Raw genomic sequence first — 57,671 nt, 5'->3', positions numbered from 1 at the left:
CCTCGCAGACGAAGTCGAGCCTGCGGCAGAGCTCCTTGTGCGGCGCCTCGGCGATCAGCGCGCGGTCGCCCGTGAACTGTAGCCCCCTCGCCCACGCGGCCGCGGCCGCGACCGACCGGCCCGACGCCTGGTGGTAACGCTCTCCCGCGAGCCGGACCGCCCGCGGGATCGGCGCGAGGCGCGAGCCGCCGCAGGCCTCGCACGGGTCGGGCGTCGCGAGCGCGTCGTCGTCGAAATCCGAGGCGCCCGTCCCCTCGCATGACTCACACCGGCCCTGCTTCGTGTTGAAAGAGAACCAGCGGGGATCGAGCTCCGGGACACCGACGCCGCAGCGCGGGCAGGTGCGCGTGGTCGAGAGCAGCTGCTCACCGCCGCGGCCGCCGACGAGCTTGACCGCCCCCCGCCCGAACGCGAGGGCGCGATCGAAGAGGGCGCGATCCAGGCCGTCCATGCGCCCCTCGTACATCACGAGGTCGATCGAGTGCTCGCGGCGCTTGTCGAGGCGAGGAGGGCTGTCGGTCGCGCACGGCTCGCCGTCGGCGAGCGCGCGGGTGATGCCGGCCCGGGCAGCGGCGGTGAACACGTCGAGGTACGTCCCCTTGCGCGCCACGACCGCGGGGGCGAGGAGCGTCCGCGCGCCGCGCGTCGAGACGAGCGAGCGGTAGACGTCGTCCGGCGAGCGGGCCGCGATCGGCACGTCGCAGTCCGGGCAGCGCGCCTCGCCGACCTTGGCGTAAAGCAGCCGCAGGTAGTGCGCGATCTCGGTCACGGTCGCGACGGTCGAGTTGGCGCCGGAGCGCGTGGTGCGCTGCTCGAGCGCGATCGAGGGGGGGACGCCGGTGACGCGATCGACGTCCGGCCGCGGCAGCGTGGGGAGGAACTGGCGCGCGTAGGGGGTCAGCGTCTCGAGGAAGCGCCGCTGGCCCTCGGCGAAGACCACGTCAAACGCGAGCGTGCTCTTGCCAGAGCCGCTCGGGCCGGTGATGACGACGATCTTGCCGTGCGGGATCACGGTCGAGACCTCGGCGAGGTTGTGCTCGCGGGCGCCCTCGACCTCGATCCGGCCCCGGTCGAGCGACGCGCGCGCGGCGGCGCCGCCGCGCTTGCCAAGCTTCGGGGCGGCAGGGGTCGCTGCCGCGCCGCGCCGCGGGCGCCGAGCGCCGCCGTCGCCCCGCTGCGCGAACCACGCGGCCAGCGAGGCGCCGGTCCGCGTCGCCGTCCGGGCCACCTCCTCGGGCGTCCCCTCCGCGACGACGCTCCCGCCCTCGCTGCCCGCGCCCGGGCCGAGATCGACGACCCAGTCCGCCGCGGCGATGACGTCGAGGTCGTGATCGACGACGATCACGGAGGCGCCCTCGGCCACGAGCACGGAGAGCGCGGCGTTGAGGTGCGTCACCTCCTCGGGGTGCAGGCCCGCGCTCGGCTCGTCGAGGAGGAAGAGCGCGCCCGCGCAGGGCTCGCCGAGCGCGCGCGCGATCTTCAGCCGCTGCGCCTCACCGCCGGAGAGCGTCGAGAGCGGCTGGCCGAGCGTGAGGTAGCCGAGGCCGAGCTGCTTGAGCGGCGCGAGCGCCCGCCGGATCGCGGGCTGCCCCACGAAGACCTCGAACGCCTCGTCGATCGAGAGGTCGAGCACGTCAGCGACCGAGCGGCCGTCGAGCTTCACCTCGAGCACCTCGTCGCGGAACCGCTTGCCCTTGCAGGTCGGGCAGGTCAGCGACACGTCGGCGAGGAACTGCATCTCGATCGTCTCGCTCCCCTCGCCCGCGCACGCCTCGCAGCGCCCGAGCGCGACGTTGAACGAGAAGTGGCCGGGCCCGAGCTCCCGCGCCGACGCCTCCGGCTGCTCGGCGAAGAGCGCGCGGATGCGGTTCCACGCGCCGGTGTAGGTCGCAGGGTTGCCCCGCGAGGTGCGCCCCAGCGGCGCCTGGTCGACGAGCGTGACGGCGCGGATGTCGGCCGTGCCCTCGATGCGCTTGTACAGGCCGGGCGCCTCGACGTCCTTGTAGCCGCGCGCCCTCGCGATGTGCCGGTAGAGCACGTCGGTCACCAGCGTGCTCTTGCCCGAGCCGCTCGGCCCCGTGATCGCCACGACGACGCCGAGCGGCACGTCGACGGTGACGTCGCGGAGGTTGTTCTCGCGCGCGCCGTGGATCGTGATCTTCCCGCTCGGCGCCCGGCGCTCGGCGCGCGCCGGCGCCAGCGGGCCGCGCGCGGCGAGCCCGTCGGGCGGGCCGTCGAAGGTGACGCGCCCGCCCTGCTTGCCCGCGCCGGGGCCCAGCTCGACGACGCGATCGCTCGCCCGGATGACGAGGGGCTCGTGCTCGATGACGAGCACGGCATTGCCGCGATCGGCGAGCTCACGCATGGCAGCGATGAGCGGCGGGACGTCCGTCGGGTGCAGGCCGACCGTCGGCTCGTCGAGCACGAAGAGCGCGCCCGTCAGCGACGTGCCGAGCGCCGCTGTGAGCGCGACGCGCTGCGCCTCGCCGCCCGAGAGCGTGCGCGCCTGGCGGGCGAGCGAGAGGTAGCCCAGCCCGACCCGCTCGAGGTACCCGAGCCGCGCGATGAGCTCGCGGCGCGCCATCTCCCCCTGGCCCGTCTGGGGGCGCTCGGCCTCGAGGCGCGCGCGGGCGTCGCGGAGCTCGAGCTCGTGCCACGCGGCGAGATCCAGGCCGCCGACGCGGTAGAGGAGCGACTCGGGGGCGAGCCGCTTGCCGTTGCACGCGCCGCACACGTCGTAGGTGCGGTAACGCGCGAGCAGCACGCGGACGTGCATCTTGTAGGTGCGCGTCTCGAGCCAGCGGAACCAGGCCTTCACGCCGGGGTACTTCCCCTGGGTCCACGAGCCCTCCCCCTCGAGCACGAGCGCGCGCTGCGCGTCGGAGAGGTCGCGCCACGGCTTGTCGGTGCGGATGCCGTTCCGCTCGCAGAACGCGCGGAGCAGCTTCCGCTCCCACGTCGTCGAGCGGCCGTTCCAGGGCCGGATCGCGCCGCCTGCGATCGACTTCGAGGGGTCCGGGATCACCTTGTCGTAGTCGATGCCGAGGGTGCGGCCGAAGCCGCGGCACGAGGGGCACGCGCCGGTCGGGGACTGGTACGAGAACAGCCCGGGGCGCGGCGGATCGAAGGCGCGCGCGCACGAGGGGCAGGCGAGCCCGCGCACGAGCCGGAGCCGCGTGGGCCCCGCCCCCTGGCCGCCCTGCTCGTCGGCCTTGCGCTGGAGGTGGAGCGAGGCGTCGCCCCCGCTGCCCTTCCACGCCTCCTCGATGGCGGCGCCGAGGCGCCGGCGCTCCCGGGGGGCGACCCGGACGCGATCGACGATGACCTCGACCTTGTCCGCGCCGCTCATCGCCTCGGACGGCGCCACGGTGTCGATGTCGCGCGCCTCGCCGCGGACGAGGAGGCGCCGGTAGCCGGCGGCGAGCAGCGACTCGCGCACGTCGAGGAACCGCTCGGTTCCGGCGACCGCGATCGGGTACGTGACGAGCGCGGTTGCCCCCTCGTGCGCGCTCGCGGCGAGGTCGGCCGCGCGCGCCGGGTCGGTCCGCGCGGCCGGCGCCTCGCAGGACGGGCAGACAGGCACCGCCTCGCGCGCGAAGAGCGCGCAGAAATACGGCTCGAGGTCGGCCATCGTGGCGACGGTCGACCGCGAGCTCTTGACCGGCGCGCGTCGATCGACGGCGACGCCGGCCGCCACCGGCTCGAGCGCGTCGATCGGCGGACGCTCGAGCCGCTCGAGGAACTGGCGAGCGTACGGGCTGAAGCTCTCGACGAACCGGCGCTGTCCCTCAGAATAGAGCGTGTCGAGCGCGAGCGACGATTTGCCGGCGCCCGAGACGCCGGCGATGGCCACGAGCTCGCCGGGCCGGAAATCGAGGTCGATGCCCTGGAGGTTGTGCGTGCGGGCGCCGCGGAGACAGATCGAGTGCATAGGACGCGCGGTAGGGTGAACCCGCGGGGACGCCGTCCGGAGTGGACACGGCCGCGTGAAAACCGCGAGTGTTTAGCCCCCTTTCAGCCCATCGTCGCGAACGATCGTACGTGGGCGGCGTGCCGACCCAGCGTGCTGCGGCATTGCGTTCTGTGCCGTCGAATTATCACGGTCCGTGGCGAGGGGTGCGGGCGCGGGTGCGCACGACGCTCGGACGACCCGGCAAGCCGAGCGCGGCGGGCGCGCCCGGCAGGCGCGGCGGCTAGCTCTACTGCGGGACGTCGGCCGGGGAAGCGAACCGCCAAGGGCCCATGGGACCTTCCGCGTCATGGCAGGCTCCCGTCGGCTCCGATGAGCCCTCCTCGCATCCGCACCTTGGGTGAGGTCGACGTCCCCTGGTTCTGCGTCGGCTGCCCGAGCGTGAACACCATGCGGTAGCGCGAGCTCCTCGCGACCTCGCCGGCCGTCACCGTCTCGGTCACCCCGACGCGCCTGGGCGTCTGCGCGCCCCCGCCCTGCCCGCCGCCGTGCCCATCGCCGCCCTGCCCATCGCCGCCCTGCCCGCCGCCGCCCCACCCCCCATCGCCGTCCACGGTGCCGCCGTCCGCGGCGACGCCGCAGCTGCAGCTGCACCCGGGGAGCAGCGCAGAGCTCACCACGATCGCCCCGAGCCAGGCGGAAAAGCGCAGTCCGCGATTCACTGAGTCCTCCAGGCTGACGGCAGGTCGTGCGAAAGGACCATTGGACGAGCGGCGGCGATCGGCGTCAAGCGAGGACGCCGCCTCCGCCGCAGGACGCGCCGCGCGAGCGGCGCGCAGCAGCGACGCCGCTCGCGCGGCCCTGTGAAGCGGTGTGGACAGGCGGCGGCGCGCGCGCTATGCGGCCGCGTGAGCCGCGCTGGCAAAGAGAAGGAGCGAGAGGGGGAGAAGCTCATCGTGCGCAACAAGCGCGCGACGTTCGACTACACCCTCGACGATCGGTTCGAGGCAGGGTTGGTGCTGCTCGGCAGCGAGGTGAAGATGCTCCGCGACGGCGCGGCCGAGCTCACCGACAGCTGGTGCGCCATCGAGAACGGGGAGGCGTTCCTGAAGGGGGTCAACATCCCCGTGATGCCCGGCGCCGCCTTCGGGCACGAGGCGAAGCGCCCGCGCAAGCTGCTGCTGCACGAGAGCGAGATCGAGGCGATCCGCAAGAGCGTGGAGCGGGAGGGCATGACCGTGATCGCAACCCGCCTCTACTTCAAGAACGGCCGTGTGAAGGCGGAGATCGCCCTCGCGAAGGGGAAGAAGACCGTCGACAAGCGCGAGAGCCTGAAAGAGAAGGACGCCACCCGCGAAGCCCGCGCGGCGATGGAGCGGGCCCGCGGCGGCGCCGCCCGCGCGCGGAGCGCCGGGCTGCGGAGGCCGGAATGACGTCGCACCTCACCTGGTCCAAGGGCGGCGAGGCAGAGCTCGTCGAGATCGACGACGATCGCGTCCGGCTCCACTCGACCGCCTCCTCGGCGCCCGGAGCGCGCGTCGAGGGCTCGCTCCAGCCGACAGGGACGGCGATCCGGGTGAAGGTCGCCCGGTGCCGCCTGCGCACATCCACCGAGCCCAGCGACACGGCGCCCGGTGAGCGCACCTACGAGATCGAAGGCCGGCTCATCGATGCGACGCGCGAGGTCCGCGCCGAGCTGGCGCGGCTCGTCGGCGGCGAACGCACGGGCTGAGCCACGACGATCCGCCCAGCAGCGAACGCCCAGGCTGTTCTGTAGCGGCGGCGCGGCGCGGCCCGTCCGGCATCGCGTGTTGCGATGGCTCAGCGCGACCCATACGCTGGCTTTCTATGAAAATTACGTCGCGCCCTCGTGTAATTCTGCGCCGCTGCTCGACGTATGACGTGGCGAAGATCCGCAGCATCGTGCGCAGCGGTCTCGAAGAGCTCTCGCTGCGCCCGCACGGCCGGACGCTCATCAAGCCCAACGTCGTCGCGTCGGGAACGCACTTTCCGCACGCGTACACGCGGCCCGAGTTCGTCGAGGGGGTGATCGGCGCGCTCAAGGATCGCGACGACGGGCGCGTGAGAGAGCTCGCCGTCGGGGAGCGGTGCGGCATCACGCTCCCGACCCGCATGACGTACGAGAGCGCCGGCTACTACCCGATGTTCCGCCGGACCGGGGTCAAGCACTACCACTTCGAGGAAGAGCAGCAGGTCGAGATCCCCCTCACGCACGGGGGCCGGCTGCGCGACTACGTGTTCACGCCGGAGCCCGTCGCGAAGGCCGACTTCTTCGTGAACTGCCCCAAGTTCAAGTCGCACCCCTGGACCACCGTGACCTTCTCGATGAAGAACTACATCGGGATCCAGGACGATCGGCACAGGCTCATCGATCACGATCACCGGCTGAACGAGAAGGTCGCCGACCTCCAGTACATCGTGCAGCCGCAGTTCATCGCGATCGACGCCATCACCGCGGGCGAGGGCCGGATGCTCACGCCCTCGCCGTTCGACCTGGGCCTCATCATCATGGGGAACAACCAGGTCGCGTTCGACTCGGTCTGCTGCCAGATCATCGGCGTCGATCCGAGGAGCGTCGAGCACATCCGCCTGGCGTCGGAGCGCGGCTTCGGCCCGATGGACCTCGGCGAGATCGAGATCACGGGGGACGTGACGCTCGAGGAGGCGAAGCACAAGGCCAAGGGGTTCAAGGTGGGCCTCGTCCGCGTCGAGAAGTACTTCGAGGGCACGAACATCACGGCCTACGCGGGCTCTCCGCCCGAGCCCGAGCGCACCGACTACTGCTGGGGCGGCTGTCCAGGGGCCATCGAGGAGGCGATCGAGATCCTGCGCGAGTACGACAAGGAATGCGACGCGAAGATGCCGCGGATGCACGTCGTGTTCGGCGCCTACGAGGGCCCCATCGACGCGAAGCCGGGCGAGAAGGTGATCTTCATCGGCGACTGCGCGACGTACAAAGGGAAGATCGGCGATCAGCTGGTCAGCATCGAGAGCCTGTACCGGGAGCGGAGCGCGCGGGACCCCTACACCGCGAAGCACGACGACGTCCTCGCGAAGATGGTGAAGGTGACGACCAAGCTCGCGATGGCCCGGAACGAGACCACCCTCCGGCTCGAGGGCTGCCCCGTGAGCGTGGCGGAGCAGGTGCTCACGCTGGTCACGCTGGGCAAGACGAAGAACCCGTACTTCGCCCCCGACCAGCTGCTCGACTTCAACAAGGCGTACGTCGCCTGGCGCGGGGCTTCGCTCGCGAAGCGGATCGCCGGCAAGCCCTACCAGGTCCACGGCGCCTGCCCGCGCGGCGACGCGGCGCCCGAGCTCCCGTCCGAGCCGCCTAGCCCGCCGGACGCAGAGTGAGATCGAAGAGGACGTCGAGCTCGTCCCGCACCTTGAAGGCGCCGAGCGGCCCCTTCACCTCGCGCACGCCGAGCGCAGCCATCGACAGCTGACAGGTACCCGTCACCCCGATCGCGCCGTCGCCGCGATCGCGCGAGGAGAGCCGCGCCACCAGCGAGGCGCTCCCCGAGGCGACCTGGACGCGCACCTCGGCGCGGTCACGCGTGGCCCCCGAGGCGCGCACCGCCACGATCTCGGTCCCCGCGAGCACCTCGCCCCGCAGGCGCCGCTCGATGTCGCCGCGATCCCCCGCGGAAAGCGCGTCGGGATCGACGCGATCGCCGCGCAGGACCCCCGCGACGGAGAGCCTGGCCACGGGGACCTCGAGCTCGGCGGTCCATGACTCGCCGTCGAGCCGCGCCCGACCGCGCAGCTCGGACGCCGTGATCTCGAGGTCGTGCGCCAGGCGCGCGAGCATCCCCACGGCTCGGGTGTGGATCGTCAGGCGGGACGCGTTCGGATCGATGTGCAGCTCGCTCATGGGATGGAGCTCCTTTTCATCATCATGATCATGCAAGGGCGCGCCGGTCAGCGACGCTTGGAGCGGCGGGGGCCCTCGGGCACGAGCACGTAGCGGCTCGACGACGGCTCGGGCTGCCGGAGGAGCTCGGCTCGGAGCAGCGCCTCCGCGAGCCGCGCCTCGATGACCTCGTCCGTGACGCCAGGCTCGAGGGTCACCACAGCGGCCTGGATGTCGCGCGCCAGGGCGTCGAACTCCGCGCTGTCGAAGGCGTAGATGTCGTCGGGGAACAGGAGCGCGAGCGGCTTCCGCTCCACGGCCGTGTTCGTCAGCGCCGCCAGGTCGCTCTCGACGATGAGCATGACGCGAGCCCGCAGGCACATCCCCCTGCAGCGCGCCGCCAGCGCCTCGGACGAGCCGACGAGCAGGACCGCTCGAGGCGCGTTGACCGCCTTGGTGGCCTCGTCGTCCCCGTGCTCCTGAGTCATTCCCTGAAGAGTACGTGAACGAGCGGATGAAGCCATCCCTCTTGCGCCGCGCACGCCATCGCGATGGACGTCAAGCAGCCGGTCGGGGCAAGGCGAGCCGAGCTCCCGCGACCCCGGCCCGCGCGCTACTCCCTGCAGCGAGCCGCCGCGGCGAGCGCGAGGACAAGGGCGCTCGAAGCGAGCAGGGCGGCGCTCGCGGGCTGCCCGAGCCCGAGCGGCGACGGGCCGCCGAGGAGGTTGACGGCGTTGCCCCGGGGCAACAGTGCGCCGATCACCCCCGCCGAGCCACCGAGCAGGAGATCGGCCGCGAGCGGCACGAAGCGGCCGAGGCCGCGCCGGAAGAAGGTCGCACCGAGCGAGAACCAGCCAGCGTAGGCGGCTCCGGTGAGCGCGCCGATCCACCCACTGATGAGCATGTCTCGGATGAATGGCGCAGCGCCGGGGCGATGAGCGACGGCGACGACGACGACGGCGAGCAGCGCTCCCACGAGGGCGGAAGCGAGGGCCGTGGCCAGGGCGATGCCGAGCGCGACATGGTGGGACGAGGCGCCGAAGCGGGCCGCCGGCCAGGCCGCGTCGCGCAGCGTGGTGCGATCGGCGGCGTCGGCGGCGAGGGCGAAGATCGTGAGCGGCGTGGCGAGGCGGAACGTGGAGAGCAGCGCCCGGTCCACGGCCCCGGAAGACCCGAACGCAATCTCGATGACCGCGGCCGCGACCGCGAGCGCGGCGCCGAGCCCGAACGAAAGCAGCGGGCGCCGCGCGCGGAGGCGGCTCAGGGTCATCTCCATCCCGAGGCGGACGCCCGTCAGCGCGCGCCCGCCCCGCTCGGCCCCCCCTTCCGCGGGAGGAAGCGGCCGCGCTGCGGCGCTCGATGCGCTCTCACCCACCATCGTGGCGTCCTGTCTCCGTGGCGTGCGGCGAACCGTCGGCCCCCGGCGGGTCGGCCCCGATCGGCCCGCCGGCAGCGGCATCGCCATGCGCCGGCAGCGGCACACCAGCGGGCGCGGACGGACCGTCCGACGGCCGGCCGAGCGGCGCTGCCGGGTCGAGCGGCGCCGGCGCGTCGAACGCCGCCACCGCAAACGGCCCCTCGGGCGCGCCCGGCAGCGGGGCAGCGCCGTCGATCGCAGGTGCGCCGAAGGGCCGGCGCGAGCGAACGGCGGCCAGGTGCAGCGCGGTCGCCGCCCGCACGTCGTGCATCGACGGGGGCGGCGAGGAGATCGCGACGAGCGTGACGTCCTCCCTCGCGGCCGCATCCAGGATCGCGAGCGCGGCCGCCTCCCTGTCCGCGGCCCGGATCCGCAGCGTCGATGACGCCTCCGCCGGCCCCTGCTCCCACGCGCCCGCGCGCACGGCGGGAGCGCCCGCGAGCGCCGCGGCGAGCGCGCGAGCGCCGGGCGCGTCGGGCGCCCGCTCGTGGACGAGCACGTGGATCTCGACCTCGGGCCGCCCCGCGCCCGGCGGGTCCGCGCCCGGGGCAGCGGCGAGGCGCTCGCCGGCGCCGGGCTCGGTCCGCGCGATGACGCCGCGATCGAGCACGTGGATGCGGTCGGCGAGGGCGCTCGCGTCGACGGTCGAGGACGTGACGAGCATGACGCACGCGCCAGCCGCAGCGAGGGCGCGCAGGCGCTCCCGGACCGGCTCCGGAGACGGCACGGCGACGTCGGCGAACGGCTCGACGAGGCAGAGCAGGAGCGGCCGCGGCACCCCGAGGGCAAGCGACAGCTCGACCGCCCGGGCCTCGGAGAAGCTCAGCGAGGCCGTGCGGCGGGCGAGGAGCGGCGCGACGCCGAGCGGCTCGAGGAGCGCCGCGGCGCCGCTCGCGGGCGCGCCGCGGGCCCGGAGCGCGACCGACATGCACGACGCCACCGACGCGCCGTCGGGCAGCTCCGGGGTGGCGGCCAGGACGCCGATCCGCGCCCGCGTCGCCGCGCTCCGGCACGGGTCGCGCCCCGCCACGAGGACGCGGCCGGCGAGGGGGGCCGCGCGCCCAGCGAGCACCTCCGCGAGGGCGAGCGTCCCGTCCTCCGGGGCGCCGAGCACCGCGTGCACGCCCGGGCCGAGCGCCAAGGACAGGCCCGAGAGGCCCCCCCGAGGGCGCCCCTCCTCGCCGGCGCCATCGCGCGCGCGCACGCCCTCGAGCACCACGACAGGAGCGCCCGGGCTCATCCTGCAGGGCCTCCCGCCGAGCGGGCCGCGAAGGAGAGGAACGCGCCGAGCGCCCCCGGGATCGACCACCTCGAGTCGCCGGCGAGATCGGCGAGCCCCCAGGGGACGAGGGTCAGCACCAGGAACAGGGCGCGCCCTCGCGCCCCGGCGACGCGGCCGCTCGCCGCGGCGAGGCCGCCGAGCGTCACGCCGGAGACCACGCCGAACAGGGCGAGCGCGGCGCCGTACGCGAGGTGCTGGAGGCCGAGCAGCAGCGAGCCGGAGAGGAGCGCCGCAAGCGCCGAGAGCGCGGCCAGCGGGAGCGCGACGACGCGCGCGACCTCGAGCATCGCGGCGAGGCTGCGCACGCCGTGGAGCGAGGCCCGCGAGATCCCCCGCGCGGCGGCGAGGGCCTCGATGCCGTCGCGGCGGTCGGCCCCCGGGCGATCGTGCGCCGCGGCGAGGGCGATGGGGCCAGCGGCCGCCCACGCGAGCCCGCGCGCCGCGGACCCGAGCAGCGCCTCCAGCGACGTCGTCCCGTCGTCCAGCCGGAGCACGAGCGCCGTGACGCCGCACCCCAGCGAGATGAGCGCCGCCATGGCGACGCCGAGCCGCCCGCCCCGCGCGCCGCGGAGCCGCGCGCAGCCGAGCGCGACGGCTGCGCGCAGCGAGCGCCGCGCGGCCGCGCGCCGCCGCGCGGGATCGTCCGGACGCTTGCTCGGCGCGTCGCGCGGTTCGGGGTCGTGCGGGCGGGTCATCGGAGGAGCGTGCGGACGGGGCGGCGGCGACGCGCGCTGCTAGCGCTGCCCTTCCAGGCGCCCGGGCGCAAGGCGAATGTGCCACGGGCCGGAGCGCGCCGCCGGAATGTGGCGCCGCCGCGCGCCAGCGCCACCCGTTACGACGGCGTCGCGACCGCGAGCCCCGGCGCGCTCGTCGCGACGCCGAGGGGCCTCAGTCGTACGAGAGCCCGCGGCGGCCCTTGTGCTTGCGCTTGCGCTCCTTGTCGGCGACGCCGATCTTGCCCCACTCGTAGGTGATCCGACGGCGGAACGCGCCCAGCGCATCGCCGCCGTACAGAAAGAGCTCGCGCGGCGAGTCCGTCTCGCCGATCGTGGGCTCCCAGAGATCCGACGGGACGAACGCGAGCAGCGCCGGCGCGCTCATGCGCATCCGGGCGATGAGGAGCCCGCACGTCGTCCCGTCGCCCGGGCGCGCCCGCTTCGCGCGCTTGGCGCGGCCGCGCGACGCCCCGCTCACCCCGACCGGCCGCGCGCAACCGCCGCCGAGCACGAGCTCCTCGTTGCCCCGGGGGTGCCAGGTCCACATGCGCTCCACGCGGAACGCCCCCTCGGCCGACCCGGCCCGGGACGCGTTGCGCACCTCCTCCGGCGCGAGCGCCGCGAGCTGCGCCGCGGCGCGCGCGTCGACGAGCCGCTCCAGCCGGAGCGGGCGATCGCGCGTCACCTCGAGCACCACCTCGAAGCTGTTCACCTCGCCGGCGCAGCAGCGGACGCCGACCTCGGGGCGGCGCGTGTCCGGCTTGGCGCCGCGCCCGTGGGCGCATCGCCCCACGAGCTCGCCGGTCGGCCCGTTGCCTCCGCGCAGCGTGACGAGCCCCGGCTTGCCGCTGCCCCGCTGCCACTGGCTCGAGGTCCAGGTCCATACGCCGCCATGGAGATCGTGCACCCCGAACGCGCTCACGCACCCGGCGTTCACCCCGTTGGGCGTCAGGACCCGGCTCTGCCCGGTCGCGCAGACCGGCGCCTTGTACGTGTCGCCGTACTCGTACGTCGTGTTGTCCGGCCCCTTGCAGGCCCGCTCGATCTCGAGCTCCGTGCAGAGGCGCTTGCCCTGCGCCTCGCACAGCGCGCGCGCCTCGTCCTGCGCGATGTTCGAGGTCGGGATCGCGCCGACCTCGTTGGGGTACGAGAAGATGTCGATGTAGAAGCCGTGCATCACGACCTGCGCGCCCGCCATCTCCTCGTCGGCGATGCGCGGCAGCCGGTCCGGCGGCGTGCCCGCGATGAGCACGCCCTTCGGGATCCACGCCATGCCGGGGCGCGGTTCCGGCTCGGTCTGGCTCACGTCCCAGGGCGGGGCGGCGTCGAGGTCGGCGTCCGTGCCCAGCGGGGCGCCGCCGCGATCGCAGCCGGGAGAGGCCGCGAGGAGGCCGGCGAGCGAGGCGGCGGCGAGGGCCTTCCCCCTCGGCGCACGGACGGAGCGCTGCTCGCCGAGGCCCACGGGCTCACTCGGCGTCGCGCTCGCGGAGGTTCAGCTCCTTCATCTTGAGCTGGAGCCCCTTGCGCGAGATCTTGAGGAGCCGCGCGGCGTGGGTGACGTTGCCGTGCGTCTGCTTGAGGGCGCGCTCGATGAGGTCGCGCTCGAGCTTGCTCATCGCCGCCTTCACCTGCTCCTTGAGGCCGTCGGGCGTCGACGGCGCGGCGGAGGTGTCCGCGGCGGCGGCCGCGAGCGGCAGCGACACGCCGGACGCCGACGTAGCGCCGCCGCGGATCTCCTCCGGCAGGTCGTCGAGGCGGATGCGCGCGCCGTCGGCGAAGAGCAGCGCCCGCTCGACGACGTTCTCGAGCTCGCGGATGTTCCCCGGCCAGGCGTGCGAGGCCAGGCGCTCGAGCGCCTCGGGCTCGATGCTCTCGATGCTCTTCTTGAGGCGCGCGTTGAACTTCGCGACGAAGTGCGCGCAGAGGTGGGGGATGTCGCTCCGCCGGTCGCGCAGCGCGGGGAGCGCGATCGGGACGACGTTGAGCCGGTAGAAGAGGTCTTCCCGGAACGTGCCCGCCGCGATCTCCCGCTTGAGGTCGCGGTTGGTTGCGGCGACGAGCCGGACGTCGACGTGGATGGTCTTGATGCCCCCGACCCGCTCGAACTCGCTCTCCTGCAGGACGCGCAGGAGCTTCACCTGCATCTCGTTCGGGATCTCGCCGATCTCGTCGAGGAAGAGCGTCCCGCCAGAGGCGAGCTCGAAGCGCCCCGGCTTGGAGGCGACCGCGCCGGTGAAGGCCCCGCGCTCGTAGCCGAAGAGCTCCGACTCCATGAGGTCCTTCGGGATGGCCGCGCAGTTGACCTTGATGAACGGCCGGTCGCGGCGGCCGGAGTTCTCGTGCAGCGCCCGCGCGACGAGCTCCTTCCCGGTGCCGCTCTCGCCGCTGATGAGCACCGTGGTCGGCGTGTCGGCGACCCGCTCGAGGATCGCGTAGAGCTCCTGGATGGGCGGGCTCTCGCCGATGATGCCGAACCGGTCGGAGCCCCCCCGGGGCTGCGCCGCGGAGACGTCCCGCGTCGCGTCCGCGCTCGCGAGATCGCGGGTGCGGAGGGCCTTCTTCACGACGACGCGCACCTCGTTCTGATCGAACGGCTTCGTGATGTAGTCGAACGCGCCCGTCTTGAGCGCCTCGACGGCGTTGTCGACGGTCCCGTGCGCCGTGAGCAGCACCACAGGCCGCGACGGGTCGTCGCGGAGCGCGGCGCGGAGCAGGTCCATGCCGTCGACCTTGGGCATCCGGAGATCGGTGATGACCAGATCGATGTGGTGCTCCTTCAGGAACGCGAGCCCCTCCTCGCCGTCTTCCGCGGTGTGGACCTCGTAGCCATCCCGGCCGAGCTGGGCGCTGAGGACCCGCCGGAGGTTCGCCTCGTCATCCACGACGAGGATCTGCTTCTTCTCGGGGAGCATCACCGGGCGAGACTAGCAGAACCGGAAACCAAGCGAGCGCCGGGACCGTTCCTCGACGCGCCGGCCGGCCGCCCTCGCGCCGGCGGCGTTCCCGTCCCGCTCCCGCGGCCGCCGCCTCGCTCGGCGTCCCATGCCGTCCCCCGGCCGTCGCTTCGCTCGGCGCTCCTGTCCCGCTCCCCTGGCCGCCGCTCCGCCCGGCGCTCGCCACGCCGGTCGGCAGGCCGAACGCATTGCCTCGAGGTCCGCAACTATTCCTTTTTCTCGCTGCCGGCGAAGCGGATCAGTATGCTGCGGCCACTTCTCGGAGGGCGGCTCGGATGCGTGTGTTTCGGACTTGGCTGGTCGGTCTCGGCGCGGGGATATTCCTCGCCGCGGGGTTGGCCTTAGCAGGAGATCCGGCCGTCGAATACCCCGAGTGCTACCGCACGGCGACCCCCGCCGACCTGGAAGGCGCCAAGGGGGCGCACAAGGCCGCCACGCAGTTCTACGAGCGCGCTGACTACGATCGCGCCATCCAGTACTGGAAGGACGCTTACCAGCTCGACTGCTCGGCGCACGGCGTGCTGATCAACATCGCCAACGCCTACGAGAAGAAGGGCGAGCGGGCCGAGGCGGTCACGGCGCTGGAGACCTACCTGGCCCGTACGCCGGACGCGAGCGACGCGCAGACGATCCAGGACAAGATCCAGAACCTCAAGAACGCCCTCCGGCCGGCGCCGAGCGCCAGCGCGAGCGCGTCCGCGTCGGCGCCGGCGGTGCTCCCGACGGCCCCCACCGCCTCGGCGATCCCGGACCGCCCCAAGGAGGAGCCTCCGCCGCAGCCGCCTTACGGCTATTCGCCGTGGGTCGCGACGGGCGCCGGGGTCGTCACGCTGCTGGTCGGCGGGATCCTGACCTCGAGCGGCTTCGCGGACATCGGCGCCGCCGAGGATCGTTGCCCGTCGCGCAAGGGCTGCGCGGAGGAGGTGGCCGAGAAGGGCAATCAGGGGCGCACGCACGCGACGGTCGGCGGCGTGCTGCTCGGGTTGGGCGCCGCCGGCGTCGCCGGTGGCCTCATCTGGGAGCTCGGCTTCAACCAGCCCTGGCCCAGCAAGATCCAGCTGACGCCGGTCGCTGGACCCGGCGCGGCCGGGCTCGGCATGGCCGGCCGCTTCTGAGAGCTGGCGACCTGGCGCCGGGCGCGACGGCGACGTGGTCGAGCGCCCCGGCCGCACGGGGCGGCGGGGCGGCGGGGCGGCAGAGGCTGGCAAGCGACCGCCGCGCTCGCGAGCGAGCGCTCACCGGCGCATCGTCTACTCTCCTGTCGTGCTTCTCAGCTCCCACGCCCGCTCGCCCCTGACACGGCGCCGTCTGCACAGGATCGCGCTCCCCTGCGCGCTGCTCGCCGCGCTGACGGGTACGATGACGGCGGTGCTCGCCGATGGCGACGCCCCTGCGCCCGCGATCTCGCGGGTCGGCCGTCTCCTCGTGCCCACGGCCGTCGCGGCGCCCGCCGATCTCTCCGCGCCACCCAGCGTCGCGATCCTCGCGACGCCTCCGGGGGCGGCCCGGACCACGCTCCACATCGCGCCGATCGGCGGAGCCAAGGCCGGTCCCGCGCTCGCCACGCTCCGGCACCTGAGCGACGCCGTGGTCCGCGCCCGCGTCGTCCCGCGGACGCGGCTCGTGGTCGCGACCGCCGAGACGAGCCCGTCCAGCGACCGCTCGTTCAACTCGAGCCTCTTCCGGATCCTGCCGGGCGCAGAGCCCGTCGCGCTCTGCGACGGCGTGGTCCACGCGAGCCGCCCGCTCGTCACCGCCGAGGGGCGCGTCTTCGTCTCGCGCGGCGTCGCCGGCCCGGAGCCGCAGCCCGACAACAACCCCGCGCAGCTCCGGGTCGACGCGCTCACCATCGACGAGGTCGACCTCGCCACCGGCGCGATCCGCACCGTGCACCGGCACGCCGGCCACCTCGCCTTCCTCGCCGGCGCGTGGAACGGCGAGCTCGTCCTCTACCGCGTCTCCCCGGCGTCGGCCGACATCGTCCTCGTGGACCCCGACTCCGGCGCGACGCGGGTGATCGCCCCGTCGATCCCGCCGTTCGCGCGCGATTTCTCGATCGACGCCGCGGCGGGCGCGCTCGTGTTCCAGGAGCGGCACGAGACCAACCCTGGCCTGTGGGTCATCGATCGGATCGATCTCGCCCGGGGCAAGCGCACCCGGCTCGAGGCGAGCGCGAGCCACGGCCTCGCCCCGTACGCCTGGCCGGGCGGCGGGCTCGCGTACACGCCCGAGCGCGCCACCGGCTTGTTCGTCGTCGGCGCGCGCGCCACGGTCCGCGGCCCGCTCGGCCCCGGCATCGACGCCATCCAGGCCGTCTCGCAGGACGCGGCGTGGGTGGCGGCGCTGCACACGAGCCCGTCCGCGTTCGCCGTCCCCTTCGCGATCCGGGTGGAGAGCGGCGAGGTCGCCGCGATCCCTGCGCCCCCCGGCGCGCGCATCGCCGTCGCCGGCTTCACCGCCGCGAAGGAGGAGCCGTGAGGGGCCGCCTTCTCCTGATCCCGGCGGCGCTCTCCGCGGCCGCGCTGGTCGCGCCGGCCGCGCGCGCCGCGTACTGCCCCTGCTTCACCGCGTCGAGCGCGTACAACGATCGCGGCTGCGCGATCGAGGCCGTGCCCGGGATCAACCCCTCCGTCGCGGAGTGGAACGCCATCTTCGACCGCGTCTCGCGGGGCCCCGATGCCTGGGGCGACGCCGGCCCGCCGGCCTTCGGCCTCGGCCAGGGCTGCGGTCTGCCCGAGGCGCGGCGCGACGTTCCCGCCACGTTCCCCTGCGAGCTGCTCAAGGCGATCGCCATGCAGGAGTCGGGGTGGCAGCAGTTCTGCGCGCCGGACAGGCCCATGGACCAGGCGGGGGGGAGCTCGAGGACGATCATCTCCTTCGACTGCGGCTACGGCGCCTCGCAGATCACGAGCGGCATGCGGCGCGGCGACAGCCCGGATTTCGATCCGCGCCGCGTGGCCGCGGAGCCGACCTACAACGCGGCCACCGGCACCCAGATCCTGGCCTCGAAGTGGAGGGCCACGCGCTGCGTCGGCGACCGGCAACCCGCGTTCATCGAGCACTGGTACAGCGCCGTGTGGGCCTACAACGGGCTCGCGTACGTCAACAACCCGAACAACCCCAACTACGACGCGGGCCGCGGCGTCTACGACCCGGCGATCGGCGGCGCCGTTCCGTACCAGGAGCGGGTGTTCGGCTGGATGGAGCACACCGGGGGGCGCTGGGAGAGGACCGAGGTCGCCTACCCTGACCTGGGCGAGATCGGCGGCACAGGCGCGCCGCCCGCGCTCTCCGATCCCCGCTGCGCGTCGCCGACGGACTGCACGCGCAAGCGTCCCCTCCATCTCACGCGCTGCGCGGACGACGGCGGCGAGACGGGCGGCGGCGGCGCAGGCGGCGATGGCGGCGCAGGCAGCGGCGGTGAAGGCGGGAGCGGCGGTGAAGGCGGCGGCACGGGCGGCCGCGGCGGCGCAAGCGGGAGCGGCGGCGACGCCGGCGACGCCGGCGGCGCGCCCATCACGACCGCAGGCCACGGAGGCGCTGGAGCCCCGCCGGGCAGCGACGACGACGACGACGACGACGACGACGACGACGCAACGACCTCGACGACGGTCGGCATCTACGGCCGATGCTCCTGCGACGCGCCCGGGAACGGCGCGGCCGCGGGCGCGGCGTCCTGGCTCTCGCTCGGCGCCGGGGCGCTCGCTGTCGCATGGCGCCGGAGGCTTCCGAGGCGACGCCGCGCCGACTAACCTCGCCATCCATGCCGCCTCCGCTGGGATCCGAGCACATCGCGGCGTGGGCTGCCCGGCGCGGCCTCGCCTTCACCGCGCGCCCTGACGAGGCCTGGTTCCGCCGCTGGGAGCCCTACGACACGATCGCGCCCCCCTCCGCCTACCTCTCCGCGTGCACGTGGACGGCGAACCCCGGGCACGCGGTGATCGCCGAGCCCTGGTACGCCGAGGGCGAAGCCGAGCCCCTCGAGCGGACGCTGCTCGGCTTCGCGGCGCACCCGGCGCTCCAGCGCCGCGCCTCGATGCGCGTCGGCGAGCACTTCCTGACGCGCGTCGCCTTCATCGAGAGCGCTCCCCCGCCCCGGGTCACCCTCGACGATGCGCTCTGGGACGCCCACGTGACGACCTTCGCCGCCTCCCAGCGCGAGGCCTCAGGCGCGTTCCATCCGCGGCTGCGCAAGCTCCTCGCCCGCCGCGGCTTCCAGGGGCACCTCGAGCTCCGACCTGGCGGGCTCGTGGTCCACTGCGCCGGCCTGCGGCCCATCCCGGAGCACTACGAGCGGCTGCTCGGCGTCGTGCGCGAGCTCGTCAACGCGGCGATCCCGCACGCCTGAGCGCGCACGAACGCGGCGCTCGCGACGCCCGCGAGCCCCCGCAGGGGCGGGGCCGGCCAGGCCCGCCGACCAGCCCTGTCGACGCGTCCGCCGCGCCGTTCTAGGCTCACCGACCATGGCCAAGGTCTTGGTCGTCGAGGATGAGCCGGCCATCGCCGAGTCGATCGCCTACTTCCTGCGCCGCGACGGGTTCGCGGCCACCGTCGCCACCACGCTCGCGGCCGCGGAGCGGGAGATCGACAAGGCCGACCTCATCATCCTCGATCTCATGCTCCCCGACGGCAGCGGCTTCGACCTGATCGGCCAGGCGCGGCGGAGGGCGGCGCGCGCCGCGATCATCGTCCTGTCGAGCCGCGACAGCGAGGCCGACCGCGTCGCCGCGCTCGAGACCGGCGCCGACGACTACGTGACCAAGCCGTTCTCCCCCCGGGAGATCGTGGCGCGGGTGCGGGCCGTCCTGCGCCGCGCCGCGCGGCCCTCGCCGTCCGCCGGCGCGTCGGCGCCGCTGCCGCTCGTCGTCGACGAGGCCACGCGGCGCGCGTACGTGAGCGGCCAGAAGGTCGACCTCACCCGCGTCGAGTTCGATCTGCTCGCCTGCATGCTGGCCGCGCCGGGCAGGGTCTTCACGCGCGCGCAGCTCATCGATCGCGTCTGGGGCGACGGGTTCGCGATCACCGACCGGACCATCGACTCGCACGTGAAGGGGCTCCGGAAGAAGGTCGTCGAGGCCGGCGGCGACGCCGACCTCATCGAGACGGTGCGCGGCGTCGGCTACCGCGTCGCGGACAAGCCGGGCCCCGCGGAAGGCGGCGGTTGACGCGTGCTGCGCCTCGTCGTCACCGCGGCGGCGGCGGTCTCGCTCATCCTGCTCGTCGCGCTGTTCGCCTCCCGCCTCGTCCGCGCCCGGACGGCGGGGATGAGCATCCGGATGCAGATCTTCATCGCGCTCGGCGGCATCGTCGGCGCGTTCGCGTTCGGGCTCGGGCTGCTCGTCATCGATCGCATCGAGGCGCGCGCGACGCTGCTCGCCGAGGGCAGCGCGCGCGACGAGGCGGCCGCATTCGCCGCCGTGGCCGCGATGGAGATGGAGGTGCGCGGCGTCGATCTCGCGGCGGTGCGCGCGCTCGACGGCGAGGCCGAGGGCCCGACCGCCCAGAGCATCGCGCTGCTCGATCCCGAGGGCCGCGTGCTCCGGGCGCGCGGCGCCTCGCCGGGCGAGCCCGGGACCGTCTTCGTGACCGCGCCCATAGAGGTCCGCGGCCAGCGCGTCGGCGGCGTGCAGGTCGTGAAGCCGACCATCGTGGTGCAGCGGATGGTCGCCGACTTCGCCCCGCCGATCCTCGTGCTCAGCACGGTGCTCGGCGCCGCGGCGGCGATCTCGTCGTTCCTGATCGGCCGCACCATCGCGACGCCGATCGAGGCGCTCACCGAGTTCGCGGTGCGCGTGAGCGAGGGCGAGGTGCGCGCGGCGACGCCGCCGGCGCAGGGCCGCGAGGTCCAGCGGCTGACGCGCGCCATCGACTCGATGCGGCGCCAGATCGAGGGCCGCCCCTTCGTCGAAACGTTCGCCGCGGATCTCTCGCACGAGCTCAAGAACCCCGTCGCCGCGATCCGCGCGAGCGCCGAGGTGCTCTCCGAGGGCCCGCTCGACGACGCCGAGGAGGCCGCCCGCTTCGTCGCGCGCATCCGCGAGGCGACCACGCGGATCGAGGCGCTCCTCGGGGAGCTCCTGTCGCTCGCGCGCCTCGAGGCGCGCGGCGTCGAGCACGCCGCGGTGGTCGACCTGGTCACGATCGCAGAGGCCGCCGCGGCGCGGGCGCGAGAGCGCGGCAGCCGCGTCGAGCTCGACACGCCGAGCTCGGCGGCGGTGCGCGGCGACGAGCAGTGGCTGTCGCGCGCCCTCGACAACCTGCTCGACAACGCGCGCACGCACGGCGACGCCGCGGCCCCCGTCCAGATCGCCGTGTCTCGCGTGGGCGGACAGGTCGCGATCTCGATCCGCAACCGCGGCGAGATCGGGCGGCACGTCGCGGGCCGCCTTTTCCGCCGTTTCGTGACGACCCGCGCCGACCGGGGCGGCACCGGCCTGGGCCTCGCGATCGTCAAGGCGATCGCCGAGGCCCACAGCGGCTCGGCCGAGTGCACCCACCGCGGGCCGCCCGAGGTCGAGTTCAAGCTCTCGCTGCCGGGGGCCTGATCCTGTGAAAGGATGAGCTCTCTCGCCGCGCCGCCCCTCCCCGGCGCCCCTCTTGGTTTCCGGGAGGTTTCCTCGGTTTGACAGCGCACCGGATCGGTGGTGCGAAGGCGCGGCGGCGGTCGTCGGGCGAGCGGGCGCGTGCGCGTGTCCGTGTCGTCAAAGAGCTCGCGCACCTGTCAGCGGGCGAAGCGCCTTGAGCTCTCCCGCGCCATCCTCCACAGAACCTCCACGATCGCACCACCGTCGGCCCCCCTGCCGCGCTCATGCTCGGCGCAGAGTCCGTCGTCGTCCCCACCCAGGAAAGCCCATGACGTCCAGCAATCTCCCCAAGCACGTCGCGATCATCCTCGATGGCAATGGCCGCTGGGCGGCGGCGCGGGGGCTCCCTCGCATGCGGGGGCACCAGCACGGGGCGCAGGCCGTGCGCCTCTCGGTGCGCGCCTGCCGCGATCGCGGCATCCCGTACCTCACGCTCTACGCGTTCAGCGTGGCGAACTGGTCGAGGCCCAAGGACGAAATCGACGCGCTGATGCGCATCTGCCAGGAGTTCGCCGAGGGCGAACACGACGAGCTGATCCGTCGAGGGATCGCGGTTCAGGTGGTCGGCGATCTCGAGGACATCCCGACGCCGACGCGGCGCGCGATGGAGAAGCTCGTGGAGGACACCGCCGGGGGCACCGAGATGACCCTGGCGCTCGCGCTGAGCTACGGCGGTCGCCGCGACATGGCGAACGCCATGCGCGCGCTCGCGGTCCGCGCGCGGGCCGGGCTGGTCATCCCGGAGGAGATCAACGAGAAGTCGCTCCGGAACTTCCTGACGACCAGCGCGATGCCGGATCCCGATCTCATCATCCGCACCGGCGGAGAGAAGCGCCTCAGCGACTTCCTGCTCTTCGAGGCCGCGTACGCGGAGCTGTTCTTCACCGACACGCTCTGGCCCGATTTCACCGAGGCGACCTTCGAAGAGGCGGTCGCGACCTACAGCCGGCGACAGCGGCGTTACGGCCGGACCAGCGAGCAGGTCCGGCGCCTGGCCGCGTCGACCTGAGCGGACGTCGCCGGGGCGCTCCCCACGCCCACGGCGCTCGTGACGCTCGTGACGCTCGATTCCGCGTCCGCGATGCAGTACGAGAGACGCGCTTGTCGTCCAAGCGCCCGTAGCTCAGCTGGATAGAGCAGCGGCCTTCTAAGCCGCGGGTCGCAGGTTCGAATCCTGCCGGGCGTGCCGAACGTCCTCGGTGCGTCGCTTGACGGTCGTGCCCGGCGCGGATCACCATGTCCCTGACGCCATGAACAAGAGGGTCGCGCTCGTGCTGGGCGGTCTGGTGCTGGGCGCGGCCGTCGCGCTCGCGGCGGGACGGGTGCGCGCCCAGGGGCTCACGCCGAGCGTCCCCCCACCGCGGTGGGAGCAGGACTGCGAGCAGGCGCACGGCGTGGACGAGGCCCGCGCCATCGCGAAGGCGCGGGGCGAGGGCGGCTGGGAGCTCGTGGCGCTCGACGCCGGCGTGATGTGCTTCAAGCGGCCGGTCCCGGCGCCTCCGAGGCCGGCCGATCCCTGGCCGGGCTACTGAGGCACCGCCGCTCCCCTGCCCGCCGTTCGAGGCGGAGGAGCGCCTGTGGCGGCGCAGCGACGGCCCTTCTCGGCCCGCGCGCTGCGTGTCAGCGTTCGGCATGATCGAACTCGGCGACCGGCGCTATGCGCTGCCCGCGCGCAAGACGGTGGTGTTCTGCGTCGACGGCTGCGGGCCGGAGTACCTCGACCAGGCGCTCGCGGACGGGCTGATGCCGCGGCTCGCGGGCACGCTCGCCGCCGGCGGCCTGTACGTGCGCGGCCGAGGCCAGGTCCCGAGCTTCACGAACCCGAACAACGTGTCGATCGTGACCGGCCAGCCGGCGCGCGTGCACGGCATCTCGGGCAACACCTACCTCGACGCCGCCACGGGGGAGGAGGTGCCGATGAACGACGCTCGGTTCCTGCGCGTCCCGACGCTCTTCGAGAAGATGGAGCAGGCGGGCGTCAGGACCCTCTGCGTCACGGCCAAGGACAAGCTCCGCGCGCTCCTCGGCGCCTGCCGCGAGGGGGGCCCTCGCCCGATCTCGCTGTCGGCCGAGAAGGCGCACGAGCAGGCCATCCCGGAGCACGGGATCGGCTCGATCACCGCCGCGGTCGGCCGCGAGAACCCGTCGATCTACGACTGGGACATCTCCCACTACGCCATGGAGATGGGCCTCGCGCTGCACGAGCGGCTCTCGGCCACGCTGCTCTACGTGTCGCTGACCGACTACGTGCAGCACAAGGAGCCGCCGCGCGGGCCGATGTCCGATCGGTTCTACGCCCGCTTCGACGCCCTCTTCGGCGAGTACCTCGACGCCGGCTTCGTCTGCGGCATCACCGCGGATCACGGCATGAACGACAAGACCGCGCCGGACGGCTCGCCGAACGTGCGCTACCTGGACGACGCCCTGCGCGAGGCCGGCCTCCCGGGCTTCCGCGTGCTCCTGCCGATCACCGACCCGTACGTCGTGCACCACGGCGCGCTCGGGTCGTACGCGACCGTGTACCTCGGCGCGCCGGACGACGGCGCGCGCGCCGCTCGGGTCCTCGAGCGGCTCCCAGGCGTGGAGCTCGTCCTTCCCCGGGAGGAGGCCGCGCGGCGCTTCGCGCTGCCGCCGGATCGGATCGGCGACCTCGTGGTCCTCGCCGATCGGAGCACGGTGCTCGGCAAGAGCGCGGCCTACCACGACCTCTCCGCCGTGCAGCGCGGGCTCAGGTCCCACGGCGGCCTGCACGAGGCGGAGGTGCCGATCCTCGCGAGCCACCCGCTCCGGCCCGGAGAGCGCGCCTGGCTCCTCGGCGCGGAAGCGGCCAAGGCGGACGCGGACGCAGCGCACGGCCGGCCGAGCGCGCTGTCGAACGCGGACGTCTTCGATCTGGTGCTCAACCGACTCTCGACCGCCGTGGCCTAGCGCCGACGATCGAGCGCCTGAAGGGGGGACAGGGATGGGCTCGATGCTCTCAATCGATCGACCAGCGTTCCATTTTCCGTGCCTGATCGGGGGAAGGCCGGTGACCCGGGACGAGCGCATCCTCGTGCGCTACCCGTTCACGGGCGAGGTGATCGGCAGCGTGCCGAGGCTCGACGAGGGGGCGGTGCTGGAGGCGCTCGCGAGCGCGTCCTCCGGCCCGCCGCGGCTCTCTCGCCACGAGCGCAGCGAGATCCTGCTCCGCGCCGCGGCGCGCATCGAGGCGCAGGCGGCGGCGGTGGCGCGGCTCATCACGTGGGAGAGCGGGCTCTGCCTCAAGGACACGGCCTACGAGGTGCGGCGCGCGCTCGACGTGCTCCGCTTCTCCGCGTACGAGGCGCTCCGCGACGACGGCCAGTGCCTCGCGTTCGACATCTCGGCGAACGGCAAGCCCCGGCGGGGGTACACGCTGCGCGAGCCGCTCCGCCTGGTGACGGCGATCACCCCGTTCAACCACCCGCTCAACCAGGTCGCCCACAAGGTCGCGCCGAGCGTCGCGAGCGGCAGCTCCATGGTGCTCAAGCCGTCGGAGAAGACGCCCCTCTCCGCGATCTACCTCGCGTCGGTGCTGCACGAGTCGGGGCTGCCGCCGGGCATGCTCAGCGTCGTGACCGGCGATCCGGCGGAGATCGGGCGCGCGCTCGTGACCCACCCCGCCGTGGAGCTCGTGAGCTTCACCGGCGGGGTCGAGATCGGCAAGCGCATCGCCGGCCTGCTCGGCTACCGGCGCGCGGTGCTCGAGCTCGGCGGCAACGACCCGCTCATCGTGCTCGACGACGCGGATCTCGACGAGGCCGTGCGGCTCGCTGCGTACGGCTGTTACAGGAACTCGGGGCAGCGCTGCACGGCGGTGAAGCGGCTCATCGTGAGCGAGCGCGTCGCCGACGAGCTCGCCGGCCGCCTCGCCGCCGCGTCGGCGCAGATCAAGGTGGGCGATCCGCTCGATCCGGCGACCGACATGGGGACGGTGATCTCCGAGGCCGCGGCGCGGCAGCTCGAGGCGGCGGCCGAGGACACGCTCGCGCGCGGCGCCCGGCTGCTGTTCGGGAACGAGCGCCGCGGGGCCCTGTACGGCCCCACCGTGATGGATCACGTCCCGCGGGACGCCCCCTCCGTGCAGCACGAGACGTTCGGCCCGCACGCGCCCATCCTGCGGGTGAAGGACATCGACGAGGCGATCGCGGTGGCGAACGGGACGAGCTACGGCCTCTCCGCCGGCGTCTGCACGAACGACCTGGGGCGCGTCCACAGGCTCGTGCGGGAGCTCCGCTGCGGCACGGTGAACGTGCGCGAGGTGCCGGGGTACCGGTCCGAGCTGTCGCCGTTCGGGGGGATCAAGGACAGCGGCATCGGGATCAAGGAGGGCGTCGTCGAGGCGATGAAGGCCATGACCAACGTGAAGCTCTACACGATCCCCTGGGAGTGAGGGGGCGCCGGCGCTTCCCCGTACCGCCTCGGCGCGCGCCGTTGTAAGCGGATCGGCATGAGCGGAGAGCCCCTATCGGAGCGAGAGTTCGACGACGTGGCCGATCGGTCGCTGCACGCGCTGGATCGAGCGATCAACGAGATCCCCGACGGCGTCGAGGCCGACCTGCAGAGCGGCATCCTCACCCTGGAGTTCGAGGACGGCATCAAGTACGTCGTCAACAGCCACCGCGCGGCGCGGCAGATCTGGATGGCCGCCGAGCGGGCCGCGTGGCACTTCGACTACCGGCCGTCCGAGGGCCGCTGGGTGGCCCAGAAGTCGGGCGAAGAGCTCTGGAGCACGCTCGAGGCCGTGCTGTCCCGGAAGCTCGGCCGCGCCGTGAAGCTCGCTCGCTGAGCCGCGCGGTCCGCCGCGCGAGGCGCGTCACAGGGCGAAGCGGACGCCGAGCCCTCCGAGCAGGCCCGTCACGGAGGCGCCGACCCGGAGGTCGAACGCGACGCGGTCCCACGGGCGAAGCGCGAGCCCGATCTCGGGCAGGACGAGCCACGGATAGACGAGCGGCCGCAGCCCTTGAGGCCGCCCCTTGGGACGGGTGAACCAGCTCGGCTCCACATAGCCGGGGTAGTGATCCGCGTCGTAGTCGAGCTGGTTACAGTACCGGAAGCTCCCGACCGGGTTGTTGGGCCCGCGGCATTTCACATAGCGGTACGGGTCCCCCGGCACGAAGGAGCCCGGGTCGCCGGGCACCGCGTCGCCGGGATATGCCTGGGTCCGGTAGAGGTCGCCCATGAACGTCCAGCCCACGCCAAGGCCGGCCCCGACGCGGAAAGCGAACAGCTCGTCCCGATCGAGCGGGATGTTCCAGACCAGGCGGACCCCCGCCTGGAGCGCCTGGAGATCGCTCTCGACGATCTCGTAGTCGGTGTCCGGGTGTCCCTTCGGCTTGAACGGCGTCTCTTGCATCCGGAAGCGCGCGTAGGCGACCGAGAAGACGAGATCGAACCGCCGCCCGAGCCGCGTCGACAGCGAGATGTCTCCGCCGGGGACGAGGACGTCCCGCCCCCCTTCTCCGAGGAGCCCGAACATGAGCTGAGGGATGAAGAAGCCCTGGAAGCCTGCGCCGAGCCACAGGTCGCGCTGCCTGCGCGGGCCGGGCGGCGTGGGCTCGGGCATCTCGACGGCGGGCTTCGGCCTCTCGTCGGGGCCCGTCGCGACGCGCGGCGTGTCCTCGGCCGGCTTCTCGGCGGCGCGCGGCGGCTTCTTCGCGACCGGCTTCTCGGCGGCGCGAGGCGGCTTCTTCGCGACCGGCTTCTCGGCGGCGCGAGGCGGCTTCTTCGCGACCGGCTTCTTCGCGATCGGCCTCTTCGGTGGCTTCTTCTCCGGCGGCTTCTTCGCGATCGGCTTCTCCGGTGGCTTCTTCTCCGGCGGCTTCTTCGCGATCGGCTTCTCCGGCGGCTTCTTCTCCGGCGGCTTCTCTGCGACCGGCTTCTCCGGCGGCGGCTTCTCCGATGGCTTCTTCGCGACCGGCTTCTCCGGCGGCTTCTTCCCCCCGGGCTTCGGCTTGAGGCGCAGCTTGATCTCGCGCCGCTGCTTCTCCTTCAGCGTGATCTTCTGCGACGTCTCCTCGTGGCCCTCGGCCCTGGCGACGATCACCAGCACCTCGCCCGGATCGAACCGGTGCGGCGCCGACGGCTCGCGGATCACCTCCCCGTCGATCTCGACAACCAGCCCCTCGTACGGCTCCGCCGGCTTGACGACGAGCGTCGGGATGCGCGCATCGAGCTGAGCTGCCTTCTTCTTGGCCGATGTGATGGCCGCGACATCCCGCGCGTTGTAGCCGGGCGCCTTCTTCTCGCTCGCGACCTTGTGATAGATCTCGCTGGCCTTCAGCAGCTCGCCCTGCTTGACGTAGCAGTCGGCGAGCGGAACCGCCGAGCTCGGGCGATGCCGCTGGCTCTCGGCGGACTCGAGCAGCGGGATCGCCCGCTTGCAGAAGCCGCCTCTGGCTGCGTTCATGCCCTGGTTCGCCTCCTTGTCGCCGGGTCCGGCGGACACCGGAGGGGCGAGCAGCACAGCCAGGAGGCCGAAGAGAGAAGCGATCAGAAGGCGCAAGAGGCGCTCAGTCTACCATCGCCCCCGCGAGGCGCGCGGGACGGACCGGGCGCTGCGACGCTACGACCACGGATGTCGCGAACGGCGCGGCCCGAGGTGAGGTAAGGAGCAGCGCCAGGGATCGCCCACATTGGCCCCTGTGTTCCCTGGCGGCTGGCTCGACGGAGCGAGCGGGGCCTGGACCGCCCACCGTCCATACCGCAGGCCCCGGCGAAGGCGCGGGATCTCGTCAGGATCCGAGCGCGCTCCCCGGCGCGCCGAGCGCCGCAGACGAAAAGCTCGACGGATTCCTTTTTACACCTTCGACGCTGGCCGAGAGCCCCTGTAAGCTCCCCCGGAATGGCTTCCGGCGCAGGTATCGAAGGACCGCACGGGCTGGGCGAGAGCGCCAGCGCAGAGGGATCGGGCGGCGGTGTTTTGTCCGGACCCGTGCGACGCACATTGAAGGCAGGCGAGATCCCGAACACGTTGATCGAGTGCACGCACTCGGTCGAGTGCGCGGGCTGTCCGCTCATCGCGGGTGATTACGCGGAGCAGCTCGGCACCAAGCGTGCTCGGGTCGTGTCCGCAGCCGCGCACTACCCATCGCTCGGGCTGCTCCAGACGAGCTCGGTCATCCCGGCCGATCCGATCACCGGCTATCGCGGTCGAGCGAAGCTCATCGTCGCCCCCTCCGGCGCGATCGGGCTGTACGGCCGCACGGGACATCACGAGGTCGTCGACATCCCGGGCTGCCGGGTCCTCACCCCGGCCCTCGCCGCGGTCACCTCGCGGCTGCGCGAGCTGATCGCGTCGCCGCCGCCGGAGGTCCGGCCGCTGCTCCTCCCGTACGACGCGGCGAGGGGCGGCGTGCTCCGCGCCCTCGATCTGCGCGAGGTCCACCTCGCGCCCGGGACGCCGCTCTTCGCGGAGGTGGGCGCGACAGAGGACAACCCGGCGTTCGTGCTGATCACGTTCGTCCTGCAGCGCGAGCGCGCGTGCACGCGCGACGAGCTGCGGGAGGCCGGCCGCGCCATCCGTTCGATGCTCCCGCGCGTCATCGGCGTCGCGGCGAACTTCCACGACGCGGAGGCGCCGCAGATCCTCGGGCCCGAGACGATCGTGCTCGACGGCACCGCGCACGCGGAGGACCGGATCGGGCAGACCTACCACATCGCCGCGTTCGGCTCGTTCGTGCAGGCGCACCGCGCGCAGGCCGCGCGCGTGCACGCCCTCCTGCTCCGCGAGATCGCGTCGCTCGAGAACGACGGGCCCGTCATCGAGGGCGAGGCCGCGCTCGGCCCCGCCTCCCGGCGCAAGGAGCCGCCGCGCATCCTCGATCTGTACGGGGGCTCGGGCGCGATCTCGCTCGCCCTCGCGCAGGGCGGCAACCGGGTCCTGATGGTCGAGTCCTTCGCGCCCGCGGCGGCGAACGCCCGCGCCGCGGCCGAGGCCCAGGGCCTCAGCCAGCGCGTGGAGGTGCGCACCGGCGACGTCGCGGAGATCGTCGGCTCCCTCGTCAACAGCTCGGAGAAGTTCGACGGCATCGTGGTGAACCCGCCGCGCCGCGGCGTCTCCCCGACGGCGCGCGAGGCGATCGCGCGCCTCGGCGCGCCCCTGCTCGTCTACGTCTCGTGTGATCCCGACACGCTCGCGCGCGACCTCGATCACTTCTGCCGCCTCGGGTACTCGTCGACGGAGCTCACGCCGCTCGACATGATCCCGCTCACGGAGGAGATCGAGACGATCGCCGCCCTCCGCCGGACGCCCCCGCCCGCGCCGAAGGTCATCTACGACGACGACGGCGTGCTGGTCGTCGAGAAGGGCCCCCACGAGCCGGTGGCCACGCAGCCGGAGTACCTCGGCTCGCTGCTCGCGCGGTGCGCCCGCATCCCGGGCAGCACGACGACGCCCATCATCGTGCACCCGCTGGATCCGGGCACGAGCGGCCTTGTCATGCTCGCGCGGAGCGAGGAGGCGGCCGCGCGCTGGGGCGAGGCGCTCACGAAGACGGGGCGCCTCATCTACCTCGCCGCGGCCAAGGGCGTCACGCCGGGCAAGGGCGCGATCACCCGCGATCTCCGCGAAGGGACGCGCACGTACACGGCGCGCACGCGGTACCGCCGCCTCGCGGTCGCCTCGGGCCACTCGATCCTCCGCGTCATCCCGGACGGCGGGCGCACGCACCAGATCCGGCGGCACCTCGCCGCGATCGGGCACCCGATCCTCGGCGACGAGCGCTACGGCCACGTGCCCACGAACCGGTACTTCGAGGAGAAGCACGGGCTCGATCGCTCGTTCGTGCACCTCGTGCGCATCGAGATCGAGCACCCCCGCACCGGGGTGAAGATGATCATCGAGTCGACGCTGCCCGGCGATCTGCGCTCCGCGCTGGAGCGCTCGACCGGCCCCTCGGTCCTGCGCTTCCTCGAGCAGAAGCACGCCCTCGGCGAGCAGCGCGCCGTGCCCGTCCTGACGACCGCGAGCGACGAGCCCGCGCCGAGCAGCAGGATGATCCCGCTCCGCCCCGAGGACGCGGAGTCCGCGCCTCCTCCCTCCATCCGCAGCCCCGGGCCCATCTCGATCCGCGTCCCGGATCTGGACGAGTCACCCCGGACCATCCGGCACCCCATCATCTCGACCGGCGACGAGGACTGAGCGGCCCGCGCGCGCCGTGTGGATCGGCCACCCCGGCGAGGCGGGTCCGCTCCTGTGCCAGCCCCGCCCACCTTGGTGCGATGCGCTGCGAGCGGATCTGGTAGGCTTACCGGCCGCATGTCCACGTTTCCAGAAGACCGCCCTCGCATCCTCGTCGTGGACGACGAGAAGGTGATCCGCGACATGCTGGCCGACTTCCTCGGCATGGAGGGCTACTACGTCCGCACGGCGGAGGACGGCTCCAGCGCGCTGAGCGAGCTCACGAAGGGTCACTACGATCTCGTGATCAGCGATCTCAAGATGCCGCGGATGGGCGGCATCGCGCTGCTGGACGAGATCGGCAAGACGGCGCCGAACGCGCTCACGGTCATCATGACGGGCTTCGGCACCGTCGAGACCGCGATCGACGCGATGAAGCGCGGCGCCTACGACTACGTGCTCAAGCCGTTCAAGCTGGACGAGGTGGTGCACGTCGTCCAGCGCGGGATCGAGAAGCAACGGATGGCCGCCGAGAACATCCGGCTGCGCGAGGCGGTGTCGCTCTACAAGGTGAGCGAGGCCATCGCGGCGAGCCTCTCGCTCGACCAGGTGCTGGAGACCGTCGCGGACAGCTGCCTCCACGAGGTGTGCGGGGATCTCATCTCGACCTGGCTCGACGACGGCGAGGGGGGCTTCTTCGAGCGCCAGCACCTCCGCGGCCCGTCCATGCCGGCGGGCGCCGACCTCGGGCGGCTCGACCCGGCGCTCGTGCTCGAGCACTTCCGCCCCGACGCGCAGCTGCTCGAGCAGGGCGTGAAGGGGCTCAGGTTCTTCGCGGCGGAGCCGGCGCTCCCGCTCCAGTCGCTCGTCGCCGTGCCGCTCCGCATCCAGAAGCGGCTCATGGGCTTCCTCGCCGTCGCGTCGTTCACGCGGACGAGGCGCTTCGACGAGGGGCAGCGCAAGCTGCTCAGCATCATCGGCTCGCGCGCCGCCGCGGCGATCGAGAACGCGCGCCTTTACCAGGATCTCCAGGCGACGTTCCAGCAGACGATCGAGGGCCTCGCCAAGGCGATCGACAAGATGGACCGCTACACCTCGGGCCACTCGGATCGGGTCGCCGTCTACGCCGTGCTGCTGGCGCAGCGGCTCGGCCTCGGCCCGCACGAGATCGAGATCGTCCGGCAGAGCGCGCTCATGCACGACATCGGCAAGATCGGCTGCGTGCTCAACCTGAACAAACCGGGCAAGCTCACGAACGACGAGTACGAGGTGTTCAAGCGGCACCCCGCCTACGGGCGTGACATCCTCGACCCGATCAAGTTCCTGCACCCGCTCATCCCCGGCGTGCACCTGCACCACGAGCGCTGGGACGGGCGCGGCTACCCGCTCCGGATGCGGGGCAACGAGATCCCGATCATCGCGCGCATCATCTCCGTGGCCGACACGTACGACGCCATGACGAGCGACCGCTCGTACCGCCGCGCGCTCCCCCACGAGGTCGCGATCACCGAGATCGAGCGGTGCTCGGGCTCGCAGTTCGACCCCGAGGTCGCGGCCACCTTCACGACGCACATCGAGGCCTACCGCGACGAGCGGCGGGCGCGGGGCGAGAAGGTCCCGGAGTAGCCATGCCGACCACCTCGCTCCGCGACCTCCTCCAGCCCGCGGACGGCCAGGCGACGGCCGTCGAGGCGCCCCGGCCGAGGCGCGCGCGCGCCGTGTGGATCGGCCGGCGCCGCTATGCCCCGATCCACGATCTGCAGAAGCAGCTCGTCGAGGCGCGCGCGCAGGGGCGGCTCGGCGACACGATCCTGCTCCTGGAGCACGATCCCGTGATCACGCTCGGCCCGCGAGCGAACCCCGAGAACGTGCTCCTCGACGCCCGCGCGCTGGACGAGCGCGACATCGACCTCGTCGCGACGGGGCGCGGGGGCGACGTCACCTACCACGGCCCCGGCCAGCTCGTGTGCTACCCGCTGCTCGATCTCAGGCCGGACCGCTGCGACGTGCGCAGGTACGTGCGCTCGCTCGCGGAGGTGATGATCCTGCTCGCGCGCGAGCACCACGTCGAGGGCGGCGTGGTCGACGGCATGATCGGCGTCTGGGTCGATCGCGCCGCCCCGGAGGCGTGGGGCGGCGCCGAGTGGGCGCGCGAGATCGCGAAGCTCGGCGCGATCGGCGTGCGCCTGTCGCGATGGCTCACGATGCACGGCTTCGCCTTCAACATCGCGGTGGACCTCAAGGCGTTCGAGCTGATCGTGCCCTGCGGCATCCGAGAGCACGGCGTGACGTCGCTCCACCAGCTCACCGGGCGGAAGCTCACCGTCGCCGAGGTCGCCCTCGCCAGCGCGCCGCAGCTCGCCCGCGGGCTGGAGCTCGACGTCACCTGCGTCGAGGATCTGTCGGCGGTCGCGGATCTCGCGGGCGCGCTCCTCGCCCCGGACGCCGGCGCCGCCGAGGGCCGGAGCGCGCCCTAGCCGCGCGCGCCGGGTCGGCGCTCGTCAACGTCGCACGTCGCACGGCGCGCGCTCCGCGGGTCACGCCGGCTCCCGGGACGTGGCGCGCGCTGCGTCGCGGAGGCAGTGTCGCTCGGCCGTGCCGTGGGCTAAAAGCCGTCCCGTGTGCGCGCAGCCCACCCCACGGCCTCGTGAGCGCGACGGGAGCTCCCCGCTCCACCGCGACGCCTCGCCCGCGCGGCCGCCCTGGCGGCAGCCCCTCGCCCTGGCGCTCGCTGCGGCGGCCGTGGCGGTGCCCGCGCTCGCTCTCCTTGGCCCTGTCGCGGCGGTCCTCGTGGGCACGCGCACCGCCGCCGCGTGCCTCGCCTCGATCGAGGCGCCGCGCGGCCCGGCGCTGCCCGACTGCAGGCCCGAGATCCGCTGGTTCGCGCTGCCCTCGCGGCTGCCCTGGACCTACAGGGCGGCGAGCGCGCTGGCCGAGGAGCTCGGCGTGCGCGCAGCGGTCGCCGACTACACCGACGCCGCGGTCGGTCGGCCGGATGGCGCGGCGCTCGCCGGCGCGAGCGAGGCGGTGGCGACGGCCCAGGCCACGGTCGCCGCCGGGACCGGGCGCGTCACGTTCGATGAGCTCGGGCCCGCCTGCGGCGCGCCGAACCTCGGCCGCGAGGCGGCGAGGCTCGGCGATCGCCGCACGCTCCTCTCGCAGCCGGACCGCTGGACCGACTGGCACGTGCGCGTGCACACCCTCCGCGCCGCGCTCACCGAGGGCGACCTGCAGCGCGCGCTCGCGATCGCCAAGGGGTACGCGGCGATGGAGCCCCGCGACGAGGACCTGCGCACGACCACCGGCGCGATCCTCTGCCTCGGCGCCAGCGCCGAGGCGAAGCGCGGCATCGAGCTCCTGACGCTCAACCAGGACGACCGGGCATCGAGGCGCTACGCCGGCATGGCGCGCAACTGGGGCGAGGTCCGCGCCGTCCTCGTCGCCTGCGCCGCGCGGGCCGGCGTGGAGCCACCGCCGATGCCGGAAGCCCCCGAGGCCGGCGTGGCCGACGCCGTGGAGGTGCGGCTCGCGCAGCGCGCCCGCCTCGCCGCGGCCAGGAAGGGCGCCGCCGAGGCGACGCAGCGCGCGACGCGCGCGATCCGCGACCTGCTCGGCGCCTCGGCCGCGCTCGATCCCGAGGCCCGCGGCGATCTGCTCGCCGTCGTGCTGGCGGAGGACGAGGCGCTCGACGCGGCCGAAGCGGCCGCGCTCGCGCGGCCGGACGACGACGGGGACGAACCCGCGACCGGAGAGGCAGGCCTCGACGGCGCCCCGGCGCGCGTGGCCCCCCGCGCGCCGGCGGGGCTGCCCGCGGGCTCGCTGCGCGCGCTCGACTGGCTCCCGGAGCGCGGGCTCGCGAGGCCCGCGATCGCCGGGTCGTTGCGCGCGCGCGCCGCCGCGCGCGCCGCCGAGCTGGCCGCCGCCCCCCAGCTCTCGCCGTCCCAGGCCGACGCGCTGCGCGCCGCCGCGGGCGCGCTCGCGCTGCGCGCCGCCCGCGAGCTCGCGCTCGAAGGCGACGCGCCCCGGGCGGTCGACGCGCTGGATCGCCTTGGCCCGCTCGCCCCGGAGCTCGCGCCGGAGGCGGCCCGCGCGCTCGCGCGATCGAGCGCGTGGGCCCTCGCCGGCGCGCGCGATCGCGCGCTCGATCTCGTCGAGCGCGTCGACCTCGCCGCCGCGCCGCCAGCGCTCCGCGCGGCCGTGCTCCTGCAGCGCGCCGAGCTCCTCGCCTCGCGCGGGCGCCGGCGCGACGCCGCGCGCGCGGCCGTGCTCGCCGACGAGGAGGCCGCCGCCGCGCGCGCGGCGGTGTCCGCCGGCGAGGCGACGCCTGCCCGCGCCGAGATCGCCCTGCTCGACGCGCGATCGCGCTGGACCCGGCTCTCCCTCGCGCTCCGTCCGGACGACTCGCCGCTCCGCCAGGGCAGCCCGCCCGCCCAGCTGCCCGCGGACCACGCCGCCGCCTGGCCGTGGGTCGGCTTCGCGAGCCTCGATGCGCCCTGGGCGCGCGACGGCCAGCCGGCGCTCTCGCGCGCGCTCTCCACCTGGAGCGCCGCGCGCGACGCGCCGCCGCCCGCGCGCCGCGCGCTCCGCTACGCCGCCCTCCGCCGGCGCGGCGACGCGCCGCCCGCGCTCGTCCCGTACGCCGCGCTGTCGGCCCAGCTGCTCGGCGACGGCGCGGGCGATCCCGAGGTGTGGCTCGACGCCTTCCTCGCGCTCGACGCCTCGCGCTTCTCGCTCCGGCGCTACGCCTTCGCCCGCGCCGAGGCGGCGCGATGGCGCGGAGATGAAGGCAGCGCCGCCGCATGGCAACGCCGGTACGACGCCCTGCGCGCCGTGGCCTCCGACCCGGCCCGCGCCGAGATCGCGCGTTACCTCGGAATCTGACGCTGACCGACGCTGACCGACGCTGGCCGACGCTGACCGGCGCGACCCACGCCGACCCGCGCCGCGTGCCCTCGAAAAACCTGGAGATCCCGCGGCCGCACACCTGGCGGCGGAGGGGCTTCATTCCTACGCTACGGCCTGGCTCGCGAAGATCTGCTCGCGGGGGAGTCCTCATGTGTCCTCATTGCGGAAAGAACGCGCCGGTCATCCACCGCGGGCTCGCGGCGTACTGCACCGCGTGCGGTCGGGAGCGCCTGCCGTTCGCGGGCAAATCGGTCAGCCTGGCGGGGCAGCCGTCCAGGGTCGGCGGCGCGGTCGCCGGCGTGCTCGGCTGGCTGGTCCTCATCGCCGGGACCGCGCTGGCGCTCCTCCTCGGCCTGGGCGCGGCCGCGCTGTTCCCGGGGTCGATCGCCGGCCTCGCGATCGGCCTGCCGATCGGCTTCGTCGCCCTCGCCGTCGGCCTGCTCCTCCTGCTGGGCGGGCGGAAGCTCTCCCGCTCCGGGGCGAAGGCCTCGCGCGACGCCCAGGTTCAGGCGATCTTCTCGCTCGCGTCGCACCGCCGCCGCCCGCTCACCGCGCAGGAGGTCGGCGTCGCGCTCGACCTGCCGGCCCCGGAGGCGGACGCCCTGCTCACCGAGCTCGCCAAGGAGCGCCCCGGCGACGTGGGCGTCGAGATCGGCGAGCGCGGCGAGATCCTCTACACCTTCCCCGGGATCTCGGGGGCGGCCGCCGTCCGCTTTCCCCGGCCGTCGCTCCGCATCGATCCGGGCGAGGGCGCGGCCGACCCCGCGGCGCGCATCTACGCCGACGAGATCGACGACGAGGACGCGGGGGCGTCGCGCGCTCCCCGTCGCCGCGAGCAGCTCCGCTGAACATGTCCTGCGGCGCGCGTGCTAGCCTCGCGCCGCGCGCCCCCATCGAGCGCCCGGCGCGCGCCGTCGTCGCCCTCGATCCATGGTTCGTCGCGGGGGCGCTCCGGGCTGCTCGCCGCAACCGACCATGAGATGCCCCCCTGTCGCCCTGCTGACCTCCGCCGCGCTCGCGCTCCTCGCGCTCCTGGCCCCCTCGCGGGCCGACGCCTTTGAACGGCAATGGCATGCCGGCGCCGGCGTCGGGTACGCGCTCCTCGCGGACGGCGGGACGTACCCGGGGATCGGCGGCAGCCTGCACCTCGCCTACGGGCTCACGGACGCCTTCAACGCGGTCGCCGAGGTCAACACCGCGTCCCACCCGGGGGGCGATCTCATGCTCCTCGGCGCATCCGCCGGCGCCACGTACGTCATCGATATTCTGCAGTGGGTCCCCTACGTCGGCCTCATGACCGGCGCATACGACAGTGTGCGCCTCGCGCCCTGCGGCTCGTCTGGTCAGCCGGGCTGCCACCGGGGGCAGTTCGGGGTCTCCATCCCGTTCGGCATCGACTACGCGTTCAATCGCGAGTTCGCCGCCGGCTTCGCCGGCAAGTACACGCTGCTCCTCCCTGGCGCGGGCGACGGTCCGGGGAGCTATTTCACGGCGTTCGCCCGCGCGGAGTTCCTCTGGGGATACTAGAGCAGCGCGCAGGCTCGTAGGATACGGGCTGAGCCGCGAGGCAGGCGAGCGAGGCGCGCGAAAGTACGCCGCAGCGAGCCGAACGGCGCGGAGGATCCCGTAGCGCACGAAGATGCGCCCCACTCTGGGCCGTGTGCGCCTGGAGAGAGGAGGAGCGGACCGTGGAACAGCTCTGGCAGCGCATTTCCGAGGGCCGGCACACGGCCTTGCTGAACATCGTCCCCGGGGATCCGCCGGCGCGGCTCGGGCTGCGGATCGTGCGCGTGCGCTGCGACGTCCCCGAGACGACGCTCGGGCCGCTGCGCGACGCGCGGACCCAGATCGAGCGCCTCGCCGGCGGGGCGCTGCCGCCGCTCGATCAGGCGCGCAGCCGCGCCGCCTCGGGGCTCCGGCGCCGCCTCCTCGGCGACGTGCACGAGCTGATGGTGGACGCCGAGTTCATCGAGACCGCCAACCGCCTCGCGCAGCAGGCGGATCGCACGTGGGCCATCGTGTTCGACGCGGTCGAGCACGCCGATCCTGCCACGCTCGACGTGCTGCGCCGCGTGGTGTCCCGGCCCGACGCGCTCCGCGTCGCGCTCGTCCTCTCCTTCCGCCTGCACGCGCCGACCGGCCCCGCGGGCGGCCTGGTCGACGCGATACGCGCCGCCTGCGGAGCCGACGCGCTCCTCCGGCCGTCCGACGGCGCGATCACGCTGACGAGCGCGACCACGCCGCCGCCGCCGCCGCCGCCGGTCGCGGTGCGCGAGCTGCCCGGCGAGGTGCTCCGGGTGCTCCGGGCCGGCGCGATCGTCGGCTCGGGGTTCGAGAGCGAGCTCGTCGCCGCGCTCCTCCGCGTCGACGCGCTCGACGTGCTCGAGGCGCTGCAGCGCGCCGCGGACGCGGGTGTCCCGGTCGAGGACCGCGGCGACGGGCGCTTCCATCTCCCGCAGGAGACCGTCGATACGCTCCGCGGCTCGATCCTCCCGTCGCTCGCCCGCGTGTGGCACCGGCGGCTCGCGACGCTGCTCATCGAGGAGCGGAGCGAGCCGGACGCCCCGGCCGCGCGCGAGCCGCGCGCCGTGCCGGGCGTCGTCGCGGCCGATCACCACGCGGCCCATGCCGCGGCGCCGCCGGCTCATGCCGCGGCGCCGCCGACCCAGAGCGCGGCCATCCTCACGTCGGCCGTCGAGCGGCACGTCCTCGGCGGAGCGAACCTCGGCGTGCCTCGCGGCGACGACCCGACCACCAGGGCCGCCGCCGCGCAGGCGAAGGCCGGGGTGCCGCCGCTCTCGACGGCGCCGCCGTCCGCGTCGTTGCCCGCCATGGCGACGCCGCGCACGATGGCCGCCGCGCCCCCGCCGGCGGGCCCGTCGCCGGCGACGGCGTCGCCGGCGGCCGCTTCGCCCGGCGCGCCCGCCGCCGGCGGGCCGATCCCCGAAGCCGGCGGCGCGTCGACCGCGGACGACTGGGAGAAGACCGCCGACCCCACGCTCTCGGTGGCGCGCGGCGGGGAGCCGCGGGCGGCCGAGACGCTGAGGCCGCCGCCAGCCGTGGCCCCCACGGGCGGTGCGTCCATGAGCAACTCGCGCCGCGCACCGCCGCGCGTCACCCAGGACAGGCCCGCGCCGATGGCCCCCGCAGGGCCCGGCAACCCCGCGTGGCCCTACGCCGATCTGTTCCACCGCGGCCCCGAGAGCCGCCGCGTCTCGGAGCCGCCCGAGTCCATCCTGTTCGACGCCCCGCCCGACTCGCTCGACGCGCCCATCCCGGGGCCGATGCGGGTGCCCCGCGATCTCGCGTCCCTCGGCGGTGCCTTCCCGGACGAGCCGAGCCGCTCGGCCCGCGGGGCCTCGCTGCGCGTCCCTGCCGCGCTGTCCGAGCGATCGTCTTCCGGCTCCCGCCACGCCTTCTCCTGGCCGGCGGCGGCCGACTCCGTCGCCGGGCGCGCCGCGGCCGAGTCCCTGCGTGCCGCCGCGCCGCTCGGCGTGTCCGTGTACCCGGCGCCCGCGGCGCCCGATCGCGCCGAGGCAGCGGGCGCCGCGAGCGCGGCGGCGCACGGCGCCGGGCGCCACCTCCACGACGTGCGCGCGGCGGCGCACCTGACCGAGGCGGGCGAGCACGAGGAAGCGGCGCGGCGCTACTGCGCGGCCGCGGTCGAGGCGGCGGCCATGGGAGCGTACGCCCAGGCGCTGAGCTACGGGCGGAGGGCGCTCTCGCTGCTCGACGGCATGCCGGCCACGCCCGCGCGCCGCCGGCTCCGCATCGGCGCGCTCGCGGGCATCGCCCGGGTGCAATGGCAGGCGGCCGGCCCGGACCCGGCCAGCACGCTCGCGGGCGCGCTCGATGTGCTCGACGCCGCGCGCGCGCTCCTCGCGCACGGCGACCCGCCGGAGCTGCACGCCGAGGTCGCCGCGCTCGTCGCGAGCGTCTGTTACGACATGGGCGACGCGCGCTCGCTGGAGCGCGCGCTGGAGGAGCTCGCGACCGCGAGCCGCCTGCTGCTCGACGCCGGGGACGCGCTCGGCGCGGCCCGGCTGCTCAACGATCAGGCGGCGGTCCACGTGCGCATGGGCGATCCCGTCCGCGCGACGCACCTCCTGGTCGAGTCGCGCCGGACCTTCGAGGAGCGGGCCCGGGTCGATCCGTCGGCGCGCGTCGAGCTCGCCGAGACCGACCACCTCTTCGCGCGGATCCCGCTCCACGTCCCCGCCCGCCCCGGGCGCGAGTCCGACGCGCTGTCGATGGGCCTCGACCACGCGCTCGCCGCGGAGCGCGCCTACAAGCAGCTCGGCGACACCCGGGAGCTCGCCCGGGTGTGGGAGACGATCGGCCGGCTGGAGCTCCGCAACGGCCGCCTCGACCGCGCGACGCAGCGCCTGACCGCGGCGATCGAGGCCGAGGAGGCGCTCGGCGACCTGCTCGGCCTGGCCCGCTCGACGGCCGCGCTCGCGGAGGTGCTCTCGGCGAAGGGGTTGCACCGGGAGGCGCTGGCGATGCTGGCCGAGTCGATGGTGATGAACCTCGAGAAGGGCTCGCCGCTCGGGCTCGCGTACAACCGCCGCGCCCTGAACGCCCTCGTCCCGAACATCTCGCTCCAGGGCGAGGAAGCCGAGGAGCTGCGGAAGCTCGCGGCGCAGCTGGCGGCGGCGGAAGCGGCCCTCGGCCGCGCGAAGCTCCCGGGCGAGCCCGACTGAGGCGGGCCCGCGCCGCGCGGCCTTTGGCCTTGCCCGCGCCGCGCGGCCTTTGGCCTTGCCGGCGTGCGCCCGCTCCGGCGAAATGCGCCGCATGTCGTCCTCCTCGACGCGGCGCGGGCGCCATGGCGCCGCGCGGCGCTCCTTGCTCGGCTTGCTCGGCTCCCTCGCCCTCTCCGCGGCGTGCGCGCCGGCCCCTCCGGCGGCCGCGCCTCGGCCTGCCGCGTCCGCGCCTCCGGCGCCGCCGGAGCCGCGATCGCCCGCTAGACCGTCGCGGCCTGCGCCCGCGCCGGAGCGGCCCGGGTACGCGGGGCACGGCGCGGCGAGCGTCTCTCCGGAGATCCTGGCGCGCTACGCGCCGCCTCCGCTCCCGGACGACGTCTCGCGCCGGATCCAGGCCATGCTCGACGTGCGCGCGCCTTCCGGAGGCGTCCTCGGGCCGGATGGCAAGGCGCTCTACTTCACCTGGACGATCACGGGGACGAGGCAGGTCTTCCGGCTCGACGGGCCGCAGCGCTTCCCGCTCCAGCTGACGGGCGGCGAGGATCCGACCGTCGTGGCGGACGTCACGCCGGACGGCGCGCGCCTCGTCCTCTCGCGCGACCGCAAGGGCGAGGAGAACCCCGGGCTCTACTTGCAGGACACGAAGGGCGGCCCGCTCGTCGCCATCCAGCACATGCCCGGCGTGCAGACGCAGCTCCAGCTCGTCTCCGACGACGGGCGGCACATTTACTATCGGGCCAACGACGTCAAGAAGGACGCGTACGTCATCTACCGGTACGACATCGCGTCGAGGCAGCGAGAGGTCGTGTTCGATCGCGAGGGCATCTGGCGCGCCGTGGACGCCACGGGCGACGGCCGCCTGCTGCTCGCGAAGGACGTGGGCTCCAACATGAGCGAGCTCTTCGAGTGGGCGCCTTTCGCGAAGGCCGCGCCGGGCGCCGACGCGCTGACTCCCCTCTTCGGGCAGGGCGAGCGCGAGGACTACGAGGCCCTGTACGGCGCCGCGCCCGGCGAGGTCCTCGTGCTCACGCCGCGCCTCGGGGAGCACCGCCGGCTCTACAGCTGGAAGGCGGGGAAGCTCACGCCGATCTCGCCCGAGATCCCGTTCGACGTCAGCGCGTTCTCCATCGATCGGGCGAGGAAGAGGATCCTCTACACGGTGAACGAGCGGGGCTACACGCGGCTCCGCGCGCTCGACGCGAGGTCGCACCGCGAGATCAAGCTGCCCGCGCTCCCGGCGGCGGATCACGTGATCCCGGGCTCGACGACGCGGGACGGCCGTTTCACGACGCTGCTCCTGGAGACCTCGACGTCACCGGCGACGGCGCATGTCCTCGACTGGACGACTGGCAAGCTCTCGCAGTGGCACGCTCCGAGCATGCCCGAGATGGCGCCGGGCGCGTTCTCGGCGGCCACGCTGGAGTCCTATCCGGCGCGCGACGGCGCGCAGATCCCGATGTTCGTGCGCCGCCCTGCGCGGTGCGAGCGGCCGTGTCCCGTGATCGTCCATTTTCACGGCGGCCCGGAGGCCCAGACCAGGGCAGGGTTCAGCGCGCGGGCGCAGATCTTCGTGGACGCCGGGTTCGTGTTCGTCGAGCCGAACGTCCGCGGGAGCGACGGTTACGGCAAGACATGGCTGCACGCCGACGACGGCGCGAAGCGGCTCGACATCATCACGGACATCGAGGACGCCGCGAGGTTCGTCAAGGCGAGCTTCGGCCACGAGGGCCGGCCGCCGAAGGTCGGCATCTTCGGCGGCAGCTATGGCGGCTATTCTTCGCTGATCGGCATGACCATGTTCGCCGGCGCGTACGACGCGGGCGCCGCCGTCGTCGGCATGAGCAACCTCGTGACGTTCCTCCAGAACACGGCGCCTTACCGGCGCATCCTCCGGATCTCCGAGTACGGTGATCCCGACAAGGACCGGGACGCGTTGCTCAAGCTCTCGCCGATCACGTACCTCGATCGGGTGAAGGCGCCTCTGCTGATCGTGCAGGGCGTGTCCGATCCGCGGGTCCCCGCGGGCGAGTCGGTGCAGATCCAGCAGGCGCTGGAGGCAAGGAAGATCCCGTCCGAGCTCATCCTGTTCGCCGACGAGGGCCACGGCGCGCAGAAGCGGGACAACCAGGTGCTCCAGTACGGGCACCTCGTGCGTTTCTTCCGGGCGCACCTCGGGGGCGGGGACGGCAGGTAAGGAGAGAAATGAACCGCCATGACGCCAAGGACGCCAAGGACGCCAAGGACGCCAAGATTCTTTCTCTCCTTGGCGTCCGTGGTGTCATGGCGGTTCTAAATTCTGCTCTCTTCTGGCGGTTTCAACCCGTCGAGCTCCGGCGTGAGCAGCGGAGTCGTCACGCGGGCGCGGGCGCGCTGGCCGGCGGGCGTCCCGCGGCGGTAGCCACCGCGGCGGCGCGGGGGGCGCGCGGGAGATCGCCGAAGATCTCCGGCATCAACGACGTCTTGCCGTGGAGCCGGAGCACACACTCCACGAGGAGCTTCGCCGCGCCGTAGGTGGTGAGCCACTGGTCGCGCGCGGCCTTCATCTCCGGGGTCATGGTGCGGCGCGCGAGCCGCGTCTTGCGCACGCTCCGGATGAGCGGATCGAGGGCGTCCCGGGAGCGCTCGAGGTCGGCCGTCCACGCCTCGCGCTCGGGCAGCTGCCCCTCGTGCTGCTCGAGCGCCTCGATCGCGTGCGTCAGCGCCGCGGCGAGCGCCGCGGGGCGGCGGCGCAGCACGGTGGCGAGCGTCTGGCCCTGGAGGAGCTCGCGGGCCAGCGCGACCCCGTTGGGCCGCGAGGCGGCGTGCTCCACGAGGCGGCGCAGCAGGCCGCGGCCCGCCGCGACCGGGTTGGCCCGGCCGCCCCTCGAGCCGCGGGACGCGCCGGGAGGCACGGGCGCGGCCGTCGCGTCCAGCTTCGCCTTGCGCACGGCCTCGGTCGCGGCGTCGAGGCGCGCCGTGACGGTGCGGAGCGCCTTGTCGAACCCCGCGTCGACCGGCAGGACGAGCTTCTGGATCTGCGACGCGGTGAAGCGGCCGTACGTCTCGATGTCACGCTGGTAGATGTAGGGATCGGGCATGGGAGCGACTCCACCGCGCGCCGGCGCGTTCAGGGCGGGCGCCATGATACCTGTCGCCGGCGTTGACGAAAGGAGTCGATCTCGCTGCCCCCTCGGACGCAGCCGGCGCTGCTCGCGCGGAGGCGCCTGCGCCGCCCGAGCCGAGCGGGGCGCACGCGCAGTTGCCCCGGATCGGCAGAAAAACCGCCATGGCGCCAAGGTCGCCAAGGGGAGAGAGGACGCGCCGTCTCGGCGTCATTTCCTACCATTCCCCTGGTTTCTTGGCGCCCTTGGCGGCATGGCGGTTCGCTTCCCCGTCCGACTTCCCGCAGTATCGCCTCGACCTCGCTCGTCTCTCTCCTGAGCCAGAGGCCTCGACCTGACCAGCCCCTCGTGTCCAACCTGCCGTCGAGATCGCGACCTGGCCGAGCCCTCCTCGGCCAGCTGCCGCCAAGGTCGCGACCTGGCCGAGCCCTCCTCGGCCAGCTGCCGCCAAGGTCGCGACCTGGCCGAGCCCTCCTCTGCGCACCTGCCGCCAAGGTCCCGTCCTTGCGGAATCCTCCTCTCGGACCCGCCCCAGAGGTCTCGACCTCCCCAGGGCACGCGCCACGACGCAACCCCCAGGTCTGGATCTGGGCGTTGCTTCAAAATTCTACCAAACCCCAGATCGTGACCCTCTCACGCCCACGGTGATGAGCGCCCGCCACGGTCGCGACGTTCCGGATCCCCGCTCTGCACTCGGGCGACGCGGCGCTGGTTCTGGAGCTCCTGGCCCACGCAGCCGAGGCCCCCTCCGCGCGCTGAATATCGCATCACCCGCAGGCTGTGGCGTGTACCCCTGTCGATTCGATGGGGACCCTGACGTGCGAGGCGACCCGAGCTCGGCGCCCTGGGTCAGCTCCGTCGAGCCGAGGCGCTCAATGGCAGACCACGTTCGCGCAAGGGTCACAAGCAGCGGGCAGGCAGTAGCCGTCGACCACGACATTCCTCGCGCAGAGGGCGTCCAGCACGCTGCCGAACGAGCTTTCACCGGGGTTCCCCGCGAGAGAGACCTGCGCGCAGCGGTTGAATACGACGTCGTTCAGCGGAGACGCGTCCTCGATCAGGTTGTCCGACAGATCCAGCCCCGATTGCCGTGGAGGAACAGCTGCTCGACCGATCTGGCGCACTCGAGGCCGCTCAGGTTCTCGATGCCGAGGCCGGCGAGGTCGAGCACTTCAGGCGCGGCGACCGCCGCCCCCGGGATCGGTTCGCCGGCGCCGAGGCCGAGCTGCTCTCGCAAGCCCGCGGCGAGCGCTGGATCCGGCACCGCCAGATAACCGTTGCAGCCCTCCGGAGCCGGCCTGGCGTCGACGCTCCCGCCGCCCGGAGCGCCCGTATCGCTCGACGTATCCCCACCGTCGACGACGCTGGCACAGCCGAAGAGGGAAAGGCACATGGCCCAGACGAAGGAGCTCCGCGTGCTGGTGAGCATGAGGCGGCTCCAGCAAACCCGGTGCCGCCGCCGAGCACAGCCAGTTCTGGCCGATCTGGCTCATCGACCCGCCAGACGAGCCATCTTGCGCCACCTCCCCTGTGCCAAGCCGCGGCCTGCTCACTCGACGGGCGCACTCCTCGGCGGCGCGCCCCCTTCTGACGCGAGGACCATGGCGACCGCCCCGATCTATCGGTTCATCTAGGATTTTATCTCATGGGATAGGTTCCCTACCGGCGGGAGACGTCCGCTGCCCTTGCCGCCGCCCGCTTCACCGGGGTTTCTGCGGTCGGCACCGGCCGAGACCACCTTGGCATCCGCCCTGCAATACCCCCCGAGCGTCCACGCCAGAGTAGCTCAGCGGTTAGAGCGCGAAAACAACTCCGGACGGTGTTCTCCGGCGCGATGAGCGCCGGCAGTGAGATCCGGGGTTACTTCCCTTCTAAGGACGAGGTCGCGGGTTCGAGTCCCGCCTCTGGCACCAGGGCGCAGCGCGGCAGTGAGCGTCACGGCTCCTTCGTTTTGACACGACCAACCCCGTGACCACCATCCTCCGCGCTGCGCCCGTCTTCTGCGAGCGGGGCGCACCTTCGATCTGGGCCCCGCTCTCGACCCCTCGCCGCGCGTGCGTCGAGGATGGAGGTGTCATCATGGCGTTCTTTCAGCATCTCAAGCGTCAGGACAAGCGCAGCGCCGACTCGCACCTGAACTGGATGGGCGGCCGCTCCTACGACATCGCCGATCCGCTGAAGCGCCTCCGCCTCGCGGCCTCGTCGTGCTTCTTCGGCGAGCCCATGTACTACCGCCGCGAGCCCGCGGATCCGCGCCCGGCGAAGGCCGTCAACGCGGCGAAGGCGAAGGCGTCGACGAAGGTGGCAAGGAAGGCGGCCGCCCGCGCGCGCCTCTCGGACGTCGAGGTGCGGCGCCTGCGCGAGACGCTCGGCGCCGTGGACCCGGCCGAGTGGCGCAAGCTCTCGCCGGCGGCGCTGATCGAGAAGGCCATCGACGAGGCGCTCGCGGCCGATCCGGAGGCGACGCTCGCCGAGGCGGCGCGGCTGCGCGAGGAGGAGCACATGCGCACGACGCCCCAGGTCATCCTGGTGCGCGCGGCGAACACCGCGTCCGTGCGCGGGACGGGCCTCGTGCGCAGCTACGCGCCGCGCATCCTGAAGCGCGCGGACGAGCCGGCGGTCGCCCTCGCGTACCAGCTCTACCGCTTCGGCAAGCCGGTGCCGAACGCGCTGAAGCGTGCGCTGCGCGACGCGCTCGAGCGCTTCGACGATCACGCCCTCGCGAAGTACCGGCTCGAGGGCAAGGGGAGCAAGACCGTGGACGTCATGAACCTCGTGCACCCGAAGAGCCCCAGCGTGGACCGCCTCGCGAAGGGCGCGCTCCGCGCGACGGGCCGCACGTGGGAGGCGATCGTCTCGGCGCGCGGCTCGAACCGGACGGCGTGGCGCAAGGCGCTGCCGGTCATGGGCCACATGGCGCTGCTGCGCAACCTGCGCAACCTGATCGAGGCGGGCGTGCCGTTCGACCAGTTCCTGCCGAAGCTCGTCGAGACGGCCGCGGAGGGCAAGCAGCTGCCGTTCCGGTACTACAGCGCCTACCGCGCCGTGAAGGGCTGCGCGCCGGGCGCCGTGCTCGACGCGGTGGAGAAGTGCCTGAACCGCTCGCTCGGCCAGGTGCCGTACTTCCCCGGCCGCGTGATGGTGCTCTGCGACAACAGCGGCTCCGCGCAGGGCACGACCACGAGCAGCCTCGGGACGATGCAGATCTCCACGATCGCGAACCTCACGGGGGTCGTGGCCGGGATGCGCGCGAGCGACGGGCACCTCGGCGTGTTCGGCGACCGGCTGGAGACCTTCGCGGTGCGCAAGCAGGAGAGCGTGTTCTCGCAGCTCGAGAAGGCGGAGCACATCGCCCGCACGATCGGGACGGCGACCGAGAACGGCGTGTGGCTCTTCTGGGATCGCGCGATCCGCGAGCGGCAGCGCTGGGACTCGGTGTTCGTGATGAGCGACATGCAGGCCGGCCACGGCGGCCTGTACGGTACGCGGCCGAAGGACTACGCGGACTTCGCCTGGAATGGGCACACCATCGACGTGGCGAAGCTCGTGGCGACGTACCGCGCGCGGGTGAACCGCGACGTGCGCGTGTTCCTGGTCCAGGTCGCCGGGTACCAGGACACGCTCGTGCCCGAGTTCTACGACCGCACGTACATCCTCGGCGGCTGGGGCGAGGGGCTGCTGCGCTTCGCCGCGGCAATGGCGCAGGACTAGCGTCCCGTCCCTGGAGAGCGCGAACCCAAGGAGCGCAGCAGCGGGTGCCGAGTCCGCTGCTGCGCCAAGGACGGCCGCTCGATCCGGCAAGCGCCGATCAGAAGCTCAAGGCGTTCGGCGCCCGCGTCGCGCGCGACGTGCGGCGGTGAAGGTCGGCGCGGGCTGCGCCGTCACTCGCACGCGTAGCCCACTCCGCTGCAGTCGTTCGGGCACTCGTCGCAGTAGACGCAGGAATACACGGCATGGGCCAGGGCGGCGCCCGCCGGGAACGTCTCCGCGCATTCGGCCACGCATTCAGGCTCCAGCCCGCACGTGACCGTAGTGCACTCCAGGTAGAAGATGCATGGGTCGCTGACCCCGCAGGCGTCGAGAGCAGCCGAGCAGTTGCCTGCGAGCGCGCATTGGACGCACCCGCTGGTGGAATCTCCGCAGACGCTCGTGTTGTCGCAGACGAGCTCTTCCTCCAGGGCGAAGGCGTCTGTCGCGTGGCTCTCGCTGTCACACCCCGCCTCGCCCGGCGCGCAGTCGCTCGCGTCGCCTGGTGAGGCGACCGTGCACGACGCCGCGGACACGGCAGCTCCCGCGGCGACGCAGAACAACATGAGCGATGATGCAACCCTGAAGCGCAAAGCGAGCTTTTTCGTTGTCATTGTTCTTCCTCCAGCAGACGTGGTGACGAGGCGGGTTCTAGACTAAATACATGTCGAAGACAGGCCTGTCCCCGCCCCACGGCAGCGATAACCTAATCAGAGGATCCGATCAAGCGGCCGCTGCTCTGACGCAGCGGCGTGACATGTCACGTGACATGGGACATCGAAGGCCCGACTCCGCAGGCCGGCCGTGAAGTGAAATTGGCCCCTTCGATATGTGGATAGGGAATCGATACAGCATCACTTTTCCAGCAGAGATGCAGTTCACGAAAGGAGCCTTCTGTCACCTGAAGTGGGCGCGGCGATTCGCCCTTGACATCCTCGAATTGTTTTACTCTTCCTTCTCCGTCGTGCAGCTCTCCGCCGAGGGCGAGAACCTCTGCCCGTACGTCCCGAAGGACCGGAGCTGGGGCACGCCGCGCGCTTGTTCGCCGGCTGCGAGCTCCGGATACAGAAGTTGTTTTGAACGAAGCGATCGACCAGCGTGAACACGATATCCACGCTCGAGGAGCTCGGCCCCTCGTGCCAGGCGCTCGGCGCTCCGCCCATGGACTGGCCCTTGTCCACCACCCGCGCAGGGCCGCCCTGGAGGTGGACGTTTCCACAGGTGCCGACGGCAACGTCGCTCGGTCCGATGAGCGCATCGCTCGCATGGAGCGACGCCGTGCCCCCTTGACGGAGCGATCGCGACACCACAACGCAACACGCCGCGAGCAGCCTCACCGACCGGGTCGGGGGCCGCTCACGGCGAGCGCATCACGACGGTGGCAGAGGTTCGCTCAGGCTTTGCCGCCGAGCCCGAAGCCATCGTGCAGCGCGCGGACGGCGAGCTCGGCATACTTCGTCGAGACAAGGCACGAGATCTTGATCTCGCTCGTGGAGATCGCCTGGATGTTGATCCCCTCCGCCGCGAGCAGCTGAAACATCCGCGCCGCCACACCCGCGTGCGTCCGCATCCCGAGGCCGACGATCGACACCTTCACGATGTCCTCCTCGTAACGAATGCTCACGGCGCGCACGCCGCTGGAGACCTTCTCCATCACGAGCTTCGCCCGCGGGAGATCCGCCTTGCCGACGGTGAACGTGACGTCGGCCTTCACCTCGCCGGAGGCGCCGCGCGCCTCCAGGCCGTAGCTCGGCGCGTTCTGGATGATCATGTCGACGCTGATGTTCTCCTCGGCCAGCGCGCCGAAGATCTGCGCCACCACGCCCGGCTTGTCGTCGACGCCGACGAGCATCACCCGCGCCTCGTTCCGGTCGAGCGCCACGCCCGTCACCGTCACGCTCTCGAGAGACTGCTCCTCGCTGACGACCCACGTGCCCGGCACGTCCGAGAACGACGACCGCACATGCACCGGGACACCGTACTTCATCGCAACCTCCACGCTCCGTATCTGAAGGACCTTCGCTCCCAGCGAGGCGAGCTCCAGCATCTCTTCGTAGCTGATCCGCTCGATCTTCCGCGCCGTCTTGCAGATGTTCGGGTCCGTTGTGTAAACGCCGTCGACGTCCGTGTAGATCTCGCACTCGGCGCCCACCGCCGCCGCGATCGCCACGGCGCTCGTGTCGCTGCCGCCTCGGCCGAGCGTCGTGATGTTGCCCGCGTCGTCCACGCCCTGGAACCCGGCGACCACCGCGATCTTCCCCCCGGCCAGCGCCTCGTGCAGCCGCTGGGCGTCGATCGCCTTGATCCGCGCCTTCGTGTAGGCGCTGTCCGTCAGGATCTTCAGCTGGTGGCCAAGGAAGCTCCGCGCCTGGCCCCCCTGCGCCTGGATCGCCATCGCCATCAGCGCGGCCGAGACCTGCTCGCCGGTCGCCGCCAGCGCGTCCATCTCCCGCGCGTCGGGCACCGGCGCGATGTCCGACGCCAGCTTGAGCAGCCGGTTCGTCTCGCCGGCCATCGCGCTGACGATGACCACGACGTCATGACCGGCCTGCTGTGTGGCGAGCGCCCGCGCGGCCGCCCGCTGGATGCGCTCGATGGACCCGACGGACGTGCCGCCGAACTTCTGGACGATGAGGCTCACGCGAGGTGTGGCCAACTAGTCCAACACAGATGCCCAGGTCAAGGAGAAATTCGACCGCCGCGCACGCCCGGCGAGCCCGCCCTGCGCACGACACGTCGCGGAAAAACCGCTGCGATCCCGCGAGACCGGGGATAGCCCGGACAACCGCGCCCGGAGCAGCCCCGATCGCCGGGAATAAACCTCAGGTTCAACCGCTTCGGGTCGGCGCTGTTGACAGAGATCCACCCGCCGCTACGATGGCGCCGCCTTTCACCTGGGTAATGGGTGATCCAGGGTGCTACAACGGCGCGCCCGCCGGCCATGGCGGGGGGGATCGCCAGGGGCGAACGACGGAGCAGGGCGCTCCGCTTCTCAAGGAACCATCTAAGGAGGTCATTTTGGCTAGCGATGTGATGATCGAGGCGAGCTCGCTGACCAAGCGCTATGGGTCGCTGCGCGCGCTCGACAAGGTGAGCTTCGAGGTCCATCGCGGCGAGGTCGTCGGCTTCCTGGGACCGAACGGGGCCGGCAAGTCGACGACGATGCGCATCCTCACCTGCTTCCTCTCGGCGTCGGCCGGGACGGCGCGGGTCCACGGGTACGACGTCTTCGACGACCCGCTCGATGTCCGGCGCAAGCTCGGGTACCTGCCCCAGCGCGCCCCGCTCTACGGCGAGATGAACGTCTGGGAATACCTCTCGTTCGTCGCCGACATGCGCGGCCTCGATCACTCGCTCTTCAGGAAGCGGATGAAGGGGATCGTCGAGGTGTGCGGCCTCGCCCAGGTGCTCGGCAAGGACATCGGCACGCTCTCCCACGGCTATCGCCAGCGCGTCGGCCTCGGCCAGGCGCTCGTCCATGACCCCCCGATCCTCATCCTCGACGAGCCGACGAGCGACCTCGACCCGAACGAGAAGGCGGAGGTCATCCGCTACATCAAGGAGATCGGCAAGGAGCGGACGATCCTCCTCTCCACCCACAACCTCTCCGAGGTCGAGGCCGCCTGTGCCCGCGCCATCGTCGTCTCCAAGGGGCGCGTCGTCGCCGACGGCCCGCTCGACGACATCCGCGCCAAGAGCGGCAAGGTCCGGTACGTCATCACCGTCCACGAGAAGAAGGTCTTCGAGGGCGGCGACGGTTACCGGTCGGGCGCGCGCAAGCCCCCGACGGCCCAGGAGGTCCAGGAGGCGCTCTCCGGTCTGCCCGGGGTCACCAGCGTCACCGAGCTGCCGACCGGCGACAGCGCCCACAGCTTCCAGCTGCTCGGCGCGCTCGGCGGCGACATCCGGCCCGAGCTCTTCCAGCTCGTCGTGCAGAAGGGCTGGCTCCTCCTCGAGATGCGGCGCGACTCGCAGAGCCTCGAGGACGTGTTCAAGGCGCTCACGCGCGGCGACGAGCGCAAGGACCGCGGTCGCAAGCTGATCACCGACGACCTCGAGGACGAGGACGAGGCGAGCGCGACGGCCGACGACGAGGACGACGAGGACGACGAGGACGAGGACGAGGACGACGACAGCGCCGGCGCTGGCGACGAAGCCAAGGACGGCGGCGACGAGGACGAAGGCGCAGAGGAAGAAGCGCCCGCCAAGAAGAAGGGCTGAACGGTATGAGCACCACCCTGACCATCGCGAAGCGGGAGTTCCGCTCCAACTTCGATTCCCCCCTGGCCTATGTCGTGATCTGCTTCGGGCTGATCGCGCTCGGCGTCATCTTCTTCCTGATGAACGGCGGCTTCTGGCAGGCGGACCGCGCCTCGCTCGTGCAGCTGTTCAGCTGGGCGCCGATAGGGCTCTCCTTCCTCATCATCCCCGTCATCACGATGCGGCTCCTCGCCGAGGAGAAGCGGAGCGGCACGCTGGAGATGCTGATCACCCTGCCCGTGCAGGATCACGAGGTCGTCCTCGGCAAGTTCCTCGGCGCGTGGGGGCTCGTCCTCGTGCTCGTCTTCTCGACGATCCTCTACCCGCTGATGATGTTCGTGTGGCCCTGGCACCTCGGCGCGCTCGACAGCGGGCCGGTGCTCTCGGGGTACGTCGGCCTCGTGCTCTACAGCGCGGCGGCGGTCTCGATCGGCCTCCTCATCTCGTCGCTGACCGACAGCCAGGTGATCGCGTTCTTCATCACCTTCCTGGTGCTCGGCTTCCTGCACGGCGTGGACAACCTCGCCGACTACGCCCCGTCGCTCTTCCGCGACGTCCTCTCCTTCATCAGCTTCGACACCCGCCTCACGCCGTTCGCGCGCGGCATGGTGTCCACCCGAGACATCGTCTTCTTCCTCTCGATCACAGCGGGCTGCCTCATGGCCTCGTTCAGGGCGCTCGAGCGCAGGAAGTGGGCGTAAGGACCAACCATGGAACGGAAAGCCAAAGCCGCGACGCAGACAGGCGTCTACCTGGCCATCGTGGCCGCCATCCTCGTGGCGGCCAACATCATCTCGTACGGCGCCTACAAGCGCTTCGACATGACGAAGGCCGAGAGGTTCACCCTCTCGAAGGGCTCGGCCCACCTCGTCCGCGAGGGGCTCAAGCAGGATCTCCAGATCGACGTCTACGTCACCCGGGGGCTCCCGAAGCACGAGGCGTTCATCCAGGACCTCACCGACCTCATGAACGAGTACGAGCAGGCCTCGAACGGCAAGCTCCACTACACGATCATCGAGGCGAAGACGGACGAGCAGCGCGCCGCCGCCAAGGAGGCGGGCCTGCAGGAGGCCGCCTTCGGCGAGGGGAGCGAGACCGGCCAGGATCAGGCCACGATCACCCGCGGGTTCATGGGCATCGCCTTCAAGTACGGCAGCGAGAAGGAGGCGATCCCGATGCTCTCGCCGGACCAGGCGCAGGGCCTCGAGTTCTGGATCACGAACACCATCCGCGAGATCCGCGACAAGGCCGACGCCATCGACACCAAGATCGGCGTCGTGACCGGCAAGGATGAGATCAAGCTGACCGACGCGAACCTCGTCGCGTCGCAGGGCGGCCGGGGCGGCGGCCCGTCGATGCGCGCGCTGCTCGAGCACCACTTCCCGTTCTACAAGTTCGAGGACGTCGACCTGAAGGGCGGCGACAGCGAGATCAACAAGGAGCTCGCCGGCCTCGTGATCACGCAGCCGGGCAAGGAGTTCACCGAGAAGGAGCTGCGCCGCATCGACCAGTTCATGATGCTGGGCAACAAGGCGCTCGCCGTGTTCGCCGGCGCGGTGAACCTCAAGGCGTCCGACCCGGCGATGAAGGCGTCGCTCAACACCTGGGGCCTCGAGAAGCTGCTCGACGGCTACGGCGTCGAGATGAAGAAGGAGGCGATCCTCGACTGGAGCCGCTCGATGGCCATCCCGGTGCAGACGCAGTCGGGCCAGATGATGTGGTTCCGCGCGCCGGGCATCCTCCAGCTCCAGGAGGACAGCCGCTTCGACGAGAAGGAGCAGATCCTCGACTCGTCGTTCCCCGGCTTCTTCCGCCTCCCCGAGCTCTCCTTCCCCTTCCCGTCGACCCTCGTGCCGCACCCGGAGAAGCAGCCCGAGGCGACGATGAAGGTCGTCGCGCGCTCGACGCCGAAGACGACGGTCGACGTGTCCGAGGCCATCGACATGAAGTTCTCGGCCGACTGGAAGCCGAAGGGCGAGTACGCGCAGCGCGCGATCGCGGTGACGGTCGAGGGCAAGCTGAAGAGCGCCTTCGGCGGCCAGGAGGGGCTCGGCATCAGCGCGCCCGCGGAGAGCGCGGACAAGGGCCGGATCCTCGTGCTGTCGGCGTCGCAGTTCCTCGCGAACCCGTTCGCCCGCTCCGGCAACCCGCCCCCCATGCCGCCGCAGATGGCGATGATGGGCGGGATGGGCGGCGACGAGGATCTGCTGATGCTCTCGCAGCCGTACGCGCAGAAGTACCTGACCGCCACCATCCTGGCGTTCAAGAACACCCTCGACTGGATGGCGGGGGACAGCACGCTGCTCGCCGCGACCGCGAAGATGTTCGGCGAGACGAACCTGACCTACGCGGGCATCGAGAAGCCGAAGCAGGAGGCCACGGACGACGAGGCCACCCTGGCCAAGAAGGCCGAGGAGTACCGGGCGGAGCGCAAGACCGTGCAGCAGCGCGTGCAGTGGACGCTGACGCTCCTGCCGGCGGCGCTCTTCGCCGTGTTCGGCCTCATCCGGTGGCGGCTTCGCGAGAACGCCCGCGAGAACATCACGCTCGACTGAGCCAGAGCCCCATCGGGTGAAAGAGCCATGAAGACCGAGCACAGAATCTACATCGCCTTCGCCGTCCTCGCGCTCCTCGGCCTCGGCGTGTACTTCACGCAGAAGAAGCAGAAGGACGAGCTCGCCGCGCACTCGGCGACCGCCGCCACGGCGGATCTGCCGAAGGTGGGGGTCTCGAAGGAAGACGTCGAGAAGGTCACGAAGATCGCGATCAAGAACGCCGACAAGTCCGACGTGACGCTCGAGAAGAAGGGCGACACGTGGGAGGTCACGAAGCCCGTCAACGCGAAGGCGAACGCGGCGAACGTGCGGAGCCTCCTCGACAACCTGAAGGAGCTCAAGCTGAAGGAGGTCATCGACCGGACGAGCGGCACGTATCCTCAGTACGAGCTCACCGACGAGAAGGCGGTCCACGTCGTCGCGTACAAGGGCGAGGAGAAGGCGCTCGACCTGTACTTCGGCAAGAGCGGCTCGCGCGGGCAGATGGCGCGCGTCGACGGGCAGGAAGGCGTCTACATCGCGGGCGGCTACTCGAGCTACCTCTATACGCGGGAACCGAAGAACTGGCGCGAGACGTCGATCCTCAAGTTCGAGGACGAGAACGCAATCCAGGTCTCGGTCGAGAACAAGAACGGCCTGTTCAGCTTCTCGAAGAACGGCGACAAGTGGGCCGGCACGTTCGCTCAGCGCGACAAGGGCGGCAAGCTGGGCGCGCCCTCCGCGAAGTGGGAGAAGTTCGACGAGGCCAAGGTGAAGGACCTGCTGCGCGCCTACAAGAACCTCGGCGCGGAGGACTTCGGCGACGAGAAGTCGGACACCGGGCTCGACGCGGCGGCCTCGAACGGCGGCATCATCACGATCAAGCTGAAGGACAACGCGGGCGACTTCACCGTCAAGGTGGGCAAGACCGCGAAGGGGTCGAGCCGCTACGCCACGAAGGAAGGCGGCGACGGCACGATCTACGTCCTGTCGTCGTGGTCGGCCGACTGGGCCCTCGGGGAGCCGAAGAGGTTCGAGAAGACCGAGAAGAAGGACGACAAGAAGGGCGAAGACGCCCATGACGATGAGGCGGCGGGCCACATGGGCCTGGACGGCGTCGAGTAGCAGGCGACGTCGCGCATGAGAGCGGGAGGCGCTGGGAGACCGGCGCCTCCTTGCATTTTGTGCGCCCGCCTCCTGCTCAACCTCAACCTGGGTCGGCGCCGGCAACCTCAACCTGGGTCGGTGCAATCAATCGGCCCGGTGTGGTTCCCGCGCCACGCGAACCTCGATTCGCACTCAGGGGCCGATGTGACGAATATTCGACGCACTCTGCGCACGATTTTTCGTCACCTATGACCCTCGCGCCCGGTGGGATCAGAGGCGTTCACGGCGGAATCGAGCTCAAACCCTGGACTCCCGTGTTTTCTGTTTGCCCTGGCTCGATTTTCGCTTATGGCTGCGCTCACTCAGGCCCCCGCTGTCCTTAACGGACGGATCACGACGTCCGGCCGACCTGAGCCGCCAGAGAGCCTATGCGCACGTTCGTCGAAGTCCTTCAGCAGAATTCGGTGCACGCCGACCGCGCAGTCACGTTCGTTCGCAGCTCCGGGGAGGAGCGAGCGATCAGCTACGCCGAGCTCTGGCTCGAGGCGAGGCGCCGGGCCTACGCGCTTCGCAAGCTCGGGCTCCGCAAGGGCGACCGCGTCGCGCTGATCCTGACGGAGGCCGACGAGTTCGTCCTGACCTTCGTGGGCGCGCTGACGGCAGGCATCGTCGCCGTCCCGATGTACCCGCCGCAGTCGCTGGCCAAGCTCGAGGCGTACGGCGAGACGGTGCAGCACATCCTCGAGGCGTCAGGCGCCAGCGTGCTCGTCACGAACGAGCCGCTCAAGGAGATGATCGACGCCTACCTCGCGGCGAACGGAGAGAGCCGTGAGGCCCTGCCAGGCCTGCGCGTCGTCCTCGAGCGCGACCTGCGCGCGCGCGATGGGTTGGACGCGTCCGACGCATCGCACGAGGCCGAGCCCTGGCGCGTGTCCCTCGACGACCTCGCGTTCCTGCAGTTCACGTCGGGGAGCACCTCGCGGCCGAAGGGCGTGATGGTGACCCACCGCAACCTGACGGTGAACAGCCACGCCATCATGTTCGACGGGCTGCGCTCCACGCCGGAAGATCGCGGCGTCAGCTGGCTGCCCCTCTACCACGATATGGGGCTCATCGGCTTCGTCATCGCGCCGCTCTACGCGCTCGTGCCGGTGATGTTCCTGCCGACGACGGCGTTCATCCGCCGCCCCTCGCTCTGGCTCGACGCGATCCACAGGTTCCGCGGCACGATCACCTTTGCCCCGAACTTCGCCTTCGCCCTCGCCACGCGCGCCGTCACCGACGCGCAGGCGGGCAGCTGGGACCTCTCCTGCGTGCGCGCGCTCGGGTGCGGCGCCGAGCCGATCCAGGCCGACGTGCTCCGCGCGTTCCTCCGCCGCTTCAGCGAGCGGGGGCTCCGCCCGGAGAGCATCCTTCCCTCGTACGGCATGGCCGAGGCCACGCTGGCGATCACGTTCAGCGACCTCAAGGCCCCGCTCACCACCGATCGCGTGGACGCGAAGGCGATGCAGGCCGGCAAGGCGTGGCCCGCGAACGGCGGCGCGTCGCTGGAGCTCGTCTCCTGCGGTCGCCCCCTCCCCTGCCACGAGCTCATCATCGCGGGCCCTGACGGATCGCCGCTCGGCCCGCGTGAGGTCGGGGAGATCTGGGTGCGCGGCCCGAGCGTCGCCGCCGGCTACTTCAACGAGCCAGAGGCGACCGAGGCGGCGTTCGGAGGGGGCTGGCTGCGGACAGGCGATCTCGGCTATACCGTCGCCGGCGAGGTGTACCTCTGCGGTCGCTCCAAGGATCTCATCATCCTGGGCGGCAAGAACTACTTCCCCCAGGACATCGAGCGCATCGCGTCCTCCGTCGAGGGGGTGCGTGACGGCCACTGCGTCGCGTTCTCGTGCCTCACCGCCGAGGGGGCCGAGCGCGCGATCGTCGTCGCCGAGGCCAAGCGGAGCGTGGCCGGCGTCGCGCAGGCGATCACCCAGGCCGTGCGCGCCCAGCTCGGCGTGCAGCTGTCCGAGGTCGCGCTGATCAAGCGGGGGACGCTGGCGAAGACGTCGAGCGGCAAGGTGCGGCGCCGCGAGATGAAGCGGCGCTTCGAGGCCGGCGAGCTCGAGGTCGCCTCGGACGTTGACGAGGGCGCGACGCCCTCTCCCCATGGCGACGTGGTCCGCGCGGGCGGCCCTGTGTCGCGAACCGAAGGGGGCCGCGCGGGCGGCGCCCCGGCACGTGTCGAAGGAGTCATCGATGGGATCCAGTAAGGCCGAGGTCGAGGTCAGCTACGACGTCTCGAACGAGTTCTTCAGGCTCTGGCTCGACGAGCGCATGAACTACACATGCGCCGTCTACGAGTCCCCCGAGCAGTCGCTCGAGGCCGCGCAGCTGAACAAGCTCCGGGTCCTGTCGGACTTCGCCAAGGCGGGGCCCGGGAAGAAGGTGCTCGACATCGGCTGCGGCTGGGGCGCGGCGCTCGAGTACGTGGCCACGGCGCGCGGCGTGACGCGCGCGGTCGGCGTCACCCTGTCCACCGCGCAGGCCGCCGAGGTGAACGCCCGGAAGATCCCCGGCGTCGAGGTGGTCGGCGGCGACTTCCGGACCTTCGCGACGGCCGAGCGGTTCGACAGCCTCATCTCGATCTGCATGATCGATCACCTGTGCTCGCCGGAGGAGGCGCGCCAGGGCAAGGCGATCGACATCTATCGGGCTTACTTCAAGAAGGCCTGGGAGCTCACGAACAAGGGCGCCTGGTTCGGCCTCCAGACCATCCTCCGCAACCGGACGCCGCGGATGACGCCCTGGGGCGGGCTCCCCGCCGGCACGAGGAAAGATCTGGAGGACATCTACTTCGTCACGCGGGAGATCTTCCCCGGCGGCCTGAACCCTCGGCTCGAGGACATCATCCAGGCGGCGAACCCCTACTGGGAGGTGATGCAGGTGAACACGCGGCGCGAGCACTACCAGCGCACCACCGCGGAGTGGCTCCGCCGGCTCAGGCTGAACGAGAAGACCATCCGGTCGACGTGGGGGGACAAGGTCTTCGATGACTACGATCGTTACCTGTCGACGTGCGTGAACGCGTTCGACAAGCACTACAGCTCCCTCGCTCAATACGAGCTTCGCAGGATCGACTGAACCATGACGGACAAGACCAATCTGCTCGAGATGTTCAAGACGGTTGCCGCCCGGGTGGACAAGCGCGAGTTCCCGAACGTCACCGCGACCTCTGTGATCACGGAGCTCGGCATCGACTCGCTCTCGATGATGCAGATCGTCGGAGAGATGGAGACCGAGCTCGGTGTCATGATTCCGGACGAGGATCTGGTCGAGCTCATCACCGTGGGCGACCTCTGCAAGAAGGTCGGAGAGCGGCTGGAGGCGACGGTATGAGCCGGCTGGAGGAGAAGATCTTCCAGGAGTACATGACGTTCTTCGAGAAGGCGGAGC

The 57,671-nt window shown here is 72.4% G+C and carries 45 protein-coding genes and 2 tRNA genes (2 of these 47 running past the window's edge); 33 read left to right on the top strand and 14 right to left on the bottom strand.

Features of this window, described 5'->3' with window-relative positions:
- Both uvrA and WMF27_RS12770 read right to left on the bottom strand, forming a co-directional pair.
- Positions 1–3,931, bottom strand: partial view of an excinuclease ABC subunit UvrA gene (uvrA, locus tag WMF27_RS12775; RefSeq protein ID WP_437768592.1) — the 5' portion only. Its footprint begins 1,415 nt before the window's first position; 3,931 of the gene's 5,346 nt are visible here — the first part of the coding sequence; the start codon lies at positions 3,929–3,931; the stop codon falls past the left edge of the window.
- Positions 3,932–4,257: 326 nt separating this feature from the next.
- Positions 4,258–4,632, bottom strand: coding sequence for a hypothetical protein (locus WMF27_RS12770; RefSeq protein ID WP_437768593.1), 375 nt, complete (start codon positions 4,630–4,632; stop codon positions 4,258–4,260).
- Between the two features lie 186 nt (positions 4,633–4,818).
- Between WMF27_RS12770 and smpB the strand changes: the two genes are divergently transcribed.
- The 3 genes from smpB to WMF27_RS12755 all read left to right on the top strand — a co-directional run bounded on the left by smpB (position 4,819) and on the right by WMF27_RS12755 (position 7,288).
- Positions 4,819–5,343 (top strand): SsrA-binding protein SmpB, encoded by a 525-nt coding sequence (smpB, locus tag WMF27_RS12765; protein WP_044968393.1) that lies wholly within the window; start codon positions 4,819–4,821, stop codon positions 5,341–5,343.
- Positions 5,340–5,642, top strand: a complete 303-nt coding sequence (locus WMF27_RS12760) for a hypothetical protein (protein WP_437768594.1) — start codon at positions 5,340–5,342, stop codon at positions 5,640–5,642. Before smpB ends, WMF27_RS12760 begins: the two co-directional genes overlap by 4 nt.
- Before the next feature lie 170 nt (positions 5,643–5,812).
- Positions 5,813–7,288 carry a DUF362 domain-containing protein gene (locus tag WMF27_RS12755; protein WP_437944163.1) on the top strand — a complete coding sequence of 492 codons (1,476 nt, stop codon included), beginning with the start codon at positions 5,813–5,815 and terminating at the stop codon, positions 7,286–7,288.
- On the opposite strand, the gene WMF27_RS12750 is transcribed toward WMF27_RS12755, so the two are convergent.
- From WMF27_RS12750 to WMF27_RS12720, 7 genes are all read right to left on the bottom strand, one after another.
- Positions 7,266–7,808 carry a hypothetical protein gene (locus WMF27_RS12750; protein ID WP_437768596.1) on the bottom strand — a complete coding sequence of 181 codons (543 nt, stop codon included), beginning with the start codon at positions 7,806–7,808 and terminating at the stop codon, positions 7,266–7,268. The two genes, WMF27_RS12755 and WMF27_RS12750, sit on opposite strands and share 23 nt — an antisense overlap.
- 47 nt (positions 7,809–7,855) lie before the next feature.
- A complete protein-coding gene (locus WMF27_RS12745) occupies positions 7,856–8,275 on the bottom strand; it encodes a hypothetical protein (protein WP_437768597.1) in 420 nt (139 codons plus the stop codon).
- Between the two features lie 125 nt (positions 8,276–8,400).
- Positions 8,401–9,165 (bottom strand): hypothetical protein, encoded by a 765-nt coding sequence (locus WMF27_RS12740; RefSeq protein WP_437768598.1) that lies wholly within the window; start codon positions 9,163–9,165, stop codon positions 8,401–8,403.
- Positions 9,155–10,444, bottom strand: a complete 1,290-nt coding sequence (locus WMF27_RS12735) for an ABC transporter ATP-binding protein (RefSeq protein ID WP_437768599.1) — start codon at positions 10,442–10,444, stop codon at positions 9,155–9,157. The genes WMF27_RS12740 and WMF27_RS12735 overlap by 11 nt, the downstream gene beginning before the upstream one ends.
- Positions 10,441–11,181: a hypothetical protein gene (locus WMF27_RS12730; protein WP_437768600.1), complete on the bottom strand. Its 741-nt coding sequence runs from the start codon at positions 11,179–11,181 to the stop codon at positions 10,441–10,443. Before WMF27_RS12730 ends, WMF27_RS12735 begins: the two co-directional genes overlap by 4 nt.
- Before the next feature lie 193 nt (positions 11,182–11,374).
- Positions 11,375–12,664 (bottom strand): formylglycine-generating enzyme family protein, encoded by a 1,290-nt coding sequence (locus tag WMF27_RS12725; protein ID WP_437768601.1) that lies wholly within the window; start codon positions 12,662–12,664, stop codon positions 11,375–11,377.
- 4 nt (positions 12,665–12,668) lie between these two features.
- Positions 12,669–14,114 (bottom strand): sigma-54-dependent transcriptional regulator, encoded by a 1,446-nt coding sequence (locus tag WMF27_RS12720; RefSeq protein WP_437769859.1) that lies wholly within the window; start codon positions 14,112–14,114, stop codon positions 12,669–12,671.
- 377 nt (positions 14,115–14,491) lie between these two features.
- On the opposite strand from WMF27_RS12720, the gene WMF27_RS12715 reads away from it, so the two are divergent.
- The 12 genes from WMF27_RS12715 to cyaY all read left to right on the top strand — a co-directional run bounded on the left by WMF27_RS12715 (position 14,492) and on the right by cyaY (position 25,547).
- Positions 14,492–15,271, top strand: a complete 780-nt coding sequence (locus WMF27_RS12715; protein WP_437768602.1) for a tetratricopeptide repeat protein — start codon at positions 14,492–14,494, stop codon at positions 15,269–15,271.
- 148 nt (positions 15,272–15,419) lie between these two features.
- Positions 15,420–16,634 (top strand): hypothetical protein, encoded by a 1,215-nt coding sequence (locus WMF27_RS12710; protein ID WP_437768603.1) that lies wholly within the window; start codon positions 15,420–15,422, stop codon positions 16,632–16,634.
- Complete coding sequence (locus WMF27_RS12705) at positions 16,631–17,908, top strand: hypothetical protein (protein WP_437768604.1); 1,278 nt, start codon at positions 16,631–16,633, stop codon at positions 17,906–17,908. Before WMF27_RS12710 ends, WMF27_RS12705 begins: the two co-directional genes overlap by 4 nt.
- An 11-nt stretch (positions 17,909–17,919) precedes the next feature.
- Complete coding sequence (locus WMF27_RS12700) at positions 17,920–18,504, top strand: hypothetical protein (RefSeq protein ID WP_437768605.1); 585 nt, start codon at positions 17,920–17,922, stop codon at positions 18,502–18,504.
- A 115-nt stretch (positions 18,505–18,619) separates the two neighbouring features.
- Positions 18,620–19,321 (top strand): winged helix-turn-helix domain-containing protein, encoded by a 702-nt coding sequence (locus tag WMF27_RS12695; protein WP_437768606.1) that lies wholly within the window; start codon positions 18,620–18,622, stop codon positions 19,319–19,321.
- 3 nt (positions 19,322–19,324) lie between these two features.
- A complete protein-coding gene (locus WMF27_RS12690; RefSeq protein ID WP_437768607.1) occupies positions 19,325–20,701 on the top strand; it encodes a histidine kinase dimerization/phospho-acceptor domain-containing protein in 1,377 nt (458 codons plus the stop codon).
- Positions 20,702–21,008: 307 nt separating this feature from the next.
- Positions 21,009–21,749, top strand: coding sequence for a polyprenyl diphosphate synthase (gene uppS, locus WMF27_RS12685; protein ID WP_437768608.1), 741 nt, complete (start codon positions 21,009–21,011; stop codon positions 21,747–21,749).
- Between the two features lie 103 nt (positions 21,750–21,852).
- Positions 21,853–21,926 (top strand) — tRNA-Arg (locus WMF27_RS12680).
- A 64-nt stretch (positions 21,927–21,990) separates the two neighbouring features.
- Entirely contained in the window at positions 21,991–22,272 is a 282-nt protein-coding gene (locus WMF27_RS12675) for a hypothetical protein (protein WP_437768609.1), read from the top strand.
- Positions 22,273–22,372: 100 nt separating this feature from the next.
- Positions 22,373–23,668 carry a phosphonoacetate hydrolase gene (gene phnA, locus WMF27_RS12670; RefSeq protein WP_437768610.1) on the top strand — a complete coding sequence of 432 codons (1,296 nt, stop codon included), beginning with the start codon at positions 22,373–22,375 and terminating at the stop codon, positions 23,666–23,668.
- Positions 23,669–23,702: 34 nt separating this feature from the next.
- Positions 23,703–25,151: a phosphonoacetaldehyde dehydrogenase gene (gene phnY / locus WMF27_RS12665; protein WP_437768611.1), complete on the top strand. Its 1,449-nt coding sequence runs from the start codon at positions 23,703–23,705 to the stop codon at positions 25,149–25,151.
- A 57-nt stretch (positions 25,152–25,208) separates the two neighbouring features.
- Positions 25,209–25,547, top strand: coding sequence for an iron donor protein CyaY (cyaY, locus tag WMF27_RS12660; protein ID WP_437768612.1), 339 nt, complete (start codon positions 25,209–25,211; stop codon positions 25,545–25,547).
- A gap of 27 nt (positions 25,548–25,574) precedes the next feature.
- Here cyaY and WMF27_RS12655 read toward each other — a convergent pair whose 3' ends face one another.
- Positions 25,575–27,167 (bottom strand): hypothetical protein, encoded by a 1,593-nt coding sequence (locus WMF27_RS12655; protein WP_437944162.1) that lies wholly within the window; start codon positions 27,165–27,167, stop codon positions 25,575–25,577.
- A 525-nt stretch (positions 27,168–27,692) separates the two neighbouring features.
- Between WMF27_RS12655 and WMF27_RS12650 the strand changes: the two genes are divergently transcribed.
- The 8 genes from WMF27_RS12650 (at position 27,693) to WMF27_RS12615 (ending at position 41,681) form a co-directional block, all read left to right on the top strand.
- Positions 27,693–29,900: a pseudouridine synthase gene (locus WMF27_RS12650; protein WP_437768614.1), complete on the top strand. Its 2,208-nt coding sequence runs from the start codon at positions 27,693–27,695 to the stop codon at positions 29,898–29,900.
- Positions 29,901–30,017: 117 nt separating this feature from the next.
- Positions 30,018–31,505, top strand: a complete 1,488-nt coding sequence (locus WMF27_RS12645) for an HD domain-containing phosphohydrolase (RefSeq protein ID WP_437768615.1) — start codon at positions 30,018–30,020, stop codon at positions 31,503–31,505.
- Positions 31,506–31,507: 2 nt separating this feature from the next.
- Complete coding sequence (gene lipB / locus WMF27_RS12640) at positions 31,508–32,356, top strand: lipoyl(octanoyl) transferase LipB (RefSeq protein ID WP_437768616.1); 849 nt, start codon at positions 31,508–31,510, stop codon at positions 32,354–32,356.
- A gap of 142 nt (positions 32,357–32,498) precedes the next feature.
- Positions 32,499–34,760 (top strand): hypothetical protein, encoded by a 2,262-nt coding sequence (locus WMF27_RS12635; protein WP_437768617.1) that lies wholly within the window; start codon positions 32,499–32,501, stop codon positions 34,758–34,760.
- 173 nt (positions 34,761–34,933) lie between these two features.
- A complete protein-coding gene (locus WMF27_RS12630) occupies positions 34,934–35,632 on the top strand; it encodes a hypothetical protein (protein WP_437768618.1) in 699 nt (232 codons plus the stop codon).
- Between the two features lie 127 nt (positions 35,633–35,759).
- Positions 35,760–36,311 carry a hypothetical protein gene (locus WMF27_RS12625; protein WP_437299583.1) on the top strand — a complete coding sequence of 184 codons (552 nt, stop codon included), beginning with the start codon at positions 35,760–35,762 and terminating at the stop codon, positions 36,309–36,311.
- Positions 36,312–36,472: 161 nt separating this feature from the next.
- Complete coding sequence (locus WMF27_RS12620; protein ID WP_437768619.1) at positions 36,473–39,487, top strand: hypothetical protein; 3,015 nt, start codon at positions 36,473–36,475, stop codon at positions 39,485–39,487.
- Positions 39,488–39,884: 397 nt separating this feature from the next.
- Positions 39,885–41,681 carry a S9 family peptidase gene (locus WMF27_RS12615; RefSeq protein ID WP_437768620.1) on the top strand — a complete coding sequence of 599 codons (1,797 nt, stop codon included), beginning with the start codon at positions 39,885–39,887 and terminating at the stop codon, positions 41,679–41,681.
- Positions 41,682–41,838: 157 nt separating this feature from the next.
- On the opposite strand, the gene WMF27_RS12610 is transcribed toward WMF27_RS12615, so the two are convergent.
- Positions 41,839–42,564, bottom strand: coding sequence for a hypothetical protein (locus tag WMF27_RS12610; RefSeq protein ID WP_437768621.1), 726 nt, complete (start codon positions 42,562–42,564; stop codon positions 41,839–41,841).
- A 1,081-nt stretch (positions 42,565–43,645) separates the two neighbouring features.
- Positions 43,646–44,017: a hypothetical protein gene (locus WMF27_RS12605; protein WP_437768622.1), complete on the bottom strand. Its 372-nt coding sequence runs from the start codon at positions 44,015–44,017 to the stop codon at positions 43,646–43,648.
- A gap of 346 nt (positions 44,018–44,363) precedes the next feature.
- Between WMF27_RS12605 and WMF27_RS12600 the strand changes: the two genes are divergently transcribed.
- Together WMF27_RS12600 and WMF27_RS12595 are read left to right on the top strand one after the other, a co-directional pair.
- Positions 44,364–44,501 (top strand) — tRNA-Arg (locus WMF27_RS12600).
- A 166-nt stretch (positions 44,502–44,667) separates the two neighbouring features.
- A complete protein-coding gene (locus WMF27_RS12595; RefSeq protein ID WP_437768623.1) occupies positions 44,668–46,299 on the top strand; it encodes a TROVE domain-containing protein in 1,632 nt (543 codons plus the stop codon).
- Between the two features lie 170 nt (positions 46,300–46,469).
- On the opposite strand, the gene WMF27_RS12590 is transcribed toward WMF27_RS12595, so the two are convergent.
- On the bottom strand, positions 46,470–46,949 hold the full coding sequence (locus WMF27_RS12590; RefSeq protein WP_437768624.1) for a hypothetical protein: 480 nt from the start codon (positions 46,947–46,949) through the stop codon (positions 46,470–46,472).
- Positions 46,950–47,728: 779 nt separating this feature from the next.
- Complete coding sequence (locus tag WMF27_RS12585; RefSeq protein ID WP_437769860.1) at positions 47,729–48,976, bottom strand: aspartate kinase; 1,248 nt, start codon at positions 48,974–48,976, stop codon at positions 47,729–47,731.
- 377 nt (positions 48,977–49,353) lie between these two features.
- On the opposite strand from WMF27_RS12585, the gene WMF27_RS12580 reads away from it, so the two are divergent.
- The 8 genes from WMF27_RS12580 to WMF27_RS12545 all read left to right on the top strand — a co-directional run.
- Positions 49,354–50,556: an ATP-binding cassette domain-containing protein gene (locus WMF27_RS12580; protein ID WP_437768625.1), complete on the top strand. Its 1,203-nt coding sequence runs from the start codon at positions 49,354–49,356 to the stop codon at positions 50,554–50,556.
- Between the two features lie 5 nt (positions 50,557–50,561).
- Positions 50,562–51,296, top strand: a complete 735-nt coding sequence (locus WMF27_RS12575) for an ABC transporter permease (protein ID WP_437768626.1) — start codon at positions 50,562–50,564, stop codon at positions 51,294–51,296.
- Positions 51,297–51,305: 9 nt separating this feature from the next.
- On the top strand, positions 51,306–53,150 hold the full coding sequence (locus WMF27_RS12570; RefSeq protein WP_437768627.1) for a GldG family protein: 1,845 nt from the start codon (positions 51,306–51,308) through the stop codon (positions 53,148–53,150).
- Positions 53,151–53,177: 27 nt separating this feature from the next.
- On the top strand, positions 53,178–54,254 hold the full coding sequence (locus WMF27_RS12565; protein WP_437768628.1) for a DUF4340 domain-containing protein: 1,077 nt from the start codon (positions 53,178–53,180) through the stop codon (positions 54,252–54,254).
- Positions 54,255–54,700: 446 nt separating this feature from the next.
- On the top strand, positions 54,701–56,488 hold the full coding sequence (locus WMF27_RS12560) for a fatty acyl-AMP ligase (protein WP_437768629.1): 1,788 nt from the start codon (positions 54,701–54,703) through the stop codon (positions 56,486–56,488).
- On the top strand, positions 56,475–57,359 hold the full coding sequence (locus tag WMF27_RS12555; RefSeq protein WP_437768630.1) for a class I SAM-dependent methyltransferase: 885 nt from the start codon (positions 56,475–56,477) through the stop codon (positions 57,357–57,359). The genes WMF27_RS12560 and WMF27_RS12555 overlap by 14 nt, the downstream gene beginning before the upstream one ends.
- Positions 57,360–57,362: 3 nt before the next feature.
- The gene (locus tag WMF27_RS12550) at positions 57,363–57,614 is read left to right on the top strand and encodes an acyl carrier protein (RefSeq protein WP_437768631.1); all 252 of its coding nucleotides are present in this window, start codon (positions 57,363–57,365) and stop codon (positions 57,612–57,614) included.
- Positions 57,611–57,671, top strand: the 5' end (the start) of a protein-coding gene (locus tag WMF27_RS12545; RefSeq protein ID WP_437768632.1) for an acyl-ACP desaturase. Its footprint extends 815 nt past the window's final position; the window shows 61 of its 876 coding nt (coding positions 1–61); the start codon lies at positions 57,611–57,613; its stop codon lies beyond the right edge, outside the window. Before WMF27_RS12550 ends, WMF27_RS12545 begins: the two co-directional genes overlap by 4 nt.

The sequence above is a fragment of the Sorangium sp. So ce281 genome (genome assembly GCF_051527395.1).
In the GTDB taxonomy this organism is placed as follows: domain Bacteria; phylum Myxococcota_A; class Polyangia; order Polyangiales; family Polyangiaceae; genus Sorangium; species Sorangium cellulosum_B.
The sequence above is the reverse complement of the archived record's forward strand: the minus strand, read 5'-3'. Positions and strand labels throughout refer to the sequence as shown.

What these genes read in the sequence shown, in the direction of transcription:
- WMF27_RS12720 (WP_437769859.1), bottom strand. Translation starts at nt 14,114, where the DNA reads ATGCTCCCCGAGAAGAAGCAGATCCTCGTCGTGGATGACGAGGCGAAC.
- WMF27_RS12655 (WP_437944162.1), bottom strand. Translation starts at nt 27,167, where the DNA reads ATGAACGCAGCCAGAGGCGGCTTCTGCAAGCGGGCGATCCCGCTGCTC.
- WMF27_RS12570 (WP_437768627.1), top strand. Translation starts at nt 51,306, where the DNA reads ATGGAACGGAAAGCCAAAGCCGCGACGCAGACAGGCGTCTACCTGGCC.
- uppS (WP_437768608.1), top strand. Translation starts at nt 21,009, where the DNA reads ATGACGTCCAGCAATCTCCCCAAGCACGTCGCGATCATCCTCGATGGC.
- phnY (WP_437768611.1), top strand. Translation starts at nt 23,703, where the DNA reads ATGGGCTCGATGCTCTCAATCGATCGACCAGCGTTCCATTTTCCGTGC.
- WMF27_RS12695 (WP_437768606.1), top strand. Translation starts at nt 18,620, where the DNA reads ATGGCCAAGGTCTTGGTCGTCGAGGATGAGCCGGCCATCGCCGAGTCG.
- lipB (WP_437768616.1), top strand. Translation starts at nt 31,508, where the DNA reads ATGCCGACCACCTCGCTCCGCGACCTCCTCCAGCCCGCGGACGGCCAG.
- WMF27_RS12735 (WP_437768599.1), bottom strand. Translation starts at nt 10,444, where the DNA reads ATGAGCCCGGGCGCTCCTGTCGTGGTGCTCGAGGGCGTGCGCGCGCGC.
- WMF27_RS12675 (WP_437768609.1), top strand. Translation starts at nt 21,991, where the DNA reads ATGAACAAGAGGGTCGCGCTCGTGCTGGGCGGTCTGGTGCTGGGCGCG.
- WMF27_RS12700 (WP_437768605.1), top strand. Translation starts at nt 17,920, where the DNA reads ATGCCGCCTCCGCTGGGATCCGAGCACATCGCGGCGTGGGCTGCCCGG.
- WMF27_RS12605 (WP_437768622.1), bottom strand. Translation starts at nt 44,017, where the DNA reads ATGCTCACCAGCACGCGGAGCTCCTTCGTCTGGGCCATGTGCCTTTCC.
- WMF27_RS12555 (WP_437768630.1), top strand. Translation starts at nt 56,475, where the DNA reads ATGGGATCCAGTAAGGCCGAGGTCGAGGTCAGCTACGACGTCTCGAAC.
- WMF27_RS12590 (WP_437768624.1), bottom strand. Translation starts at nt 46,949, where the DNA reads ATGACAACGAAAAAGCTCGCTTTGCGCTTCAGGGTTGCATCATCGCTC.
- phnA (WP_437768610.1), top strand. Translation starts at nt 22,373, where the DNA reads ATGATCGAACTCGGCGACCGGCGCTATGCGCTGCCCGCGCGCAAGACG.
- WMF27_RS12745 (WP_437768597.1), bottom strand. Translation starts at nt 8,275, where the DNA reads ATGACTCAGGAGCACGGGGACGACGAGGCCACCAAGGCGGTCAACGCG.
- WMF27_RS12575 (WP_437768626.1), top strand. Translation starts at nt 50,562, where the DNA reads ATGAGCACCACCCTGACCATCGCGAAGCGGGAGTTCCGCTCCAACTTC.
- WMF27_RS12565 (WP_437768628.1), top strand. Translation starts at nt 53,178, where the DNA reads ATGAAGACCGAGCACAGAATCTACATCGCCTTCGCCGTCCTCGCGCTC.
- WMF27_RS12645 (WP_437768615.1), top strand. Translation starts at nt 30,018, where the DNA reads ATGTCCACGTTTCCAGAAGACCGCCCTCGCATCCTCGTCGTGGACGAC.
- WMF27_RS12550 (WP_437768631.1), top strand. Translation starts at nt 57,363, where the DNA reads ATGACGGACAAGACCAATCTGCTCGAGATGTTCAAGACGGTTGCCGCC.
- WMF27_RS12740 (WP_437768598.1), bottom strand. Translation starts at nt 9,165, where the DNA reads ATGGTGGGTGAGAGCGCATCGAGCGCCGCAGCGCGGCCGCTTCCTCCC.
- WMF27_RS12625 (WP_437299583.1), top strand. Translation starts at nt 35,760, where the DNA reads ATGAGATGCCCCCCTGTCGCCCTGCTGACCTCCGCCGCGCTCGCGCTC.
- WMF27_RS12730 (WP_437768600.1), bottom strand. Translation starts at nt 11,181, where the DNA reads ATGACCCGCCCGCACGACCCCGAACCGCGCGACGCGCCGAGCAAGCGT.
- WMF27_RS12760 (WP_437768594.1), top strand. Translation starts at nt 5,340, where the DNA reads ATGACGTCGCACCTCACCTGGTCCAAGGGCGGCGAGGCAGAGCTCGTC.
- WMF27_RS12595 (WP_437768623.1), top strand. Translation starts at nt 44,668, where the DNA reads ATGGCGTTCTTTCAGCATCTCAAGCGTCAGGACAAGCGCAGCGCCGAC.
- WMF27_RS12610 (WP_437768621.1), bottom strand. Translation starts at nt 42,564, where the DNA reads ATGCCCGATCCCTACATCTACCAGCGTGACATCGAGACGTACGGCCGC.
- cyaY (WP_437768612.1), top strand. Translation starts at nt 25,209, where the DNA reads ATGAGCGGAGAGCCCCTATCGGAGCGAGAGTTCGACGACGTGGCCGAT.
- WMF27_RS12630 (WP_437768618.1), top strand. Translation starts at nt 34,934, where the DNA reads ATGTGTCCTCATTGCGGAAAGAACGCGCCGGTCATCCACCGCGGGCTC.
- WMF27_RS12615 (WP_437768620.1), top strand. Translation starts at nt 39,885, where the DNA reads ATGCTCGACGTGCGCGCGCCTTCCGGAGGCGTCCTCGGGCCGGATGGC.
- WMF27_RS12750 (WP_437768596.1), bottom strand. Translation starts at nt 7,808, where the DNA reads ATGAGCGAGCTGCACATCGATCCGAACGCGTCCCGCCTGACGATCCAC.